Annotated in this window: 58 protein-coding genes, 2 rRNA genes, 1 other RNA gene and 1 pseudogene (2 of these 62 running past the window's edge); 24 read left to right on the top strand and 38 right to left on the bottom strand. The window is 60.4% G+C overall.

Features of this window, described 5'->3' with window-relative positions:
• From ftsA to rsmI, 15 genes are all read right to left on the bottom strand, one after another.
• A protein-coding gene (gene ftsA, locus CK910_RS07305) for a cell division protein FtsA (RefSeq protein WP_042867998.1) crosses the window boundary here: on the bottom strand, positions 1 to 993 show its 5' portion. The gene continues 267 nt to the left of window position 1, outside the view; the window shows 993 of its 1,260 coding nt (coding positions 1-993); the start codon lies at positions 991 to 993; its stop codon lies off the left edge, out of view.
• Positions 974 to 1,726, bottom strand: coding sequence for a cell division protein FtsQ/DivIB (locus CK910_RS07300; protein WP_172955262.1), 753 nt, complete (start codon positions 1,724 to 1,726; stop codon positions 974 to 976). The genes ftsA and CK910_RS07300 overlap by 20 nt, the downstream gene beginning before the upstream one ends.
• 97 nt (positions 1,727 to 1,823) lie before the next feature.
• Positions 1,824 to 3,278, bottom strand: coding sequence for a UDP-N-acetylmuramate--L-alanine ligase (murC, locus tag CK910_RS07295; protein ID WP_098981868.1), 1,455 nt, complete (start codon positions 3,276 to 3,278; stop codon positions 1,824 to 1,826).
• The gene (gene murG, locus CK910_RS07290; RefSeq protein ID WP_098981866.1) at positions 3,275 to 4,360 is read right to left on the bottom strand and encodes an undecaprenyldiphospho-muramoylpentapeptide beta-N-acetylglucosaminyltransferase; all 1,086 of its coding nucleotides are present in this window, start codon (positions 4,358 to 4,360) and stop codon (positions 3,275 to 3,277) included. The genes murC and murG overlap by 4 nt, the downstream gene beginning before the upstream one ends.
• Positions 4,357 to 5,541, bottom strand: a complete 1,185-nt coding sequence (gene ftsW / locus CK910_RS07285; protein WP_098981864.1) for a cell division protein FtsW — start codon at positions 5,539 to 5,541, stop codon at positions 4,357 to 4,359. Before ftsW ends, murG begins: the two co-directional genes overlap by 4 nt.
• Positions 5,538 to 6,821, bottom strand: coding sequence for a UDP-N-acetylmuramoyl-L-alanine--D-glutamate ligase (gene murD / locus CK910_RS07280; protein WP_098981862.1), 1,284 nt, complete (start codon positions 6,819 to 6,821; stop codon positions 5,538 to 5,540). Before murD ends, ftsW begins: the two co-directional genes overlap by 4 nt.
• Positions 6,822 to 6,824: 3 nt before the next feature.
• Positions 6,825 to 7,907: a phospho-N-acetylmuramoyl-pentapeptide-transferase gene (mraY, locus tag CK910_RS07275; protein WP_042867986.1), complete on the bottom strand. Its 1,083-nt coding sequence runs from the start codon at positions 7,905 to 7,907 to the stop codon at positions 6,825 to 6,827.
• Positions 7,901 to 9,256, bottom strand: a complete 1,356-nt coding sequence (locus tag CK910_RS07270; RefSeq protein ID WP_098981859.1) for a UDP-N-acetylmuramoyl-tripeptide--D-alanyl-D-alanine ligase — start codon at positions 9,254 to 9,256, stop codon at positions 7,901 to 7,903. Before CK910_RS07270 ends, mraY begins: the two co-directional genes overlap by 7 nt.
• Entirely contained in the window at positions 9,253 to 10,737 is a 1,485-nt protein-coding gene (murE, locus tag CK910_RS07265; protein WP_098981857.1) for a UDP-N-acetylmuramoyl-L-alanyl-D-glutamate--2,6-diaminopimelate ligase, read from the bottom strand. The genes CK910_RS07270 and murE overlap by 4 nt, the downstream gene beginning before the upstream one ends.
• 195 nt (positions 10,738 to 10,932) lie before the next feature.
• On the bottom strand, positions 10,933 to 12,684 hold the full coding sequence (locus CK910_RS07260) for a penicillin-binding transpeptidase domain-containing protein (protein ID WP_043139955.1): 1,752 nt from the start codon (positions 12,682 to 12,684) through the stop codon (positions 10,933 to 10,935).
• Positions 12,681 to 12,995 carry a cell division protein FtsL gene (ftsL, locus tag CK910_RS07255; protein WP_043139958.1) on the bottom strand — a complete coding sequence of 105 codons (315 nt, stop codon included), beginning with the start codon at positions 12,993 to 12,995 and terminating at the stop codon, positions 12,681 to 12,683. The genes CK910_RS07260 and ftsL overlap by 4 nt, the downstream gene beginning before the upstream one ends.
• A 3-nt stretch (positions 12,996 to 12,998) precedes the next feature.
• The gene (rsmH, locus tag CK910_RS07250) at positions 12,999 to 13,937 is read right to left on the bottom strand and encodes a 16S rRNA (cytosine(1402)-N(4))-methyltransferase RsmH (RefSeq protein WP_043554330.1); all 939 of its coding nucleotides are present in this window, start codon (positions 13,935 to 13,937) and stop codon (positions 12,999 to 13,001) included.
• A complete protein-coding gene (gene mraZ / locus CK910_RS07245) occupies positions 13,938 to 14,396 on the bottom strand; it encodes a division/cell wall cluster transcriptional repressor MraZ (RefSeq protein WP_098981854.1) in 459 nt (152 codons plus the stop codon).
• 450 nt (positions 14,397 to 14,846) lie between these two features.
• Positions 14,847 to 15,232, bottom strand: an RNA gene (gene rnpB, locus CK910_RS07240) — RNase P RNA component class A.
• Between the two features lie 61 nt (positions 15,233 to 15,293).
• On the bottom strand, positions 15,294 to 16,127 hold the full coding sequence (gene rsmI, locus CK910_RS07235) for a 16S rRNA (cytidine(1402)-2'-O)-methyltransferase (protein ID WP_043139964.1): 834 nt from the start codon (positions 16,125 to 16,127) through the stop codon (positions 15,294 to 15,296).
• A 199-nt stretch (positions 16,128 to 16,326) separates the two neighbouring features.
• Between rsmI and CK910_RS07230 the strand changes: the two genes are divergently transcribed.
• The 4 genes from CK910_RS07230 to dolP are packed head-to-tail and all read left to right on the top strand — an operon-like array spanning position 16,327 to position 19,610.
• Positions 16,327 to 18,114 carry a penicillin-binding protein activator gene (locus CK910_RS07230; RefSeq protein ID WP_253852835.1) on the top strand — a complete coding sequence of 596 codons (1,788 nt, stop codon included), beginning with the start codon at positions 16,327 to 16,329 and terminating at the stop codon, positions 18,112 to 18,114.
• On the top strand, positions 18,035 to 18,427 hold the full coding sequence (locus CK910_RS07225; protein WP_098981849.1) for a YraN family protein: 393 nt from the start codon (positions 18,035 to 18,037) through the stop codon (positions 18,425 to 18,427). Before CK910_RS07230 ends, CK910_RS07225 begins: the two co-directional genes overlap by 80 nt.
• 9 nt (positions 18,428 to 18,436) lie before the next feature.
• Positions 18,437 to 19,027 carry a D-sedoheptulose-7-phosphate isomerase gene (locus CK910_RS07220; protein ID WP_005305871.1) on the top strand — a complete coding sequence of 197 codons (591 nt, stop codon included), beginning with the start codon at positions 18,437 to 18,439 and terminating at the stop codon, positions 19,025 to 19,027.
• Between the two features lie 4 nt (positions 19,028 to 19,031).
• Positions 19,032 to 19,610, top strand: coding sequence for a division/outer membrane stress-associated lipid-binding lipoprotein (gene dolP / locus CK910_RS07215; RefSeq protein WP_042867884.1), 579 nt, complete (start codon positions 19,032 to 19,034; stop codon positions 19,608 to 19,610).
• A gap of 47 nt (positions 19,611 to 19,657) precedes the next feature.
• Here the strand turns inward: dolP and CK910_RS07210 are convergent, their stop codons facing one another.
• The 8 genes from CK910_RS07210 to zapE form a co-directional block, all read right to left on the bottom strand.
• Complete coding sequence (locus CK910_RS07210; RefSeq protein ID WP_172955261.1) at positions 19,658 to 20,083, bottom strand: ClpXP protease specificity-enhancing factor; 426 nt, start codon at positions 20,081 to 20,083, stop codon at positions 19,658 to 19,660.
• Complete coding sequence (gene sspA / locus CK910_RS07205; protein ID WP_011707594.1) at positions 20,080 to 20,709, bottom strand: stringent starvation protein SspA; 630 nt, start codon at positions 20,707 to 20,709, stop codon at positions 20,080 to 20,082. Before sspA ends, CK910_RS07210 begins: the two co-directional genes overlap by 4 nt.
• A gap of 87 nt (positions 20,710 to 20,796) precedes the next feature.
• Positions 20,797 to 21,531, bottom strand: coding sequence for a cytochrome c1 (locus CK910_RS07200; protein WP_065402434.1), 735 nt, complete (start codon positions 21,529 to 21,531; stop codon positions 20,797 to 20,799).
• On the bottom strand, positions 21,528 to 22,745 hold the full coding sequence (locus CK910_RS07195; RefSeq protein WP_042867879.1) for a cytochrome b: 1,218 nt from the start codon (positions 22,743 to 22,745) through the stop codon (positions 21,528 to 21,530). The genes CK910_RS07200 and CK910_RS07195 overlap by 4 nt, the downstream gene beginning before the upstream one ends.
• A 2-nt stretch (positions 22,746 to 22,747) precedes the next feature.
• Positions 22,748 to 23,338 (bottom strand): ubiquinol-cytochrome c reductase iron-sulfur subunit, encoded by a 591-nt coding sequence (gene petA / locus CK910_RS07190; RefSeq protein WP_005305890.1) that lies wholly within the window; start codon positions 23,336 to 23,338, stop codon positions 22,748 to 22,750.
• Between the two features lie 295 nt (positions 23,339 to 23,633).
• On the bottom strand, positions 23,634 to 24,026 hold the full coding sequence (gene rpsI / locus CK910_RS07185; RefSeq protein WP_042019610.1) for a 30S ribosomal protein S9: 393 nt from the start codon (positions 24,024 to 24,026) through the stop codon (positions 23,634 to 23,636).
• A gap of 15 nt (positions 24,027 to 24,041) precedes the next feature.
• Complete coding sequence (rplM, locus tag CK910_RS07180) at positions 24,042 to 24,470, bottom strand: 50S ribosomal protein L13 (RefSeq protein WP_042039071.1); 429 nt, start codon at positions 24,468 to 24,470, stop codon at positions 24,042 to 24,044.
• A 266-nt stretch (positions 24,471 to 24,736) separates the two neighbouring features.
• Positions 24,737 to 25,831 (bottom strand): cell division protein ZapE, encoded by a 1,095-nt coding sequence (gene zapE, locus CK910_RS07175; protein ID WP_098981844.1) that lies wholly within the window; start codon positions 25,829 to 25,831, stop codon positions 24,737 to 24,739.
• 140 nt (positions 25,832 to 25,971) lie between these two features.
• Here zapE and CK910_RS07170 point away from each other — a divergent pair.
• From CK910_RS07170 to CK910_RS07110, 12 genes and pseudogenes are all read left to right on the top strand, one after another.
• Positions 25,972 to 26,351, top strand: a pseudogene (locus CK910_RS07170) (YhcB family protein).
• A gap of 81 nt (positions 26,352 to 26,432) precedes the next feature.
• Complete coding sequence (locus CK910_RS07165; protein WP_042867873.1) at positions 26,433 to 27,794, top strand: Do family serine endopeptidase; 1,362 nt, start codon at positions 26,433 to 26,435, stop codon at positions 27,792 to 27,794.
• A gap of 89 nt (positions 27,795 to 27,883) precedes the next feature.
• Positions 27,884 to 29,023, top strand: a complete 1,140-nt coding sequence (gene degS, locus CK910_RS07160) for an outer membrane-stress sensor serine endopeptidase DegS (RefSeq protein ID WP_043139974.1) — start codon at positions 27,884 to 27,886, stop codon at positions 29,021 to 29,023.
• Between the two features lie 317 nt (positions 29,024 to 29,340).
• A complete protein-coding gene (locus tag CK910_RS07150; RefSeq protein WP_043139978.1) occupies positions 29,341 to 29,703 on the top strand; it encodes a transcriptional regulator in 363 nt (120 codons plus the stop codon).
• Positions 29,704 to 30,069: a glycine-rich SFCGS family protein gene (locus CK910_RS07145; RefSeq protein ID WP_042039079.1), complete on the top strand. Its 366-nt coding sequence runs from the start codon at positions 29,704 to 29,706 to the stop codon at positions 30,067 to 30,069.
• Positions 30,069 to 30,365 carry a DUF4312 family protein gene (locus tag CK910_RS07140; protein ID WP_043139983.1) on the top strand — a complete coding sequence of 99 codons (297 nt, stop codon included), beginning with the start codon at positions 30,069 to 30,071 and terminating at the stop codon, positions 30,363 to 30,365. Before CK910_RS07145 ends, CK910_RS07140 begins: the two co-directional genes overlap by 1 nt.
• 40 nt (positions 30,366 to 30,405) lie before the next feature.
• Positions 30,406 to 31,182, top strand: a complete 777-nt coding sequence (locus tag CK910_RS07135) for a DUF4311 domain-containing protein (protein WP_043554311.1) — start codon at positions 30,406 to 30,408, stop codon at positions 31,180 to 31,182.
• A gap of 11 nt (positions 31,183 to 31,193) precedes the next feature.
• On the top strand, positions 31,194 to 31,844 hold the full coding sequence (locus tag CK910_RS07130) for a DUF4310 family protein (protein ID WP_098981841.1): 651 nt from the start codon (positions 31,194 to 31,196) through the stop codon (positions 31,842 to 31,844).
• A 185-nt stretch (positions 31,845 to 32,029) separates the two neighbouring features.
• On the top strand, positions 32,030 to 33,169 hold the full coding sequence (locus CK910_RS07125; RefSeq protein WP_098981839.1) for an amidohydrolase/deacetylase family metallohydrolase: 1,140 nt from the start codon (positions 32,030 to 32,032) through the stop codon (positions 33,167 to 33,169).
• Positions 33,153 to 34,268, top strand: coding sequence for a DgaE family pyridoxal phosphate-dependent ammonia lyase (locus CK910_RS07120; RefSeq protein WP_098981836.1), 1,116 nt, complete (start codon positions 33,153 to 33,155; stop codon positions 34,266 to 34,268). The genes CK910_RS07125 and CK910_RS07120 overlap by 17 nt, the downstream gene beginning before the upstream one ends.
• Complete coding sequence (gene dagF / locus CK910_RS07115) at positions 34,268 to 35,008, top strand: 2-dehydro-3-deoxy-phosphogluconate aldolase (RefSeq protein ID WP_098981833.1); 741 nt, start codon at positions 34,268 to 34,270, stop codon at positions 35,006 to 35,008. Before CK910_RS07120 ends, dagF begins: the two co-directional genes overlap by 1 nt.
• A 103-nt stretch (positions 35,009 to 35,111) precedes the next feature.
• A complete protein-coding gene (locus CK910_RS07110) occupies positions 35,112 to 37,016 on the top strand; it encodes a BglG family transcription antiterminator (protein ID WP_098981831.1) in 1,905 nt (634 codons plus the stop codon).
• Between the two features lie 18 nt (positions 37,017 to 37,034).
• Here CK910_RS07110 and npr read toward each other — a convergent pair whose 3' ends face one another.
• The 10 genes from npr to CK910_RS07060 all read right to left on the bottom strand — a co-directional run bounded on the left by npr (position 37,035) and on the right by CK910_RS07060 (position 43,849).
• Positions 37,035 to 37,307 (bottom strand): PTS phosphocarrier protein NPr, encoded by a 273-nt coding sequence (npr, locus tag CK910_RS07105; protein ID WP_005314403.1) that lies wholly within the window; start codon positions 37,305 to 37,307, stop codon positions 37,035 to 37,037.
• Positions 37,308 to 37,327: 20 nt separating this feature from the next.
• Positions 37,328 to 38,194 (bottom strand): RNase adapter RapZ, encoded by an 867-nt coding sequence (gene rapZ / locus CK910_RS07100; RefSeq protein WP_043140001.1) that lies wholly within the window; start codon positions 38,192 to 38,194, stop codon positions 37,328 to 37,330.
• 42 nt (positions 38,195 to 38,236) lie between these two features.
• A complete protein-coding gene (gene ptsN, locus CK910_RS07095; RefSeq protein ID WP_042867845.1) occupies positions 38,237 to 38,683 on the bottom strand; it encodes a PTS IIA-like nitrogen regulatory protein PtsN in 447 nt (148 codons plus the stop codon).
• Between the two features lie 2 nt (positions 38,684 to 38,685).
• On the bottom strand, positions 38,686 to 38,973 hold the full coding sequence (gene hpf / locus CK910_RS07090) for a ribosome hibernation promoting factor (RefSeq protein WP_005305957.1): 288 nt from the start codon (positions 38,971 to 38,973) through the stop codon (positions 38,686 to 38,688).
• Positions 38,974 to 38,994: 21 nt separating this feature from the next.
• Complete coding sequence (locus CK910_RS07085) at positions 38,995 to 40,434, bottom strand: RNA polymerase factor sigma-54 (protein WP_043140004.1); 1,440 nt, start codon at positions 40,432 to 40,434, stop codon at positions 38,995 to 38,997.
• 65 nt (positions 40,435 to 40,499) lie between these two features.
• The gene (gene lptB, locus CK910_RS07080) at positions 40,500 to 41,225 is read right to left on the bottom strand and encodes an LPS export ABC transporter ATP-binding protein (RefSeq protein ID WP_042867841.1); all 726 of its coding nucleotides are present in this window, start codon (positions 41,223 to 41,225) and stop codon (positions 40,500 to 40,502) included.
• 3 nt (positions 41,226 to 41,228) lie between these two features.
• A complete protein-coding gene (gene lptA / locus CK910_RS07075) occupies positions 41,229 to 41,756 on the bottom strand; it encodes a lipopolysaccharide transport periplasmic protein LptA (RefSeq protein WP_042867839.1) in 528 nt (175 codons plus the stop codon).
• On the bottom strand, positions 41,743 to 42,303 hold the full coding sequence (gene lptC / locus CK910_RS07070; RefSeq protein WP_098981825.1) for an LPS export ABC transporter periplasmic protein LptC: 561 nt from the start codon (positions 42,301 to 42,303) through the stop codon (positions 41,743 to 41,745). The genes lptA and lptC overlap by 14 nt, the downstream gene beginning before the upstream one ends.
• The gene (gene kdsC / locus CK910_RS07065; RefSeq protein ID WP_098981822.1) at positions 42,300 to 42,854 is read right to left on the bottom strand and encodes a 3-deoxy-manno-octulosonate-8-phosphatase KdsC; all 555 of its coding nucleotides are present in this window, start codon (positions 42,852 to 42,854) and stop codon (positions 42,300 to 42,302) included. The genes lptC and kdsC overlap by 4 nt, the downstream gene beginning before the upstream one ends.
• Entirely contained in the window at positions 42,854 to 43,849 is a 996-nt protein-coding gene (locus tag CK910_RS07060; RefSeq protein ID WP_043140012.1) for a KpsF/GutQ family sugar-phosphate isomerase, read from the bottom strand. The genes kdsC and CK910_RS07060 overlap by 1 nt, the downstream gene beginning before the upstream one ends.
• Before the next feature lie 207 nt (positions 43,850 to 44,056).
• Between CK910_RS07060 and mlaF the strand changes: the two genes are divergently transcribed.
• The 7 genes from mlaF to murA are packed head-to-tail and all read left to right on the top strand — an operon-like array spanning position 44,057 to position 48,576.
• Positions 44,057 to 44,857, top strand: a complete 801-nt coding sequence (gene mlaF, locus CK910_RS07055; protein WP_043140015.1) for a phospholipid ABC transporter ATP-binding protein MlaF — start codon at positions 44,057 to 44,059, stop codon at positions 44,855 to 44,857.
• A complete protein-coding gene (gene mlaE, locus CK910_RS07050) occupies positions 44,857 to 45,636 on the top strand; it encodes a lipid asymmetry maintenance ABC transporter permease subunit MlaE (RefSeq protein ID WP_042868353.1) in 780 nt (259 codons plus the stop codon). Before mlaF ends, mlaE begins: the two co-directional genes overlap by 1 nt.
• Before the next feature lie 7 nt (positions 45,637 to 45,643).
• Positions 45,644 to 46,135 (top strand): outer membrane lipid asymmetry maintenance protein MlaD, encoded by a 492-nt coding sequence (mlaD, locus tag CK910_RS07045; RefSeq protein ID WP_045525748.1) that lies wholly within the window; start codon positions 45,644 to 45,646, stop codon positions 46,133 to 46,135.
• Between the two features lie 9 nt (positions 46,136 to 46,144).
• Positions 46,145 to 46,777 (top strand): phospholipid-binding protein MlaC, encoded by a 633-nt coding sequence (gene mlaC / locus CK910_RS07040; RefSeq protein WP_098981819.1) that lies wholly within the window; start codon positions 46,145 to 46,147, stop codon positions 46,775 to 46,777.
• Positions 46,774 to 47,046: an STAS domain-containing protein gene (locus CK910_RS07035; protein ID WP_042868359.1), complete on the top strand. Its 273-nt coding sequence runs from the start codon at positions 46,774 to 46,776 to the stop codon at positions 47,044 to 47,046. The genes mlaC and CK910_RS07035 overlap by 4 nt, the downstream gene beginning before the upstream one ends.
• Positions 47,046 to 47,303 carry a BolA family iron metabolism protein IbaG gene (gene ibaG / locus CK910_RS07030; protein ID WP_005306001.1) on the top strand — a complete coding sequence of 86 codons (258 nt, stop codon included), beginning with the start codon at positions 47,046 to 47,048 and terminating at the stop codon, positions 47,301 to 47,303. Before CK910_RS07035 ends, ibaG begins: the two co-directional genes overlap by 1 nt.
• Before the next feature lie 16 nt (positions 47,304 to 47,319).
• On the top strand, positions 47,320 to 48,576 hold the full coding sequence (murA, locus tag CK910_RS07025; RefSeq protein ID WP_042868361.1) for a UDP-N-acetylglucosamine 1-carboxyvinyltransferase: 1,257 nt from the start codon (positions 47,320 to 47,322) through the stop codon (positions 48,574 to 48,576).
• Between the two features lie 86 nt (positions 48,577 to 48,662).
• Here the strand turns inward: murA and pmbA are convergent, their stop codons facing one another.
• On the bottom strand, positions 48,663 to 50,006 hold the full coding sequence (gene pmbA / locus CK910_RS07020; protein WP_043140022.1) for a metalloprotease PmbA: 1,344 nt from the start codon (positions 50,004 to 50,006) through the stop codon (positions 48,663 to 48,665).
• Positions 50,007 to 50,119: 113 nt separating this feature from the next.
• On the opposite strand from pmbA, the gene yjgA reads away from it, so the two are divergent.
• Positions 50,120 to 50,644, top strand: coding sequence for a ribosome biogenesis factor YjgA (gene yjgA, locus CK910_RS07015; RefSeq protein ID WP_042868365.1), 525 nt, complete (start codon positions 50,120 to 50,122; stop codon positions 50,642 to 50,644).
• A gap of 87 nt (positions 50,645 to 50,731) precedes the next feature.
• On the opposite strand, the gene CK910_RS07010 is transcribed toward yjgA, so the two are convergent.
• From CK910_RS07010 to CK910_RS06995, 4 genes are all read right to left on the bottom strand, one after another.
• Positions 50,732 to 53,815, bottom strand: a complete 3,084-nt coding sequence (locus CK910_RS07010; protein ID WP_098981816.1) for a transglycosylase domain-containing protein — start codon at positions 53,813 to 53,815, stop codon at positions 50,732 to 50,734.
• Between the two features lie 217 nt (positions 53,816 to 54,032).
• Positions 54,033 to 54,350 (bottom strand): PTS system regulator TmaR, encoded by a 318-nt coding sequence (gene tmaR, locus CK910_RS07005; protein WP_042868369.1) that lies wholly within the window; start codon positions 54,348 to 54,350, stop codon positions 54,033 to 54,035.
• Positions 54,351 to 54,740: 390 nt separating this feature from the next.
• A 5S ribosomal RNA gene (gene rrf / locus CK910_RS07000) occupies positions 54,741 to 54,855 on the bottom strand.
• A gap of 127 nt (positions 54,856 to 54,982) precedes the next feature.
• Positions 54,983 to 55,597: ribosomal RNA gene (locus CK910_RS06995) — 23S ribosomal RNA — on the bottom strand (it continues 2,275 nt past the right edge of the window).

The following is a 55,597-nucleotide window of genomic DNA, read 5'->3' as shown; positions in this document are numbered from 1 at the left end:
ACCGGCAGCCAGCTGATGCTTGACCCCCTGCGCTTTCAATTCGCTTTGTACCCGCACCAGCTCATCATTCACCATGGAGAGCAACTCGGTGTAACGGGGCTCAATCACTTCGGCCAGTGTCTGCCGTTGCAGGCTACGCGCCGGACGACCGCCGACACTGGGTACTTCAATATTGTCTTCCTTGCTGACCAGACGGCCGAGGGCGCAGCCGTAGCGCACCTTGATCGCTTCTGCGTCCAGCGGCGGTGTGCCGAAGGCGTAGGCGATGTCGCTGGTCACAGTGCTGCCGGCGTACGGGATCACCTTGGTGTGGCGCAGGGCACCGCCGGTAAACAGCGACATGTCCATGGTACCGCCACCTATGTCCACCACGCAGACACCCAGCTCTTTCTCGTCTTCGGTCAGCACGGCATAGCTGGAAGCCAGCGCGGAGAAGATCAGCTGATCCACCCGCAGACCGACTTTCTCCACACATTTCTCAATGTTGCGGGCCATGTCGTTGTGGCAGGTGATCAGGTGCACCTTGGCGGCCATCCGGACCCCGGACAGGCCGACCGGGTTCTTGATCCCTTCCTGATAGTCGATGGCGAACTCCTGGGGCAGCACATGCAGCACCCTCAGCTCATCGGACAAGCGCACCGATTTGGCGGTGTGGATGACGTTGTCCACGTCCTCCTGGGTCACCTCCTCATCGGAGATGGGCACCATGCCGGTTTCGTTGCGACAATCGATGTGCTTGCCGGACAGACCCAGATACACGGAGCTGATCTGGCAGTCGGCCATCATCTCGGCCTCTTCCACCGCACGACGCAGGGACTTGACCACGGAATCGAGATCGTTGACCCCGCCCTTATCCATGCCACGAGAGGCGTGACTGCCCATGCCGATGACATTGAGCTCACCGTCTGGCAGCACTTCGCCAACCAGAACCGCCACCTTGGTTGTGCCGATATCCAGTCCGACAATCAGATTTCTATCTGCGGTTTTGGTCATTCACTTTCTCTTCGTTCTTCTTCCAGCCAACTGCCATTCCGGTGTCGTATCGAAGATCCACATAAGCAACCTGCTCACGGGGTTCGATGATCGGAAAAGCATCGATAAACCGCTGCAGTCGAAGCGCTATATCCGAGCGCCCCAAAAACAGCTGAATGTTGCCATCCAGGGTCAGTTCCCAGGCATGGCGGGGAGTCAGATTCACTCCCAGCAGCTTGTATCCCTTGGCCGCCAGCTGCGCCTCGTACTGACGGCTGGCTTCCAGTACCTTGACGGCCTGATCTTCAGGCCCGGATAGCTGCATCAGGGGGCTCTTCACCCTGTCCGGCGCACTGAACACCTCACCCTTGGTGTTGACGAAGCGGTTGCCATTCCAGCGTGCCGCTACCGCCTGCTCGGTGAGATAGACCTTGATCTTGTTGGGCCACTTCTTGCGTACAGAGACCTGGGCCACCCAAGGCAAGGCGTTCAATCGCGCCTGCAATTCGTTTACATCCAGCTCGAAGAAGTTACGCAGCTCGGCACCATCCAGCACGGCGTTACGCAACTCGTCGGTCTGCAAATACTGGTGTTGCCCCTGCAGCAACAGCTCGCTCATGGGCAACCGATTGGCGTCCGTCAGCCAACCTTTAACATCCAGCGCTGTCTGGTAGAAGCCCCACATGACCAGGATGAAAAATCCCACCCCTGCAATGAAGCCACCCTTGGTGCGCCCTTGTGCCCTTGCCTCCACCCGATCTTTCCCCGTTTAACGCGCCATGCCGGCCCTTTGCAGACCGGTCCGCCATTATATAGGCCCCGGCTTGGCGGTCAAAATACTCATTGGGCCCTCAGGCGCCGGATTTCATGCTCTCTATGCTCAATTTCATCTCGCCGAGACGGCGTGCCAGTGCGCCTACGTTGCCCGCGCCCTGGGTCAGCACCAGATCCCCCTCGCCGACCAGTCCTGCCAGCACGGCGGGTACATCGTCCGGGGTAGCGACAAAGATGGGTTCCAGGTTGCCACGGGAGCGGATGGAGCGGCACAGGGCGCGGCCATCGGCCCCCGGGATGGGCTCTTCACCGGCGGCATAGACCTCCAGCATCACCAGCACATCCACCTTGGAGAGCACGTCCGCAAAATCTTCATAGAGATCGCGGGTACGGGTGTAGCGGTGCGGCTGGAATACCATGACCAGGCGCTTCTCGGGCCAGCCGGCACGAGCGGCGTTGATGGTCACCTTGACTTCGCTCGGGTGGTGACCGTAGTCGTCCACCAACATGGCCTTGCCACGGCCGGTCTCGAATTCGCCATATTGCTGGAAGCGGCGACCCACGCCTTCAAACTTGGCCAGCGCACGGATGATGGCATCATCGCCGATCCCGTCTTCGGTAGCGACCGCAATCGCTGCGGCGGCATTGAGCGCATTGTGGATGCCCGGCAGGTTCAGGGTCACTTCCAGCTCACCGGCGCCCGCGCGACGGACCCGGAAACGGCTGCGGTTGCTGGTCTGCACGAAGTCCAGCACCTGTACGTCGGCATCATCGCAGAGACCATAGGTGATGGTCGGACGGGCGATCTCCGGCAGTAGGCCGCGGATCACGGGATCATCCACACACACCACGGCCAGACCGTAGAAGGGCAGGTTGTGCAAAAAGTCGATGAAGGTGGCCTTCAGGCGGGAGAAGTCACCGCCATAGGTGTCCATGTGATCCGCTTCGATGTTGGTCACGATGGAAACCATCGGCTGCAGATGCAGGAAGGAGGCGTCGCTCTCGTCCGCTTCGGCGATCAGATAACGGCTGCTGCCCAGACGGGCATTGGTGCCGGCGCTGTTGAGCAGGCCGCCGATGACGAAGGTCGGATCACGATCGGCTTCGGCATAGATGCTCGCCACCAGGCTGGTGGTGGTGGTCTTGCCGTGGGTGCCGGCGATGGCGATGCCGTGACGGAAACGCATCAGCTCGGCCAGCATCTCGGCGCGGCGCACCACGGGGATACGCAGCTCGCGGGCGGCCAGCAGCTCGGGGTTGTCCTGCTTGATGGCGGTAGAGACCACCACCACGCTCGCCTCGCTCACATGCTCGGCGCTGTGGCCCACGAAGATATGGGCCCCCAGCGACGCCAGCCGCTCGGTCACCGCATTGCGGGCCAGATCCGAGCCGGTTACCTGATACCCTTCGTTGGCAAGCACCTCGGCGATCCCGCCCATACCGGCGCCACCTATGCCGATAAAGTGGATGCGACGCACGCGACGCATTTCGGGGATCACGGTACGCAGTTTTGCCAGTTCAACCTTGGTCATAGTTCTCTCTCAGTCTGCCCAGCGGCGAGTCGTTTACACTCATCGGCAACCCGCTCGGCGGCATCGGTAATAGCGACGCGACGGGCAGCTTGGGCCATGTTCAATAGGGTTTCCCTGCGGCCGGCAAGCCAGCTGAGGCGTGCGGCCAGCGAGGCCGTGGTCAGCTCGGATTGGGGCAGGAATTCAGCACCGCCGCCGTCGACCAGGGTCAGGGCATTGCGGGTCTGGTGATCATCCACCGCATGGGGCAGTGGCACAAAAATGGCGGCGACCCCGGCGGCAGCCACTTCGGAGACAGTCAGGGCCCCCGCGCGGCACACCACCAGATCGGCCCAGGCGTAGGCATCGGCCATCTCCTTGATAAACTCGCTCACCTCGGCCTCGACGCCCTGCCCGGCATACGCCTGCGCGACGGCCTCACGGTTACCCTTGCCGCACTGATGACGCACCGCAATGGGGACACCGGCAGCGGCAACGGCTGGCGGAACCTGCTCGTTGAGCACCCGGGCCCCCAGGCTGCCACCGACGATCAGCAGGTGCAGCGGCTCTGCGCTGCTGCGCAGTTGCGGATCCGGCAGGGCTACCACTTCGGGACGTACCGGATTGCCCACCACGGCGGTGCGACGACTGGGTGCAAACGCCCCCGGGAACGCCATCAGCACCCGCTTGGCGAGGCGCGCCAGCAGCTTGTTGGTCAGGCCGGCCGCCGCATTCTGCTCGTGCAACAGCAAGGGAATGCCGGACAGCCAGGCCGCCACGCCGCCCGGGCCGGAGGCAAAGCCCCCCATGCCGAGCACCACGTCGGGCCGTATGGTCTTGAGCACACGGCGCGCCTGCAGCACGGATTTGACGATGCGATAAGGGGCGGCCAGCAGACGCTTGATGCCGTTGCCGCGCACCCCCTGAATGTCGATGAAGGAGATGGGATAACCGTGGGCAGGCACCAGCTCGGCCTCCATCCGGTCGGCGGTGCCGAGCCAGTGAATGGTCCAGCCCTGGGCCTTGAGGCGATCGGCCACGGCCAGGCCGGGGAACACATGGCCCCCGGTACCGCCCGCCATCACCAACAGAGTCTTGCTCACGAAACCTCCCGCACGCGCGCCTGGGCACTGGCCTGGCGCAACTCGAAATCGATACGAATCAACATGCTCACCGCCACCATCATGATGATGAGACTGGAACCACCGTAGCTGACCAGCGGCAGGGTCAGACCCTTGGTCGGCATCATGCCGCTGGCGGCACCGACGTTGACGAAGGTCTGGAAGCTGAACCAGATGCCGATGCCGATGGCCAGATAGCCTTCATACAAACGCTCGGCCACCAGCGCCTGGTGCCCCAGCTTGAGTGCCTTGAACGCCAGCGCGAAGATGAGGAAGAGCGCGCCCAGCACACCCACGTAGCCCAGCTCTTCCCCCAGGATCGCAAACACGAAGTCGGTGTGCGCCTCCGGCAGGTACTCCATCTTCTGGATCGAGTTGCCAAGCCCCTCGCCAAACCAGCTGCCACGACCGAACGCCATCAGCGACTGGGTCAGCTGGTAGCCGCTGCCGAACGGATCGGCCCAGGGGTCGAGGAAGGAGGTCACCCGCCGCATCCGGTAAGGCTCGGCGATGATCAGGGTCACTACCGCGCTCACCCCCACCAGGATGAGGCCGATGAACTGCACCAGCCGCGCCCCCGCCAGGAACAGCATGCCCAGCGAGGTCACAAACATCACCACCACGGATCCCAGATCGGGCTGGGCCAGCAGCAGTATGGCCACCACGAACAGCACGGCCATCGGCTTCATGAAGCCGATGAAGCGCTCGCGTACCTCGCTCTGACGGCGCACCAGGTAGCCCGCCAGATAGACGAACAGCGCCAGCTTGCCGAACTCGGCCGGCTGCAGGTTGAAGGGGCCGAGCGGCAGCCAGCGGATGGAACCGTTGACGCTGCGGCCCACCAGCAGCACCAGCACCAGCATTATGATGGCGAGCACCAGCATGGGGCCGTTGTAGTGCTGCCAGCGGGCCATGGGCACCTGCAGCACGAACCAGGAGATGCCGAGCGCCATCACCAGGAAGAGGCCGTGGCGCTTCACAAACATGAAGGGATCGTTGTTGATGGCGATCCCCTCCGGGATCGAGGCCGAGGCCACTATCACCAGACCCACAGCCATCAAGGCCAGTGCCAGCACCACCAGTTGCCGATCGTAGAGACCCGCCGGACGCGCCGGTAACAACCAGCGTTGCAGCACACCTGCGACGGCGCCAAGGGCGTTCATAAGGTCTGCACCAGCTCGGTGAAACGATCACCGCGCGCTTCGAAAGATTTGAATTGATCCAGGCTGGCGCAGGCCGGCGCCAGCAGCACCCAGTCACCGGGTCTGGCATCGGCGGCGGCCTTGGCAACCGCAGCCTCGAGGGAGGCGACCCGCTCGGTCTGCTCGCCCAGTGCCAGCAGCACCTCGGCATCCTGACCGAAGCAGTACATGTGATCGATCTGGCTGCCGAGCAGCGCCTGCACAGGGCCAAAGTCCTGGCCCTTGCCCTGGCCACCGGCCAGCAACAGCAGACGGCCCTTCACAGATTCGCGCACGCCGGCCACGGCGGCCAGGGTCGCCCCCACGTTGGTAGCCTTGGAGTCGTTGATCCAGCGCACCCCGTTCACCTCCCGCACGAAGCGGGCGCGGTGGGGCAGGCCTTCGAAGCGGCGCAGCACGGCGAGTTGCGGCTCGCGGGGAATGCCCACCGCATCGCACAGGGCCATGGCCGCCAGCGCGTTGGCCTGATTGTGGGCACCGACAATCTTCATTTCGTCCACGGCGAGCAGTGGCTCCCCATGCAGGGTCAGCCAGTGGCGGCCCTCCAGCAGGCAGCGGCCATAGCCGTTGCAGTCTAGGCCGAAGCTCTGCCACACCTGACCCACATCGGGCAGGGTCTGGGCATCGTCGCGGTTGATCAGGATGTGCTGGGAATGCTGATGGATCTCCATCTTGGCGGCGCGGTAGTCGGCCATGCCCTGATAGCGATCCATGTGATCTTCACTGAGGTTTAACACCACGGAGGCGGCAGCGCGCAGGCTGTGAGTGGTCTCCAGCTGGAAGCTGGAGAGCTCCAGCACGCAGAGATCCATCGGCTGCTTGAGCAGCTCCAGCGCCGGGGTACCTATGTTGCCACCGACCCCGACCTTGAGGCCCGCCTCGGCAATCATCTCGCCCACTAGCGTGGTGACAGTGCTCTTGCCGTTGGAACCGGTGATGGCGATGACAGGCACCTGGGTCTCGCGCACGAACAGCTCGATATCGCCGACTATGCTCACTCCGAACTCGGCCGCGGCTTTCAGCTCGGGGGTCGCCAGGGCGATACCCGGGCTCGCCACTATCATGTGGGCCTGCTTGAGCAGATCGCCGTCCAGCCCCTGGATCAGTTCAACCTCGGCGGGCAATTGATCCTTGCCCGGCGGATTGGCGCGGGTATCCATCACCAGAGGCGTGACGCCACGGCCGAGGAAGTAATCGACGCAGGAGAGTCCGGTTTTGCCGAGTCCTATGATGATGACCATGGCTTACCTCACCTTCAGGGTGGCGAGGCCGAGCAGCACCAGCATGAGGGTGATGATCCAGAAGCGCACTATGACGCGCGGCTCCGGCCAGCCCTTCTTCTCATAATGGTGATGGATCGGGGCCATGCGGAAGATGCGCACGCCGCGCAGCTTGTAGGAGCCCACCTGCAGGATCACGGAGACGGTCTCCATCACGAAGACGCCCCCCATGATCACCAGCAGGAACTCCTGACGCACCAGCACGGCTATGGTGCCGAGCGCACCGCCGAGGGCCAGGGAACCTACGTCCCCCATGAAGACCTGGGCTGGATAGGTGTTGAACCAGAGGAAGCCCAGACCCGCACCCACGATGGCGGTACAGACGATCACCAGCTCCGAGGTATAGGGCACATAGGGAATGTGCAGGTAGTTGGCGAAGTTGACGTTGCCGGTCGCCCAGGCGATCAGGGCGAAGCCCCCCGCCACCATCACGGTCGGCATGATGGCCAGCCCATCCAGACCGTCGGTCAGGTTGACCGCGTTGGAGGTGCCGACGATAACGAAGTAGGTCAGCACTATGAACATCAGGCCGAGCTGCGGCATCACATCCTTGAGGAAGGGCACCACCAGCTGGGTCTGGCCATCGTGGGTGGCCGTGGTATAGAGGAACACGGCCACGCCCAGCGCGACCGCCGACTGCCAGAAGTACTTCCAGCGGGCGATCAGACCGTCGGTATTCTTGCGCACCACCTTGAGGTAGTCATCGGCGAAGCCGATGGCACCGTAGGCACCGAGCACGAACAGCACCAGCCACACATAGGGGTTGTCGAGGCGGCACCAGAGCAGCACAGAGGTGAAGATGGCGGCGATGATCATCAGGCCGCCCATGGTCGGGGTGCCCTTCTTGCTGAGGTGGGACTCGGGACCGTCGTTGCGGATCACCTGGCCGAACTTCATGATCTGCAGACGGCGGATGAGGCGCGGCCCCATCCAGAGTGCCACCACCAGGCCGGTGATGATCGACAGGATGGCGCGAAACGTCAGGTAGGAGAAGACGTTGAAGAAGGTGAAGTGCGGGGTGAGCAGTTCCGCCAGCCAGACTAGCATGTGGCCGACTCCTGACGGTCAACGACCATCTTGACGATATCTTCCATGCGGGAGCCGCGGGCGCCCTTGACCAGAATCGAAATTTCTTGATGTGTATTTATCATTTGCGCAAGCACTTCAAACAACGACGCCTTGTTATCGAAATGTCGACCAGCCGCGGCATCTGCGGTGTGGCGACTCTGTTCCCCTACTGTCAGCACGGCATCCAGACCACGCTCACGGGCATGGCGTCCAACCCGGGCGTGTTGCTCGGCAGACTCCTCACCCAACTCCTTCATGTCACCGAATACCAGCACCTTGTAGCCGCCCATGGCGGTCAGGGCATCGATGCCCGCCAGCACGGATTCCACGCTGGCGTTGTAGGTGTCATCCACCAGGGTGAGGCCACCCCAGCGCTGGACGCAGAAGCGGCCCTTGACCGGCGCCATCTGCTCCAGCCCCGCCTTGACGGAGGCGAGCGAGGCACCGAGCGCCAGACAACCGGCGGCGGCCGCCAGGGCATTGGCCACGTTGTGGCGACCTGGAATGGCCAGGGTCAGGCTTATTTCACCCTGCGGCGTCACCATCACGAATTCGGCGCAGCCCTGCCCGTTGAGCACTATGTCGCGGGCATGGAAGGGTTGGTTCTGATCTGCGAGGGAGAAGGCACACTGGATGCCCAGTTCACGCCACTTCGGCCAGAATTCATTGTCGGCATTGACGATGGCGGTGCCGCCCTCGCCCAGCCCCTCAAAAATCTCGCTCTTGGCGTGGAAGACCCCTTCCAGAGAACCGAAGCCCTCCAGATGAGCCGCTGCCACGTTGTTGATGAGGGCGGCATCGGGCTGGGCCAGGGAGGTGGTCCAGGCGATCTCGCCCGGATGGTTGGCACCCAGCTCCATCACCGCAAACTTGTGTTGCGGCTCGAGCCGCAGCAGGGTCAGCGGCACGCCCACTTCATTGTTGAAGTTGCCGGCGGTAGCCAGCACCTCGCCTTCATGACGCAGGATGGCAGTGGCCATCTCTTTCACCGTGGTCTTGCCACAGCTGCCGGTGATGGCCAGCACTTTCGGGTTGATGCGCTCGCGCACCAGCTTGCCGAGGCGACCCAGCCCCTTGAGACTGTCGGTGACAACCAGCTGGGGAATGGCCAGTGGCAATTCCCGTTCGACCAGCAGGGCAGAGGCCCCGGCGGCAACCGCCTGCGCGCAGAAATCGTGGGCGTCGAAACGCTCGCCGCGCAGCGCGACAAACAGGGCGCCCGCGCCCAGGGTGCGGGTGTCGGTACTAACAGCCGAGATCTCGCCGTCGTCACCAATCAGACGGGCATCGAGTACCTGCGCCAGGTCGGCAAGCCTGAGGGTCATCATGTGAATGACTCCAATAATGTGTGCAAGGCGGCCGCGACGGTTTCCCGGTCGCTGTAGTGCCGCTTGTCGGTTCCAATGATCTGATAATCCTCGTGACCCTTACCGGCCACCAGGATGATGTCCTGTTTGCTCGCCTGGCCGAGAGCCAGGGTGATCGCCTTGACCCTGTCGTGCTCGATCTGCACGGCAGCAGGATCGCGAAGGCCCGCCACCATGTCGGCCATGATCTGGGCCGGCTCCTCGGTACGGGGGTTGTCGTCGGTCAGGATCACGCGATCCGCATGTTGCTCTGCCATGGCGGCCATCATGGGACGCTTGCCGCGATCCCGGTCGCCACCACAGCCCACCAGACACCAGAGCTGGCCCTCGCAGTGCACCCGCAGGGCCTGCAATGCCTTCTCCAGCGCATCCGGGGTATGGGCATAATCGACCACGGCGAGCGGCGCATTGCCGCCACCGAAGCACTCCATGCGGCCGGTCACCGGCTGCAATCGAGGTGCCGTTGCCAGCAACTCGTTGAAGTCATAACCGAGCACCAGCATGGCGCCCATGGCCGCCAGCACATTGCTGACGTTGAAGCGGCCGAGCAAGGGGGCGGATAATACACCATTCCCCCAGCTGGAGTTAATGCGTGTGTGAAAACCTTGTTGGTGGAAGTGGGGATCCTGCGCCGTTAACTGTCGCCCCGGGTGGTTTTCAATCGGGCCGTGCACGCTGAAGGCCACAGCGGCAGGATAGGCGGCAAGCCACTGGCGCCCCAGCCGGTCGTCGGCATTGATGACGGCGCAGGGCTCGTCGACCAGTTTCAGCAGCTCTTCCTTGGCGGCGCCATAGGCTTCCATGGTGCCGTGGTAGTCCAGATGATCCCGGCTCAGGTTGGTGAACACGGCCGCCGCGAAAGGCAGGGTCGCCACACGATGCTGTACCAGACCGTGGCTGGAAACCTCCATCGCCACCAGATCTGCCCCCTGCTGTTGCAGAGCCGCCAGATTGGCCTGCACCTGCACCGCGCTGCCGGTGGTGTTTTCGGCTTCCACCAACTCACCGAACAAGCCATTGCCTATGGTGCCCATCACCCCGGCCCTGCCACCCAGCAGGGTACGCCAGTTGGCGACCAGCAGCGCAGTGGTGCTCTTGCCATTGGTACCCGTGATGCCGACCAGTTCCAGCCTGTTGGCAGGCTGCTGGTAGAAGTAACCGGCCAGCTCGGAGAGTCTGGCGGGCAGATTAGGGATACCTATGCAGGGCACGGCCAGCTGAGGCGCGACGAATTCCCCGTCCTCCTCAAACACGATGGCGGTCGCTCCCTGAGCCACCGCCTGTTCCATGAAACGTCTGCCATCCACCTGGTGACCCCGAATGGCCACGAAGAGACAACCGGGCCCGACCCGCCGGCTGTCCAGCTGGATATCGGTGAGGGCAAGCGCCGGGGCACGGATGCCGAAGGGGCGCAGTAATGAATCAAGTGCGCGGTGCAACATGGGAAGCCTCCGTATGGGCAGGAATGCAGACGCTCACACCGTGAAACAGCATGAAATACGCCCCGGAACAGATGGGATGGAGGGCCAGGTCAAGTACGCGGTGCAAGGGGGGCCTCCGTACGGGCAGGAATGCAGACGCTCACACCGTGAAACAGCATGAAATACGCCCCGGAACAGATGGGATGGAGGGCCAGGTCAAGTACGCGGTGCAAGGGGGGCCTCCGTACGGGCGAGTTTGGCGGGTACTGCAGGCGGTACCGCATCGGGACGAATATTGAAGAGCTGCAGCACACCGCCCATGGCTTCGGCAAAGGGCGGCGTCGCAACGGCACCACCGTAGTAGGCATCGCCCTTGGGCTCGTTGATCACCACTACCATGACGAAACGGGGGTTGCTGGCCGGGGCGAAGCCGGCGAACCAGGCCATGTAATCCTTGCCGTAGCCGCCGGCGACGGCGACCTTGGCGGTACCACTCTTACCGCCGACCCGGTAACCGGGGATCTGCGCTTTCGGAATGGCATTGCTCACCACGTACTCCAGCGCCTGCAGCATGGCGCTGGCGTTGTTGTGGTCGATGACCTGCTCACCCTTGGGCGGCTCGGTCACCTTGACGATGGAGAGCGGCACCCGCTTGCCCTTGTTGGCCAGAGTGGCGTAGGCGGAGGCCAGCTGCAGCGGAGTGACCCGCAGACCGTATCCGAACGAGAGGGTGGCCCGCTCGATATCGGACCAGCGACGACGCTGGGGCAGCATGCCGCTGCTCTCGCCCATCAGGCCGCTGCCGGTGTCCATGCCGAAGCCGACCATGCTGAGGGTGTTGATCATCTCCTGCGCCGGCATCCGCAGCGCGATGCGCGACATGCCGATGTTGGAGGAGTAGCGCAGTATGTCGTACAGGTTGGTCGCCTTGTGGATGCTCACGTCACGGATCTGCTTGGCCCCGATATATAGGGGTCCGCCCGGAATGGTGTCCTTCCAGCTGGTGACGCCCGCCTGCAGGGCACTCAACAGGATCAAGGGCTTGATGGTCGAACCCGGCTCATAGGTATCGGTCACGACCCGGTTGCGCACCCGGAAACTCTGGTACTGACCGCGGTTGTTCGGGTTGTAGGAGGGGGTGTTGACCATGGCGAGCACTTCGCCGGTCTTCACATCCAGCATCACCATGGAGCCGGAAGTCGCCTTGTTCTCGTCGGTGGCCCGCTTGAGCGCCCGATAGGCCAGTGCCTGGACCCGCTGATCGATGCTCAGTTGCAGATCGTTGGCGTTCTTGCCCTCCTTGACCAGGCCAAGCCGCTCGATGACCCGACCCTGACGGTCTTTACGCACCCGCATCTCGCCCGGAGTCGCGGTCAACCACTCGTTGTAGCTGCGCTCTATCCCTTCGATGCCGCTGCCATCTATGTTGGTGACCCCCACCAGGTGGGCGCTGATCTCGCCGGTCGGATAGAAGCGGCGCGCCTCTGGGCGCAGATAGATGCCACCCAGCTTGAGGCCCTTGATGTATTCCGCCACCGCTGGCGTCACCTGGCGCTGCAGGTAGACGAAGCGCTTGCTCGGGTTGGAGATGCGATGCTTGAGGGTGTTGATGTCGAGCTTGAGCACGGCGGAGAGCGCCAGCCAGGCACGCTCGTTATGGATGGCGCCGGATTCGTGCACCGTCTTGGGATCGGCCCAGACGGCTTCCACCGGCACAGACACGGCAAGCTGTTCGCCGTTGCGGTCTGTGATCATGCCGCGCACCGCCTGGGTAGCTGTGGTGCGCAGCGAACGCATGTCCCCTTCCTGGCGCAGCCGATCCGGATCTATCACCTGGATCCAGGCCAGCCGCAGGATCAAGCCAGCAAACGCAATGCCGATGAAGAACACCAGCGTGCGAAAGCGCCACGGATAGAGTGACGGTGCTTTCGCCTTGGGTGGGGCCTTGGCAGATGCCTTGCGTTTCATGGTTGTGTTATTACCTTCTCGGTGGTCACCAGCGGGCGAGCCATCTGCAATTTATCCATGGCCAGACTCGCGACACGGGAGTGCTCGGCCAGCGTCCCCTGTTCCAGCAAGAGGTGACGCCATTCGATGTTGAGCCGATCCTCTTCCGCCATCAGGTCATTCTGCTTGGCGGTCATGCCACGGGTCATGTTGGTGACCAGGATCACGGCAAAGGCGGTGATCAGCACGGCAACGGCCAGCACGACCTGCAGCTTGTGCCGCCAGAGATCGCCGAGGATCTCCCTGGCCAGATGAACACGCACCTCGCTCATGACTTACTCCGCCAGTCGCTGGGCGACCCGCAGCACAGAGCTGCGCGATCGGCTGTTTTCGGTGACTTCATGCTCAGAAGGCTTGAGCGCCTTGCCGACCGACTTCAATTTACGGCCACCGGCCAGCTGGGCCTCGGTCAACGGAATGCCGCGCGGCACCTCGGGGCCTTTCTCGTGCTTGCGGATGAAGTGCTTTACCAGCCGGTCTTCCAGCGAATGGAAGCTGATGACGGAGAGCCGTCCCTCGGGAGCCAGCGCCTGCAGGGCACCGTCCAGCGCTGTCTCGATCTCCTCCAGCTCGCTGTTGATATAGATGCGGATGGCCTGGAAGCTGCGAGTGGCGGCGTGCTTGCCCTTCTCCTTGCTCGGATTGACCCGGGCAATCATCTCCGCCAGCTGGCGAGTACGCACATAGGGCTCAGTGACCCGATCGTGGACGATGGCGCGGGCAATCTTCTTGGCGAAACGCTCCTCGCCGAAGGTCTTCAATACCCAGGCGATGTCATCCACATCGGCACGAGCCAGCCACTGTGCGGCGCTCTGGCCTGAGGTGGGGTCCATCCGCATGTCGAGCGGGCCGTCTTTCATAAAGCTGAAACCGCGCTCGGCATCGTCCAGCTGGGGGGAAGAAACACCCAGATCCAGCAGGAAGCCGTCGACCTTGCCCAGCAGACCGCGCTCGGCCAGATAGGTGGTAATGCCGGAGAAGGGGCCGTGCACGATTTCAAAACGGGGATCCTGGATCTTGGCCGCCTCGGCTATGGCCTGGGGATCCCGGTCGATGGCGATCAGCCGGCCGTTCGGGCCAAGGTGCTGGAGAATGAGACGAGAGTGACCACCCCGGCCAAAAGTACCGTCGACGTAGATGCCGTCCGGCTTGATGGCCAGCCCTTCAACGGCTTCGTGCAACAGCACTGTGATGTGTTCAGCGGCTTGGGTCATTTATAAAGAAAAATCCTGTAGTCGTGGCGAGCTTGCCCAGTCGTCCCCGGGCAGGCCCTGAATGTCGTCATTGACCTGTTGTTGCCAGCGGGCTTCATCCCACAGCTCAAACTTGTTGAGCTGGCCCACCAGCATGATCTTCTTGTCCAACCCGGCGTGGCTACGCAGTGGCTGGCTCAGCAGCAGACGGCCATTGCCATCCAGCTCGCATTCGGTCGCATGGCCGAGCAACAGCCGCTGCAAGCGGCGTTCTACGGGGTTCATGCTGGAGAGCATCTTGAGCTTGCGCTCTATCTCTTCCCATTCGTTCAGGGGGTAAAGCAGCAGGCAGGGATGAGCAATATCTATGGTGCAGACCAGCTGGCCCTCGCTTTCGTCGCGCAGCCAATCACGGTACTTGGTCGGAATCGCCAGCCGCCCTTTGCTGTCCAGGCTGATGGCGTGAGCACCACGCAACAAATTGCAGTCCCTGAAAATGAGTTAAGGGGGCAAATCGCCCGATAAAAACCACTTTGATCCACTTTTCCCCACCTTGAAGTTTAAGGACGTGCTGAGGGCTTTTCAAGCGAGGATATCGGGCATGGGGAACATATTGACGCAGTGTTTGGGTAGCACTGATTAAATGAGTTGATTTTCCACAAGTTATTTGTGTTAACAGCAATCTGATTAATTGAAATCAATTAAAAAATAAACAAACTGAACGAATAAGACACATTGGAGTCATCTTTCGTTTCCTCGCACACAATCAACGCTGGCATCATCTACGAATAAATCATAACCAATTGATTTATAACATGACATGTAGATGCTCAACCACCCGGCAGCAAATATCACAGCTCAAACGGTGACAATATTTTTTCAGATAATAAAAAAGAGCCTCGCGATAAATCGCAAGGCTCTTCAGGAAGAGGTCGGAGTCGGCCTGTAAGCCGGGTTCTGTTCCGGGTTGCCCCGGTAGCAATCATTCCTCTAGGCCAGCAATCGCTCACTGGCTCAAGCAACCTACCCGCCCCCAACGCGGGCCGCGCCAATAGGGGCCTATTTGGTCTTGCTTCGGGTGGAGTTTACCGTGCCACGAACTGTTGCCAGTCGCGCGGTGCGCTCTTACCGCACCCTTTCACCCTTACCTGATCCCTTGCGGGCCATCGGCGGTTTGCTCTCTGTTGCACTGGTCGTAGGCTCACGCCTCCCAGGCGTTACCTGGCACCCTGCCCTATGAAGCCCGGACTTTCCTCCCCTCCGCCCGTCTGTCCCGAGGGACACAACGACGAAGCAGCGATTGCCCAGCCGACTCCGGGCGCGGATTATAGCCTTGTCCAGCGCCCCGGGTAAACCTGCAATTGGCCTTTCCCCGGATTAATAGTGCTCGAGACCGTATTTGTAGAGGGCATTCTTCTTGACGCCATGGATCTCGGCGGTGAGCGCTGCCGCTTTCTTCAGCGGCAATTCGGCCACCAGCAGCCCCAAGGTGCGGATCGCCTCAGCGGGCAGCTCTTCATCTACCTTGCTGGCACCGGCGACCACCAGCACGATTTCGCCACGGCAGCGGTTATCGTCCTGACCGAGCCAGGTCAGCATCTCGGAGGCAGGCAGACCATGGATGGACTCGAAGGTCTTGGTCAGCTCACGGCATACCACCACCTGACGCTCTCCCAGGATGCGAGCGATCGCTTCTACCGTATCCTGTACCCGGCGTGGGGATTCGTAGAACACCAGCGAACGGGTGTCTTCGATCACCGCCTGCAGCCGATCGTCACGGCCCTTGGTTTTCGCGGGCAGGAATCCTTCGAAGGCAAAACGATCGGTCGGCAGGCCGGCGGCGCTCAACGCCGTGATGGCGGCACAGGGACCGGGCAGCGGCACCACCTTGACCCCAGCCTCACGACAGCGGGTGACCAAGTGGTAACCAGGGTCGCTGATGAGCGGGGTGCCGGCATCGGAGACCAGGGCGACGTTCTTGCCCTCCTTGATCCTGCCGATCAGCACATCGGCTTTCTGCTGCTCGTTGTGATCGTGCAGCGCGAAGGTCGGCACCGAGATTTGGTAGTGGCTGAGCAGGATACCGGTATGACGCGTATCCTCGGCGGCCACCAGATCGACACTGCGTAAAATGTCCAATGCACGCTGGGTGATGTCCGCCAGATTACCGATCGGAGTGGGGACTATATACAGGGTTGGGATGTCACTCATGGGATCTCCGAGTGTCCCGACAATTGTGTCGCCATATTGGCCCGTTTACACTATGGAGAACTTCAACACTGGTCGGGGAATGAACTTGAACCGGGTTACAAAGCAGCTAAGTGTATCACGACTCTTCGGCATCCTACTCGCGGCAGTACTGCTCGCCGCCTGTGCGTCGGAGCCCAACCAACCTTCCGGGCAACCAGGCATGCCGTCTGCGTTCTCCAATCTGACCAAGAATGCCCAGTGGTATCTGGAGCAGGTGGACCCGGCCAAACCGGCCGAAGCCTTCACCTGGCAGGTGATGGCGGCGCGCAGCTATCTGGCGCTCGGCCAGGCCAAACCGGCCTCGGCCCTGTACCAGCAATTGCAAAAGCAGGCCCAGAGCGCGGAGCAGAAGGCACAGCTGCAACTGTTGCAGGCACATCTGTTGCTCGCCCAGGGCAACGCCAATCAGGCGCTGATCCTGCTGGAGGGCAAGCCGGAGGTGGCGCTGGATGCCGATACCCAGAAGGACTGGTATCGCCAGCGGGTAGTGCTGCAACTGGACATCAACAACAAGTTTGGTGCCGCCAAGTCGTTGATCCTGCTGGAGCCCTATCTGGCCCAGAATGAGCTGGCGACCAACCATCAGCAGATCTGGTCGCTGCTCAAAAGCATGACCCCGTCCACCCTGCAGGCGCTGGAAGAGGCCCCGGCCCCCGATGTGACCACTGGCTGGCTGCGACTGGCGGCACTGGTGAACGAGTTCGGCGCCCAGCCGAACCAGCTGGCCCGCCAGCTGGCAGGCTGGAAGCAGGCCTTCCCGAACCACCCGGCCCAGACAGACATGCCGGCGGGTCTGGGTGACCTCGCGACCAGCAACATCAATACGTTGCAGCAGATCGCCGTGTTCCTGCCGCTCTCCGGCAACCTGGAGCCTCAGGGCGCCGCTATCCGCAATGGCATGTTGATGTCTTACAAGGAGAATCAGGGCCAATTCACCCTCAACTTCTATGACACCCAGGCCAAGGCGATGGGCGAGCTCTACAAGCAGGCCATTCAGGAAGGGGCCAACATGATCATAGGCCCGCTGCTCAAGGACAGGGTCGAGGATCTGCTCAAGTCCAATCCGAGCGTGCCCGTGCTGGCACTGAACGAGCTGGACAAGCCGATCGTCAATGACAACACCTTCTACTTCTCCCTCTCGGCTGCCGCCGATGCGACCCAGGCCGCGCAATATCTCTACGGTCAGGGTTATCGCAAGCCCTTGTTGATCGCCGCCCAGGGGCGGATTGGCTACAGCAGCATCAAGGCGTTCGAGCAGGCATGGGCCACAGTGAGCCAGGACAAACCGGTCGTGGCCACCTTCGGTGCCCGCAACGAGGTGCAGGGGATGGTCAAGAATGCCCTGAGCGGCCGCTCGACCGCCCGGGCCGGGGAAGTGGTGCAACTCTCAGCCGCCGCCCCGCGCAGCATAGATGTGGTCTATGTGGTCGCCAACAGCCTGGAGACCCGGATGATCAAGCCCTATGTGGACATCTCGGTCAATCCCATGGGCAGCCTGCCCATCTACAGCAGCTCGCGCAGCTACGACAGCGCCACCACCGAGGTCGCCTCCGAGCTCAATGGCATGCACATCTCCGATATGCCGCTGCTGCTGGGTGGCTACGAGAAGCAACGGGAGCAGATCGCCCTGCTCTGGCCACAGACCCAGGGTGACCTGCTGCGCCTGTTCGCGCTCGGCTACGATGCCGTCAGCCTGGCGGAAAACCTGCAGCAGATGCGCAAAGTCAATGCCATGCAGCAACCGGGCATGAGCGGCCAGCTGAGCGTGGACGCCAGCGGCAACATAGTGCGGGTACTGGACTGGGCCACCTACCAGAACGGCAAGCTGATCAGCGACAGTGCCATGCCCCAGCTCGAGGGAGCCTCCCATGAAGGGTCTATTGGCACGGATGAGCCAGCAGTGGCAGAACCTGTTCCCGTCACCGACGAGCAAGGGACAGCACTTTGAGCAGGTAGCGGAGCGCTGGTTGCAGGCCCGCGGCCTGCAACCCGTGACCCGCAACTACCGCTGTCGGGGTGGCGAAATCGATCTCATCATGCGCCAGGGGGAAACCCTGGTGTTTGTTGAGGTCCGCTACCGCGCCAACACCAGCCATGGCGGAGCAGCCAGCTCGGTCACCCGGCGCAAGCAGCACAAGATCGTGCTGGCAGCGCGCCACTATTTCAAGCAACATGCCATCAACGAGGCCAGCCAGGCCTGCCGATTCGATGTGATTGCGTTCGAGGGCGACCAGCCAGACTGGATCCAGAACGCATTTTAAGAGGACCCTATGACTGACCGCATCAAAGAGAACTACACCGAAAGCATCCAGACCAAGATTGCCGCCGCCGAGGCGCTGCCGGACGCTATCCATACTGCGGCCCAGATGCTGACCATCTGTCTGCTCAATGGCCACAAGGTGATGGCATGCGGTAATGGTCCTTCAGCGGCGCTGGCCCAGCTGTTCATCTCCGAGCTGGTCAACTGCTACGAGACAGAGCGCCCCTCCCTGCCCGGCATGGCGCTGACCCCCGACATGGCCACCATCAGCGCCATCGCCACAGACCATGGCTTCGAGGAGGTCTATGCCAAGCAGATCCGGGCGCTGGGTCAACCCGGCGACATCCTGGTGGTCATCACCACCACGGGCAACAGCCGCAGCCTGATCAAGGCAGCCGAAGCCGCCCTTTCCCGCGACATGACCATAGTGGTACTCGGCGGCGGTGACGGTGGCGAGATCGCCGGCCTGCTCGGCCCCAACGATGTGGAGATCCGGGTGCCATCCGCCCGTCGCCCCCGCATTCTGGAAGTGAACCTGTTGACCCTGCACTGCCTGTGTGATCTCATCGACCAGACACTTTTCCCGCAACAGGAAGATTGAAACCATGAAGAAACAAACCCTCCTGCTCGGCCTGCTGGCCGGCACCCTGCTGCTGCAAGGCTGCGCGGCCGTGGTGGTGGGCGGTGCCGCCGGTACTGCCAAGGCTTCCGGCGATCGCCGCACCCTGGGTGCCCAGTGGGACGATCAGGCCATAGAGCTGAAAGCGGCCAACCTGCTGGCCGACAACAAGCCGCTGAGCGCGGCCAGCAAGATCAGCGTTTACAGCAACAACGGCCGCGTGTTGCTGGTCGGTCAGACACCTTCTGACGCCTACAAACTCGAGGCGGGCAAGGTCGTTGCCCGGATCGAAGGGGTGCGCCACGTCTACAACGAGCTGCGCCTCGGCCAGCCGGTCAGCATAGGGGTTCGCAGCAATGACTCCTGGATCACCTCCAAGGTCCGGGCGGACATGCTGGGAGCCAAGAACTTCGACAGCGCCAAGGTCAAGGTAGTCACCGAGAATGGCGAGGTGTTCCTGATTGGCCTGGTCACTCGCCAGGAAGGGGATCAGGCCGTCGAGATAGCCCGCCACGTCAGCGGCGTGAAGCGCGTCATCAAGGCTTTCGAGTTCGCCCAGAACTGAACGATGAACACACCGCCATAAAAAAACGCAGCCAACTGGCTGCGTTTTTATTTGATGACTTTCAGCGTCGGACGACCGGTCGGACGAGGTGGTTCCGGCTCGGGCTCCACAGGTGCTTCGGCCTGCTCCAGCCAGAGGTCGTAACCCGGCTCGGGCGGGAACAGAGTACCCACGCCATTCTCCCGGGCATGAATGGCCAGTACGGCCGCCATCGGGATATAGACCTGCTGGGAGACGCCACCGAAACGGGCACTGAAGCTGATGGCTTCATTGTCCATGTGGAACTGTCCCACCGCACGCGGCGCTATGTTCAACACGATTTGCCCATCCTGGACAAATTGCATCGGCACCATCACATGAGGGATGTTGACGTTGACCACCAGATGCGGGGTCAGATCGTTATCCAGCAACCAGTCAAAGAACGCCCGCAACAGATACGGGCGACTGGGTGTCATTGTCGGTTCCATGCTCATACGCCAGCGCGGATCTCGCGCTCGGCTTCGGTCAGGGAAGCCTGGAAGGATTCACGCTCGAACAGACGAACCATGTAGGCCTTCAGCTCCTTGGCACCACGACCGGTGAAGTCGATGCCGAGGCTCGGCAGACGCCACAGCAGCGGGGCCATGTAGCAGTCGACCAGACCGAACTCTTCGCTCATGAAATAAGGCATTTCACCGAAGATGGGCGCGATGGCCAGCAGGTTGTCACGCAGTTCGGCACGCGCCGCATCCACGTCAGTCCCCGCCATGATCTTGTCGGCCAGGGAGTACCAGTCCAGCTCGATGCGATGCATCATCAGACGGCTGTTACCACGGGCAACCGGGTAGACAGGCATCAGGGGCGGGTGCGGGAAGCGCTCGTCCAGATACTCCATTATGATGCGTGAGGTGTACAGTGCCAGCTCACGATCGACCAGAGTCGGTACAGTGTTGTACGGGTTCAGCTCGGCCAGCTCATCCGGCAGGTTGCTTGGGTCAACCTGGCAAATATCTACGCTAACACCCTTCTCCGCCAGGACAATGCGCACCTGATGGCTGAACATATCGTTGGCACCGGAAAACAGCGTCATTACCGAACGCTTATTGGCAGCTACAGCCATTGAACCCTCCCGTCATTAAAAAGCAGAAACGGCAATGAAGCATCTTGGTCTTCATTGCCGTGCATTATATTACCCGGATCTGGTCGCTTAGTGAACGTCGCGCCAGAATTCCTTCTTCAACAGCACAGTGAAGATGAAGAAGATCACGATGAATCCGAGTACCCAGAAGCCCATGCGTTCGCGCTCCTGTTGTACCGGTTCAGCCGAGTAGACCAAGAAGTTTACCAGATCCAGTACCGTCTGATCATACTCTTCGTTATTCATTTCACCGTTGCCGTCAGATTTGACACTGACAACCTGCTGGGTTTCCACCCCGTCGACCGTATGAGTGGCAAACTCGGCACGCGGCGTGCCTTGCAGCGGCTCCAGTACGTGGGGCATGCCCACGGACGGGAACACCACGTTGTTCACGCCAAACGGACGAGTCTCGTCCACGTAGAAGGAACGCAAATAGGTGTAGATCCAGTCTGCACCGCGCACCCGCGCCACCAGGGTCAGATCGGGGGGCGGCGCGCCGAACCACTTGGCCGCATCCTTCTCTGAAACCGAGTTCTCCATCAGATCACCGATCTTGGCACCGTTGACGATCAGATTGGCCGCCATCAGGTCTTCCGGAATGCCTATGTCTGCCGCAACCCGGTTGTAACGCTGGTACTGGGTGCTGTGGCAGCCAAAGCAGTAGTTCATGAAGGTGGTTGCACCACGCTGCAGGGACGCCTTGTCGTTCAGGTCATAGCTGGCCTTGTCCAGATGCACGGCACCGGTATTGGCAAATACCAGCGCCGGCAGCAGGGTCAGCACTGCAAAAATTATTCTTTTCATTTGAATGTCACCCTCTCCGGCAGCGGCTTGGTGCTTTCATTCTTGCTGTAAAAGAACAGCAGGACGAAGAACCCGAAATAACCCAGGGTACAGATCTGGGCAATCAGCGTCAGGGTCGGGGTCGATGGCAGCACGCCGAGGACACCGAGAATGACGAAGCAGACCACGAACTGGGCGATGTTCAGCTTGTGCAGGGTGCTGCGGTAACGCACCGAGCGCACCTTGCAGCGATCCAGCCAGGGCAACAGGAACAGCACTACGATGGAGAGACCCATCATGATGACGCCCAGCAGCTTGTCCGGCACCGCACGCAAAATGGCGTAGAAGGGTGTGAAGTACCACACGGGGGCTATGTGCGCCGGGGTCTTCAGGCCGTTGGCCACTTCAAAGTTAGGCTTCTCGAGGAAGTAGCCCCACATGTCCGGCTTGAAGAAGATGATGGCGCAGAACAGGAACAGGAAGCCTGCCACCCCGATCATGTCCTTCACGGTGAAGTAAGGGTGGAATGCCACCGCATCCAGCGGCCAGCCTTTCTCGTCCTTGTGCTTCTTGATGTCGATGCCGTCCGGGTTGTTGGAGCCCACCTCGTGCAGCGCCAGTATGTGCATGGCCACCAGCATCACCAGTACCAGCGGCAGCGCGATGACGTGCAACGCGAAGAAGCGGTTCAGGGTCGCCCCCGAGATGACGTAGTCACCACGGATCCACAGGGTCAGATCGTCGCCGATCACCGGGATGGCGCCAAACAGGGAGATGATGACCTGAGCCCCCCAGAATGACATCTGGCCCCAGGGCAGCAGGTAGCCCATGAAGGCCTCGGCCATCAGGCAGAGGAAGATCAGCATGCCGAAGATCCACAACAGCTCGCGCGGCTTCTGGTAGGAGCCGTAGATCATGCCGCGGAACATGTGCAGATACACCACCACAAAGAACGCAGACGCGCCTGTGGAGTGCATGTAACGCAACAGCCAGCCGTAGTCCACATCCCGCATGATGTACTCCACGGAGGCAAAGGCGCCTTCTGCAGAGGGGTTGTAGTTCATGGTCAGCCAGATGCCGGTGATGATCTGGTTGACCAGCACCAGCATGGCCAGCGAGCCGAAGAAGTACCAGAAGTTCAGGTTCTTTGGCGCCGGGTACTTGGCCATATGGTCGTTGTACATGGCAGTGAGCGGGAAGCGATAGTCGATCCAGCCCATCAGTTTGGCAAACATGGTCAAGCCTCCTTGCCGTCGGCACCGACCAGGATGGTGGTGTCGCTAAGATATTGGTACGGCGGAATGACCAGGTTCAAGGGTGCAGGCACCCCCTGGAACACTCGACCAGCCATGTCAAACTTGGAGCCATGGCACGGGCAGAAGAATCCGGAGGTCACGCCCTGAACCTGTTCACCGAAGTTGTCCGGCAGATAGGAGGGAGAGCATCCCAGATGGGTGCAGATGCCGACGGCCACGAAGATTTCCGGCTTGATGGACCTGTACCCGTTGTGGGCATAGTCCGGCTGCTGAGGTTCGTCGGAGGCTGGGTCGCGCAGCTTGTCATCATGGGCGGCCAGGGCATCCAGCGTCTGCTTGGTACGTTTTACCACCCAGACCGGCTTGCCTCGCCACTCCACACGGATGAGCTGGCCTGGTTCCAACTTACTGATATCCACTTCTACCGGAGCACCCGCCGCTTTGGCTTTGGCACTCGGGTTCCATGACTTTATAAACGGCACTGCGGTAAAAGCAGCTCCTACCCCACCAACGGCGACCGTTGACCAGGTAAGAAATCTGCGGCGACCGGTATCAACTGGCGCATTGCTCATCCAAAAACTCTCCCATGTGGACTCCGCACATTCTTATTGTGTCCCTGTTCCCCTTTCTTCCGTGACAACAGCGGCGGAAGCGGAGTTACAATTGTCACAGAAAAACCGAGGGAATTTTAAAGAAAAGATAACAACTTGACAAGAAAGAGAAGCGAAGGGCAAAAACAATAAATACACAAATATTTGTCTTTTGTGACGTGGTGTTAGCATTGGCGTAGGTAATATTACCAATAAAAAAAGCCTGGCACATGGCCAGGCTTTTTTGACACTCGTGAGAGTGCGTACCAAAAGCGAATTAACGCTTGGAGTACTGCGGACGCTTACGAGCTTTGTGCAGACCGACTTTCTTACGCTCAACCTTACGGGCATCGCGAGTAACAAAGCCTGCTTTACGCAGTTCGGCACGCAGGGTTTCATCGTACTGCATCAGAGCACGAGTGATACCGTGGCGGATTGCACCAGCTTGACCGGAGATGCCGCCACCGTTAACGGTGATGTACAGATCCAGTTTCTCGGTCATCTCAACCAGTTCCAGCGGCTGACGAACTACCATGCGGGCAGTCGGACGGCCGAAGTACTGCTCCAGGGAGCGCTGGTTGATGATGATTTTACCGCTACCCGCTTTGATAAACACGCGAGCAGTGGAGCTTTTGCGACGGCCGGTACCGTAGTATTGATTTTCTGCCATGTTGCCAGTTCCCGATTAGATATCCAGTACTTGAGGTTGCTGAGCAGCATGAGCATGCTCGGCGCCTGCGTAAACTTTCAGTTTACGGAACATGGCACGGCCCAGAGGACCCTTCGGCAGCATACCTTTGACAGCAGCTTCGATTACCATTTCCGGTTTACGCTTGATCAGCTTGTCGAAGCTGATTGACTTGATACCACCCGGGAAACCGGAGTGAGCATGGTACATTTTGTCGGTAAATTTCTTACCGGTTACGTGTACCTTCTCAGCATTTACAACGATGATGTAATCACCGGTGTCAACGTGCGGAGTGTACTCAGCTTTGTGCTTACCACGCAGACGAGAAGCGATCTCGGTTGCGATACGACCCAGAGTTTTACCTTCTGCGTCCACAATGTACCAGTCACGTTTTACGGTTTCTGGCTTGGCAACGAAAGTTTTCATTAAGTTAAACCCAATTACCTGTTACAGACCCAATTGCTTATGGGGGCTCTCCCACAAACAACAAACGATGGCCTACCTGTACCCCTTCGAATACAAGTAAAGCTTAAAGTGTTGCTGTCTTATCGACAGCTGTAACGTGGGCCGGGCGATTATAAGTGAAGTTGCCTTAAATATCACCTGCTAATTTCACTGCCATGAAGCTAGCAAATGTCGCCCGGCCCTACCTGCCGCAGATGCCCATCCGACTGGCAGGCGCGGTATTGTGACTAAGGAAGGTGCACTCTGGCAAGGTATTCGTGCGATTGCATTTCCTGAAGCCGTGAAAGACAACGTTTGAATTCGAAATTCAGCAGCCCGTCCCCGTAGAGTTCTGTCATGGGGACTGCCGCCGACATGATGAGTTTGACGTGCCGTTCATAGAACTCGTCCACCATGGCGATGAAGCGGCGAGCCGCGTCATCCGTGCCCGCCCCCATGGGTTGCACATTGGCCAGCAGCACGGTGTGAAACAGTCGGGCCAGCTCTATGTAGTCGCTCTGTGAGCGAGGAGTGCAACAAAGTTGCTCGAACTCCATGTAGAGCACCCCTTCCCCCATCCCCAGCGACGCCAATTGACGATGGTTGATCTCGACACTGCCCGCCCGAGCCTCTTCCAGCCCGGTTAACTGTTGAAAATAACGATCCAGATTCGCTTTTGCCTGCTGATCCAGCGGAGAGTGATAAATCTCAGCCTGCTCCAGGGTACGCAAGCGATAGTCGATCCCGCCATCCACGTTAAGTATCTCGCAATGACGCTCGATCAATGCGATAGCAGGCAGAAAACGGGCGCGCTGCAGGCCATTTCGATAAAGATCCAGTGGCGGTATGTTCGAGGTGGCCACCAGTACCACGCCGTGACCAAACAACTCCTGGAACAAGGTTCCCAGCAGCATGGCATCCGTGATGTCGGAGACAAAAAACTCATCGAAGCAGATGACGTCTATCTCGCTGGCGAGCTTGCCGGCGATGAGCTTGAGCGGATCGGCCTGGCCGGTCAGCCCCTTGAGCTCGTCGTGCACCCTGTGCATGAAACGGTGGAAGTGGATCCGCAGCTTTCGCGTCCCCGGCAGGCTCTCGAAAAAAGTATCCATCAGCCAGGTCTTGCCTCTGCCCACTCCGCCCCACATATATAGCCCGAGGACAGGATCCTTGGCCTTGGTCTTTTGCAACCAGCCCAACAGGCTGCGGGATCTGGTCGGAGTCGGGCTTTGGCACAAATCCTGATAGAGTCGCTCCAGGCGGGTCACGGCCATCGCCTGAGCCGGGTCGGCCACAAAGCCGGGGCGCTGCAAATCCTGCTGATATTTTTGCTGCGGGGTCATCCTGTCAACCGCCTCCAAGTCCCTGAATGAAGGACAAAATGGTATCACGCTCTCGGGGTGCACGGTATAGTGCCATCAAGGCGTAGCGGTCGTCCGGGCCGCATCAACACACATTGATTTAGCTGTAACAAGGAGCATCTATGAGTCTGTTAAACGGGATCCTGCTGGCTGTCGCCGCCTTGATTATCGGTATCATCATCGGTCGCTTCACGGTGCGCAGCCGGGATGCCGGACGTCTGGAACAAGAGCTGAAAAAAGCGCACACGGAGCTGGAAAGCTACCAGGGCCAGATCAATACCCACTTCGCCGACAGCGCCGCCCTGATGGAGCAGCTGGCCGAGCAGTATCAGACCCTCTATCGCCACATGGCAGAGCAGAGCAAATTCCTGGCCAAAGCACAGGAGCCGCTGTTCCGCGAAGCGCTGCTCGACGAGAGCAACGATGCACCGGCCAATGAAGAACCGGGTATCCCCCCCGTGACTATGCCGGAGCCTCCGGTCTGCTCAAGCAGTCCAGTTAGTTCCTTGCGGAACTAATTGCGCTGTATCGTGGTCAGACCTTGACGATTGCATTGCAACTTTTTCTGGGAGCTGTTTTTCATATGCGTAAACCTCTTTCTGTGTTCAGTGTGTTAGCCCTCAGTGTCGGTATCGCCATGTCAGCGGCCCCTGTGCAAGCTGCACTGCCCTCCTTGCTGGCGAACAACCAGGAGATGCCGAGCCTGGCGCCGGTTCTCGAACAGGTCACGCCTGCCGTGGTCAACATTTCCGTCTCTGGCAAAAAAATCACCCGCCAGCGTCTGCCGGAACAGTTCCGTTTCTTCTTCGGCCCCAACATGCCTGACGAGCAGGTGAGCGAGCAGCCCTTCCAGGCGCTGGGCTCAGGCGTCATCATAGATGCCAAGAAGGGCTACGTGATCACCAACGCCCACGTTGTGCACGAGGCGGACGAGATCAAGGTCAACCTGAAAGATGGTCGTGAATATGCGGCCAAGAAGATAGGTGAAGACAAGCAGTCCGACATAGCACTGCTGCAAATCAAGGCCGAGGATCTGGTCCAGATCAAGTTTGCCGATTCGGACGAACTGCGAGTCGGCGACTATGCGCTGGCCATCGGCAACCCGTTCGGCCTGGGCCAGACAGTCACCTCCGGCATCGTCAGTGCCCTGGGCCGCAGCGGCCTCAACATCGAAAATCTGGAGAACTTCATCCAGACCGATGCGGCCATCAACTCCGGCAACTCGGGTGGCGCCCTGCTCAACCTGCGCGGTGAGCTGATCGGCATCAACACCGCCATCCTGGGCCCGAACGGCGGCAACATAGGTATCGGCTTCGCCATTCCGTCCAACATGGTGCGCGATCTGTCTGAACAGATCGTCAAGTACGGTGAAGTACGCCGTGGCCAGCTGGGGATCACGGGAACCGAGCTGACCTCAGAGATCGCCAAGACCTTCGGCTACAACAAGAAGGATGGTGCCTTCGTCAACCAGGTCATGCCCGACTCCGCCGCCGCCAAGGCCGGCATCAAGGCGGGTGACATCATCATCAGCATAGATGGCAAGGCCATCCGCTCGTTTGGTGAGTTGCGCGCCAAGATAGCGACCATGGGGGCCGACAAGCAGGTCGCCCTGGGCCTCATCCGCGATGGCAAGGAGCAGACCGTCAAGGTCATCCTGAAGAAGGCGGATGACAGCGAGATCCTCGCCAGCGTGCTGCACCCGGCACTGGAAGGGGCCAAGCTCAGCACCACCGCCGAACCGGTCACCGGCGTGGCTGTCTCCGATATAGATCCGCGTTCCCCTGCCGCCGCCTCCGGCTTGCAGAAAGGCGACATCATCATCGGAGTCAACCGCCTGCGCATCAACTCGCTGGACGAGCTGACTAAAGCGCTCAAGAACAAGCCCGAGGTGCTGGCACTGAACATACAGCGCGGGGAGTCTTCCCTCTACCTGGTGATACGTTAACGCCCTCACACCCGCGGCCCTCGCCGCGGGTGATTTTTATCCACCGATAGTGTTATTCTCTGCGCGCTGCATGTACGGATGAGAATGACATGAAAATCCCACCTTTGATCAGTTACTTGGGCAAGTCTGTCGGCTTCGGTTTAACCGTGGCGGCTCTCCTGTTGCTGCTGTTTCCCGATTTCCGTGGCGGTGCCCAGCTGCCCGGCATCATCACCAATGCCCGCGAGCTGAGCTTCTCCTATGCGGCCCACAGGGCCGGCCCTGCCGTCGTCAACATCTATACCCGCAGCTTCGCCCGCAATCAGGGCAACCAGGCCGAACTCAGGCCGCAAGGGCTGGGTTCCGGCGTCATCATGAGCCAGCGTGGCCATGTGCTGACCAACTACCATGTCATCGCCGATGCGGACCAGATCATAGTCGCGCTGCAGGATGGCCGCGTGTTCAGTGCCGAGCTGGTCGGCACCGATCAGCTGACCGATCTGGCGGTGCTCTACATAGAATCGGACAACCTGCCGGTGATCCCGCAGGATCCCGAACGGCTGCCGGATGTGGGGGACGTGGTGCTCGCCATCGGCAACCCCTACAACGTCGGCCAAACCATCACCCAGGGCATCATCAGTGCCACCGGCCGGATCGGCCTCTCCAGCATGGGGCCGGACAGCAACGGCCGACAGGATCTGCTGCAGACCGATGCCGCCATCAACGAAGGCAACTCGGGTGGCGCCCTGGTCAACGCCCGCGGTGACCTGGTCGGCATCAACACCGCCGCCTATCACCTCAACGGCAATCAGGAGAGCTACGGCATCAGCTTCGCCATCCCCTACAAGCTGGCCAAGCGGATCATGGACGAGCTGATCGCCAATGGCCGGGTCATCCGCGGCTACCTCGGCATCTCCAGCGTCGAGATCAACCCCATAGTGGCCCGCATGATGAACCTGGGCGATCTGCGCGGCCTGGTGATCGAGAGCCTGGATCCCAACGGCCCGGCGGCCAGGGGCGGGCTGACGCGGGGCGATGTGCTGCTCAAGATCAACGGGGAAGCCATCAGTGGCGTGCGCTCCGCCATGGACAAGATCGTCGAGAGCCGCCCCGGCACCAAGCTCACCATCTCGGTGTTTCGAGATGGCAAGCCACTGGAGGTGCAGGTCACCATAGAAGAAGACCTGCGCTACCAGCAAAAGCAGCAGAACAAGGGCAATGCCAGCGCGAGCGCCGCTGCCGCCAGCTGACGCCCGGCCCTCTCCATCACAAGGGCGGGATACCGCCCTTTGTCATCTCAATACCCTCCTATTTTCCTTGCCATCCGTGAGGCGACTCACAGTTTCCACCAAGCCTTGACGGGTCAGTCCCGCGGGCCAAGTGCGCCATCGATCACACTAAGTCGGCCCCAATAAGTGCCCTTTCCCCTTCCAACGCACAAAAATCACCGTTTTCAGCCCAGGCGCGCGGGAATTTCCGCTTCGAATCGGAAAAACGCTGCCTCCTCTGCACACCCCCGCGGGCTTAGGGTAAAGCCATCCCTTCTGCCAGCCTTGGAGAGCAGACATTGCAAACAGAGACTCATGACCAGAACTTGACTCCGGACAGCCCGGCGTTGCTGCGCAAGACCGACCTGGTCCTGGCACGCATCCACTCCCTGCTCGGCGAGCAGGGCATTCGTCCCAACGAGGTGCAGACACAGATGCTGGCCTCCCACGTCAAGGCCATGGTGTGGCGCTCCCATAGCGGTGAATCCCTGCCGGAGGTCGACCTCAGCCTGTTCGAGGAGATCTCCCCCCTCTCACTGCGACTGGCCGAACAGGTCGTCGCCTGGCTGGACAAGCTGGCCTATGAAGAGGCTCACCTCTTGTCCGTCCATTTCGAAGTCGCCAAAGAAAACGAACTCAGCTCACTCAAAGGAGATATCTAAATGTCAGCCATCAAACTCGTGATTGGAGATCGTCTCGGCAAGGGTCAGAAAGTGGGGGCCGGGGCAGAAACCGCCGGCGCCAGCGTGACAGTGATCCCTGGCATGGCCGCCGACATGAAGCTCGGTGATGTGATGAACAAGGAGCAGGCGGATCTCGGCATCTCCTTCTGCGGCAGCGGCGGCGCCGGTGCCATCACGGCCCAGACCAAGTACGGCTACAAGTGCCGTTACGGCATGCGCTCCGTCGAGGAGGGTGTCACCGCCATCAATGACGGCTGCGTGGTGCTGGGCTTCGGCTTCATGGACAAGGAAGAGCTGGGCCAGAAACTGGTCGAGGCCTTCGCCAAGAAGCACGGACGCGTCTGATGAAAGAGAACTTCACCACCCAGGTCATGGTCAACGGCAAGGGGGCGACCCGCCAGCAGGCGTTCGCCGCCGCCCTCAGCCAGGTGCAGCCCAGCCTGCTCAAGGACAACCCGCGCGTGATGCTGCGGATCGAACCGGTCGAGGTGCAGGTGCTCAAGGCCGAAGAGTCGGTCCGGGTGGAGAAGTTCCTGTTCTTCTTCCTGCCGCGCCAGCGCCGCGAGTTCCGCGTCCAGCTGGAGATAACGGTCAAGGTCACCAGCCTGGACGCCGAGCAAGTAACGTTCACCCTGGTGTGACGCCACCCGCTGGCATCCCCTCACAAGAAGGATACCCTGGATGTTTCTAATCATATTTATCAAGTCACTCATCGTCGGCGGCCTGGTGGGCGTCGGGGTGGGGGCTGGCGCGGCACGCATGTTCCACGCGCCAACCGTACAGGGCATGGGCGCCTTCCGTACCCTGGGCGAGCTCAACTCCTGCGAAGGGGATCCCGCCTCCCACTTCTCGTTCGGCCTCGGCTTCTTCTTCAACGCCTGGGCCTCGACCGTGGCGGCCGGTGCCTTCACCCAGGACGTGGATCACCGCATCATTCCGCACTGGGCCACGGCCGCACTGCTGGTCAAGAACCGGGATCTCGCCACCACCCTGCACGATCCCAAGAAGATGGCCATCGCCGGCGGCATCATAGGCGCCATCGTCGTCGCTTTCCTCAACAGCACGGCCGCCGCTGTGCCGGAAGCCCTGCAGGTCACCGCCGTCAAGGTGCTGGTGCCGGCTGCAAACCTCTTGGTCAACACCGTCATGCCGGTGATCTTCTGGCTGGCGGCCATAGAGGCGGGCAAGAAATCCGGCTTCTGGGCCACCATCTTCGGCGGTCTGGCACAGCTCATCATGGGCAACGCGGTACCGGGTCTGGTGCTCGGCATCCTGATCGGCAAGGGGGTGGAAGAGAGCGGCTGGAACCACGTCACTCGCGTGATGATGGCCGCCATAGTGCTGCTGTTCGTGCTGAGCGGATTCTTCCGCGGCTTCGACATGAAACTGATTGAATCCTTCCATATGGGCATTCCCCTGTGGCTGGAGAACGTCCATAACCTGCTTAGCGGCAAATAAGGGGCCACCACATGGATGAGAAACTGAGAAACAACTTCTGGTACGCCGACTGGTCCTTCCCCATCTTCGTCGGCCTGCTCTCGGCCGGCGTCTTTGCCGGGACCCACATGTACTACCTGTACGGGGTCGGCGCCTTCAACGAGGTGGCCTTCGTCGCCATGTTGAAAGCCGGCATGGACACAGGGGCCTACGGCGCTGTGGCGGCCTTCGGTGCCAGCTTCCTGTTTGCCCGCATCATAGAAGGCTCACTGGTGGGGATCCTGGACATAGGCGGCGCCATTCAGACCGGAGTCGGCCTGGGCGTGCCTGCCCTGCTGCTGGGTGCCGGCATTCTCTACCCGGTGGAGAATTTCGGTGCCTCGCTGGCGACCGGCATGACCATAGGGGTCGCCATCGGCGGCATCATCATCCTGGCGCGCAAGTTCACCATCAACCAGAGCAACTCCACCTACGGGGCGGATGTGATGATGGGAGCTGGCAACAGCTCGGGCCGCTTCCTGGGCCCCCTCATCATCCTCTCCGCCATGGGCGCTTCCATCCCCATCGGGCTGGGTTCCCTGCTGGGTGCACTGCTGTTCTACGTGTGGAACAAGCCCATCACAGGCGGCGCCATCCTGGGTGCCATGCTGCTCGGTACCTTCTTCCCGGTCGCCCTGGCTTAATCACAGGCCGTCTCTCGGCGGCATTGAAGAACCTGTTTACGCTCTGTCGCGAGAGGTCGTCAGCAAGGTGAAGAGCAGCGCAGGAACCGGAGCGTATAGATATACGTGAGGATTCCGAGCAGCACATGAGCCTTGATCACGGCCTCGCAGTAATAGCGCAAGCAGGTTCCAAGAGGGATATCAGCATGTACGACATGATCATCAGAGCGGGACGCCAGGGAAATGGCGAGCTCATCGACATCGCCATCCAGGACGGCAAGATAGCGGCCATCGGCCAGCTGCCAGCAAGGAGCGAGGCGAAGCAAACCCTGGATCTGGCGGGCCGGGTGCATGTGAGTGCGGGCTGGATCGACGGTCACACCCACTGCTACCCCGCCTCCCCCATCTATCACGATGAACCGGACAAGGTGGGCGTCGAGTCCGGCGTCACCACAGTCATAGACGCGGGCAGCACGGGGGCCGACGACGTGGATGCGTTCCAGCGCCTCGCGTCGGGCTGCAAGACCCGGGTGCACGCCCTGCTCAACATCTCCCGCATCGGCCTGCTGCGCCAGAACGAGCTGGCGGACAGCCGGGATCTGGACATGGCACTCGCCTCGGCAGCCATTGCCCGTCACCCCAGCTTTGTCGTCGGCATCAAGGCACGGATGAGCGGCAGCGTGGTGGGTGAGAACGGCCTGCAGCCGCTGCGCATGGCCAAGGCACTGCAGCAGGCCCATGGCCGGCTGCCGCTGATGGTGCACGTGGGCAACACGCCGCCGGATCTGGACGAGATAGTCGCCCTGCTGGGAGAGGGGGATCTGCTGACCCACTGCTTCAACGGCAAGCCCAACCGTATCCTGACCCCGGCCGGCGAGCTGCGGGTCGCGGTGCGCGAGGGAATGAAACGGGGCCTTTTGCTCGACATAGGCCACGGCGGCGCCAGCTTCAGCTTCGAGGTGGCGGAGCTTGCCATCCGCCAGGGGATACTGCCCCACACCATCAGCTCCGACATCTACTGCAAGAACCGCATCAAGGGGCCCGTCTACAGCCTGGCCCACGTGATGTCCAAGTTTCTCGCCATCGGCATGACGCTGGAACAGGTGCTTGCCTGCGTCACCGACCAGGCCGCCGATGCGCTGCGCCTGACCGGCAAGGGACGACTCGAGGTGGGCGCGGATGCCGATCTGACCCTGTTCGAACTGGCCAGCGGCCCGACCCTGTTTATGGATACCGAGGCGCAATCGCGCAGCGGCGACCTGCAACTGCTTCCCCTCGCCGCCCTGGTGGGCGGTGACTTGGTTCTGACTCACTATGGGAAATCACACCATGCCTTCTGTTTATGAGAAATATCAGCTCAAACTGGTGATCAACGCCTCCGGGCGCATGACCATTCTCGGCGTCTCCACCCCCGAGCGGGAGGTGGTCGATGCGGTCAACTTCGGCCTGGGCCACTACTTCGAGGTGAAGGATCTGGTCAACAAGACGGGGGCCTACCTGGCTGGCTTGCTGGATGTGGAAGATGCCGTGGTGGTCTCCTGCGCCAGCGCCGGCATAGCCCAGTCGGTGGCCGCCGTGATAGTGCGTGGCGACCCCTACCGGCTGGAGCAGCTACATGCCCATCGTCATGACGTGCCGAGCGAAATCGTGCTGCCCAAGGGGCACAACGTCAACTTCGGCGCGCCGGTCGGCACCATGGTCAATCTGGGGGGCGGCAAGGTAGTGGAGGCCGGCTATGCCAACGAGTGCTCCCCTGCCCAGCTGGCTGCCGCCATCAATGCCAACACAGCTGCCATCCTCTACATCAAGTCCCACCACTGCGTGCAGAAGAGCATTCTGTCGGTGGCCGAGGCGGCCGAGGTGGCCAAAGCCCACCAGCTGCCGCTCATCGTCGATGCGGCTGCCGAAGAGGATCTGCGTCTCTATTACAACCAGGGGGCGGATCTGGTCATCTACAGCGGCGCCAAGGCCATCGAAGGCCCCACCAGCGGGTTGGTGCTCGGCAAACGCCAGTATGTGGAGTGGGTCAAGCAGCAGGCCAACGGCATAGGCCGGGCCATGAAGGTGGGCAAGGAGGGGATCCTCGGCCTGACCCACGCCATCGAGCGCTATCTGGAAAAAGAGAAAGAGAGCGGTGCCGCCATGGTCGCCAAGATGAGCCCCTTCATCGAGCGCCTCAACCAGCTGCCCGGCGTCAGCGCGAAAGTGGTGTGGGACAGCGCGGGGCGCGACATAGCCCGCACCGACATCGCCTTCGACCATGCCAGCATCGGCATGACGACTGTGCAGGTCGTCACCCGCCTGCAGCAGGGCACTCCTGCCATCTACTGCCGTGGCTACAAGGCCAACGAGGGGCATATCGAAATCGATGTGCGCAGCGTCACCGCCCCCCAGCTCGACCAGATCCATGCCGCCATTGCCAACCTAGTACAGGAGAATCGCTGATGTCCTTAACTCCCAACTACTACCGTGACCGTGTCTGCCTCAATGTGCTGGCAGGTTCCAAAGATAATGCCGTCGCGGTATACGACACTGCCGAAGGCCATGTGCTGGTCGGCGTGCTCTCCAAAAACTATCCGGATGTGCCCTCTGCGGTCGCCGATATGAAGGAGTACGCAGCCCTTATCGACAACGCCCTCTCCATCGGGCTGGGGGCGGGCGATCCACGCCAGTCCGCCATGGTGGCCGAGCTGGCTCGCCAGCTGCAGCCCCAGCACGTCAATCAGGTGTTCACCGGGGTCGGTGCCAGCCGGGCACTGCTCGGCCAGTCTGAGACCATTGTCAATGGCCTTGTCTCCCCCACCGGCACCCCCGGCATGGTGAAGATATCCACCGGGCCCCTCAGTGCCGGGCAGCCGGACGGGATTGTGCCTATCGACACCGCCATCGCCCTGCTCAAGGACATGGGCGGCAGCTCGGTCAAGTTCTTCCCCATGGGCGGCCTCACCTGCCGCGCCGAGTATCAGGCGGTGGCCGAGGCCTGTGCCCGCCACGGCTTCTGGCTGGAACCCACAGGTGGCATAGATCTGGAGAACTTCGAGGAGATAGTCCGCATCGCGCTGGACGCCGGTGTCGAGAAGGTGATCCCCCACGTCTACAGTTCCATCATCGACAGCGCGAGCGGTCAGACCCGTCCCGAGGACGTGCGTACCCTGCTCGCCACTGTGAAACGACTGTTGGCGTGACGAAAGATGGCACCGGTCCGATCACTGGCCGGTGCCTGGCTTGTTAATGACCCGCTTGTTAACATCGACCCTTTATTTCGCGACAGGAGTCCCGTCCCCTCTCATGACCAAGCTGCCCCACCCCAGACTCCATCAACTGCTGACCCAGCTCCATGCCGAACCGCTGCCGCAGGAGGAGCTGGCTCGCCGCCTCAATGTCTCCACCCGCACGGTGCGCACCGACGTGGCGACCCTCAATGAGCTGATCGCCACCCACGGCGCTCACCTGATCCACCAGCGCGGCAGCGGCTACCAGCTCAAGATTTACAATCAGGGACTGTTTGACGAGTTGCTGGCGGCCCAGGAGCAGGAGAGCAGCCTGCCCCGAACCAGCCGCGAGCGGGTGCTGCACCTGCAGATCCTGCTGCTGACGGCGGAACAGGGGATCAAGCTCGACGAGCTGGCGGATACCTGGTATCTGAGCCGGGCGGCGCTGCAAGGGGACATGGCGGAGGTGCGGGAGCGACTCGCCCACTTCGGCTTGCTCATCGACAGCAAGCCACGGCTGGGCATGCGCATCCAGGGGAGCGAGACGGCGATCCGGGCCTGCCTCACCCAGCTGCTCTATCAGGAGCTGATCCACAACAACCAGTTGCAGAGCCTGCTGCCCAACCTTTGCCCCAGCAAGACGCTGGAGGTAGTGGGCAATCACATCCATGCCCAGCTCGGCCATCACCAGCTGCGCCTGGCCGACGAGAGCCTGCAGCAGCTAGCCATCTACTGCGCCGTCGCCCTGCTGCGCCAGGCGGCCGGCCACGAGCTGCGCCAGTTTGCCAGCGACGACATCACCCAGACTCTGGCCGCCGTGGCCCGCGACATCTACGCCGAGCTGCCGACCCTGACACCACCGGGAGCGGAGGAGATCGCCTGCCTCGCCATCCAGATCCAGGCCCGCCTCACCGCCGACACGCCCAGGCTCAGCCCGGCCATGGCCGCCGAGAGCGAGCAGCTGGTCGAGCATCTGCTGGCCTACATCCACCAGCACTACCCCTATGATCTGCGCGGCGATCTGCAGTTGCGGGCGGATCTGCAGACCCACATCAGCGCCATGCTGCTGCGGGTCAAATACCAGATTGGCAGCCACAATCCGCTGGCGGATCACATAAAGCAGTACTATCCCCTCGCCTACGACATCACGCTGGCGGCCATCTCTGAGTGGATCAGGCAGACTCCCTACCGGCTGACCCATCACGAGATAGGTTATCTGGTGATTCATATCGGAGTCGGGCTGGAGCGCCACTATGACATCGGCTATACCCGTCGCCCCCAGGCGCTGCTGCTGTGTGACGCCGGCAACGCTACCTTCCGGGTGCTGGAGGCGCGCATCAAGCGGGAATACCCCCAGCTCCAGCTGACGACGCTGGAGTCGGTGCGAGATTACGAGGGATTGGCGCGGATAGAGCAGGACTTCGTCATCAGCACCGTCAAGGTGGCCGAGAAGAACGCGCCCGTGGTGCAAGTCGCCCCTTTCCCGACCCAGTATCAGCTGGAGCAGCTCGGCAAGCTGGTGCTGATCGACCGCACCCGCCCCTACCTGCTCGACAAATACTTCGATGCCGACCACTTCATGGTGGTGAGTGAGCCACTCAGCCAGAGCCAGTTGTTTGCCAGGATCTGCGATCAGCTGGAGGCCGAAGATCGGGTGGAGAGCGGATTCAGAAGCTCGTTGCACGAGCGGGAGCGCATCGTCTCCACCCTGCTGGGGGAAGGCATAGCCCTGCCCCACTCCCTCGGCCTGCTGGCGCGGCGCACCCTGGTCTATACAGTGCTGGCCCCCCAGGGGATCGACTGGGGCAATGGCGAGACAGCCACCCTCATCTTCGTGCTGGCCATCAGCAAGGCGGACTACGAAGAGGCGATGGGGCTCTACGACCTGTTTCTGGCGCTGATGAACGAAAAAGCCAGCAAGAATTTGCTGGCTTGTCGGGATTTTGCCAGCTTCAAGGGGCTGGCGCGCACCGGTTCCTGAACCAGGGCGGGGAGTGAGTCACTCCTCGTTGAAGCCGGAGGTAAACAGCGCCACCACGGCAGCCAGCGCCTCCACTTCTTCGGGGCCCTCCACCTGCACCTCCACCTGCTTGCCCTGGGCGGAGTCCAGCATCAGCAGGCCGATCACGCTGTCCGCATCGGCCTCTATGCCATCCTCGTTGCGCAGCAGCACGTGGGCGTCGAAGCCCTGCACCAGCTCGAACAGCATCATGGCCGGCCTGGCATGCATACCCAGTTTGTTTTTGACTTCCACCGAGGCTGAGACGGTCATCTGATCTCCCTATTGGTCCATCAATATTGCGGCGCACTCTTGTCGAGGGTGCGGTGGCGGATCTGGACGTTCTTGCCCAGCAGCCGGAATGCGCTGGCCAGCTGTTCGGCGATGAACACGGATCTGTGCTGACCACCGGTGCAACCTATCCCCACAGTCACATAACTGCGATTGTTGCGCTCAAGATGCGGCAGCCAGGTCGCCAGCATGTTCTCAATCTGCAGGATGAACTGCATCACGTCCGGCTGGCTGGAGAGGTAGCGGGCCACAGGCTCGTCCTTGCCGGTAAAGGGCTTGAGTTCGGGGATCCAGTGCGGATTGGGCAGGAAGCGGGCATCGAACACGAAGTCGGCGTCCTTGGGGATGCCGTACTTGAAGCCGAACGACTCGAACACCAGCACCAGCTCATTCTCTTTCTTGCCGAGCACCCGGGTCTTGATGAGCTCGCTCAGGTCGTGAATGCTGAGGTTGGTGGTGTCGATGCGTAGATCGGCGGTCGAGGAGAGCGGTGCCAACAGGTGGGTCTCCTCCCGGATCGCCTCATCCAGCGACAGCTGTTTGCGCGACAGGGGATGCAGCCGGCGGCTCTCGCCGTAACGCTTGAGCAGGGTGGAGTTTTCCGCATCGAAGAAGAAGCTGGAAAATTCGACCCGGCCCTCGTTGCGCACCTGGGCCAGCAGGGTCTCCAGCTTGTCCGGGCTCACCGGCAGGTTGCGCACGTCTATGCTGACCGCCAGTTTGTCATACTGGCTCTCGACCGAGACGATCAGCTGGGGTAACAAGTTGACCGGCAGGTTATCCACGCAGTAATAACCGAGATCCTCCAGCACACGCAGGGCAACTGTCTTGCCCGAGCCGGAGCGCCCACTTACCACTATTAATTGCATCTTGTTCCCTCACCGCTTGGAGTCATGACGGGGGCCTGCATATCAGGCCGAGGTCATGATCTGATAGAGATCTTCATCGCTGGTTGCCTGGCGCAACTGGCGGCAAACCGCCTTGTCACCCAGTTTGGATGCCATCAGGGAAAGGGTCTTGAGGTGCTGCTTGCACTCGCTTTCCGGCACCAGCAGGGCAAAGAGCAGGTCAACCGGTTGATTGTCGATGGCGTCGAAGGGGATAGGCTCTGCGAAGGTCATCAGGATGGCGGTCGGCGGAAACTCGTCACCGATCCGGCCGTGGGGAATGGCGATACCGGCACCGATACCGGTACTGCCCATCTTTTCTCGGGCCAGCAGGCACTCGAATAACGCCTGACGAGAGGTCCCCAGGCGCTCAGCGGCTAATTCACTGATGATCTCAAGGGCGCGTTTCTTGCTGGTACAAGGGACCGCACTTTTGGTGCAGTCCCGACTCAGTATGTGTTCAAGTTGCATAGTTATTTTTGATTTAACTTATCTTTGTGCTTGATGATCTGCCGATCCAGCTTGTCCAGCAGGGTATCAATCGCAGCATACATGTCAGCATGCTGTGAATTGGCGAACACCTCGCCACCGCTGACATGCAGCTTGGCTTCGGCGATCTGGTTCAGTTTTTCTACGCTCAACACCACATGAACATTGTTGATGTGGTCAAAGTGACGCTCGAGTTTGGCAAATTTGTTGTTCACATAATCACGCAGAGCTTCGGTGATCTCGACATGGTGTCCGGTCAGGTTAATTTGCATAACGTCTTCCTTTTGTTTTGCCTAAACCAGGCGTTTGCGCTGATTGGATGGCGGGATCAACAAGGATTCACGGTACTTTGCGATCGTGCGTCTCGCCACCATAATACCCTGTTCGGCCAGCAAATCCGCGATCTTGCTATCACTTAGCGGCTTGGCGGGATTCTCTGCCGTCACCAGCTTCTTGATCAGCGCGCGAATTGCGGTCGATGAGCACTCTCCTCCTCCTTCGGTATTCACATGACTGGAGAAAAAAAACTTCAGTTCGAAGATGCCGCGGGGCGTATGCATGTATTTCTGGGTCGTTACCCGGGAAATGGTCGACTCATGCATCTCTACCGCTTCGGCGATGTCGTTGAGCACCATGGGCTTCATGGCCTCTTCACCATACTCGAAAAAGCCCTGCTGCTGCTCGACAATACAGCTGGCCACCTTGAGCAGGGTGTCATTGCGACTCTCCAGGCTCTTGATGAACCACTTGGCCTCTTGCAGATGGGAACGGATGAACTGGGTGTCCTGGCTGGTGCGCGCCTGGCGTGCCATGGCGGCATAGGTCTCGTTGACCCGGATGCGCGGCGCGGAATCGGGATTGAGCTCGACCACCCATTTGGTGCCCTTCTTGACCACGGTCACATCCGGGATCACGTACTGGGAGTCGCTCTGTATGATGCCATTGCCCGGTCTGGGCTCCAGCTGCTGGATGAGATCCAGCACCTCCTTGAGGTCGCTCTCCTTGAGTCGGGTCTTGCGCGCCAGGGTGCGATAATCGCGATTGCCGAGCAAGTCCATGTGCTCGTTGATCACCTCTCTGGCCTCGGTGAGCCAGGGCAGTTCGGGGGCGTATTGACCGAGCTGGATCAACAGGCATTCCTGCACCGAGCGGGCGGCGATGCCGACCGGATCGAAATGCTGCACTCGCTTGAGCACGGCCTCGACCTCGTCGAGTTCTACCTCGACATCCTCGCTGCTCACCGCCGCCTGTATATCTTCGAGGGAGACGGTCAGATAACCGGAGTCGTCGATGGCATCTATGATGGCGAGGGCAATGGCGGCATCCAGATCGCTGAACGGCGTGAGTCGCATCTGCCACAGCAGATAGTCCTGCAGATTCTCGGTGGTTTCGCCCTGATAGACGCTGTCTTCCCCGTCGTGGATGGGGCCTGCGCTCTGGGCCGTGCCGGCCGAGTAGACATCCTCCCAGGTGGTATCCACCGGCAACTCGTCCGGCATCTGATCCTGGGCCATGGCATCGCTGGAGTCGAGCTGACTGGCATCGACCGGCTCTTCCGGGCTGGTCTCCTGCACCTCATTCTCCTCTTGCTCCAGCAAGGGGTTGTTATCGAGCGCTTGCTGAATTTCCTGCTGGAGTTCCAGGGTGGAGAGCTGGAGCAGACGAATCGCTTGTTGTAATTGCGGCGTCATGGTCAGGGACTGACCGAGACGCAACTGTAATGTCGGCTTCATCTACGTCGGGATATCCTTATGTTCAGCGAGGCAGTCGTCACAGGAAATGAAGAGATGCCCCCTTACTATAGACTGAATTGATCGCCCAAATAGACGCGCTTGACCTGTTCATCGGCCAGTATCTCGGCCGGTGCACCTTCGGCAATCATCTTGCCGTGGCTGACGATATAAGCCTTCTCGCATACGTCCAGAGTCTCTCTGACGTTGTGGTCGGTGATCAAGACGCCCAGGCCTCTATCTTTCAGATGCTGGATGATCTTCTTGATGTCTATCACAGAAATGGGGTCGACCCCGGCAAACGGCTCATCCAGCAGGATAAAACGCGGCTCGGCCGCCAGCGCGCGGGCGATCTCGACCCGGCGTCGTTCCCCCCCGGACAGGCTCTGACCCAGGTTGTCGCGAATGTGGGTGATATTGAACTCTTCCAGCAACTGTTCAACCTTGTCTTCCCGCTCTTCGCGGCTCAGCCCCTTGCGGGTCTGCATGACCCCCATCAGGTTGTCGAACACCGACAGGCGGCGGAAGATGGAGGCCTCCTGCGGCAGATAGCCGATGCCGTTGCGGGCTCGGATATGCATGGGCTGAAGGCTGATGTCCTGATCGTCTATGGTGATGAGACCGGCATCGCTCTGCACCAGTCCCACTATCATGTAGAAGGAGGTGGTCTTGCCGGCGCCATTCGGGCCTAGCAATCCGACAATCTGGCCGGTACCCACTTCCAGGCTCACATCGCTGACCACCATGCGGCGCTTGTAACTTTTTTGCAGGCCGACTGCTTTCAACACTGCCATGGCTTATTTTCCCTGCTTCTTCTGATCGGCGGGCTTGTCGAAGTTCTCTACCTGATCCGGCAGGAACACCGTCTTGACGCGCTGGGTCGGGCCCTTGCTCTCGGCGATCATCTTCTGTTTGACGATGTCGTAACGGATCAGATCGCCGTTGACCTGGCTGTCTTCCTGTTTGAGCTGGCCATTGCCGGTGATGGTCACCAGCCGGTTCTTCAGCTCGTAGCGGATGCTGTTACCGTGGGCGTTGACCGGCTTGCCGTTGTCCAGGATCTGAAAGAAAGTGGCGGGATTGCCATAGGCCGTCATGACCTCGGCCCCTTTCTCGCCGGAGCGGATCACCACTACCTTGTCGGCCTTAATCTTGATGGTGCCCTGAGTGATGATGACATCGTCACTGAAGGTGATGCGGTTGTCCTGCATCTCGGCCACCTGTTTGACCGCATCCACGTAGACCTTCTCGGCAAAGTCGGACTCTTTGGCGCTCACGGTGCCGCACAGCAGCAGGGCCGCGAGGGCCAGATTAACGTTTTTCATTGAAATAGATGGCATGGCCCTGGTCCAGTAATTCAAAATATTTGCGTTCCAGATGACCCTTCAGGCCAACGCCCTCGGTCTGGAAATCCTTACCCACTATGCTGACTTGCTGATTGCTTCTCACGTTCTGGGTCACCAGATCCAGCTCCATATAGGGGGTATCCAGCGTGGAGATGAAGGAGGCGGGCAGCAGGCCGTCCAGATGTACCTTGTCCCGCAGGATCACGTTGTCATCCGTGTTGAGCACGCCGGTATCGGCCGTGACTTTCCACTCGGCCTCGCCCTGCTTGTCGAACATGTAGACCACCGGCTTGTTGAAGGTGGCCTGTTCAAGGAGCTGGTAATACTCCGCATACTCGGACTCCAGCCGCTCAGTGCGCCGCCCATCGGCGTCAAAGCGGGTAGTGACCAGATTCTTGGCGGTGAAGTCCGGCTGATAGTTCTCGACCTTGGCGGTCGGCTCCGGCACCAGCTCTATGTCGCCGAGCTGCCAGGCGGCCAGCGCCACCAGAAACAGCAGGGCGAACAGCAGCGTCTGTCTGCTCATACCGAGGCCTCTGGCTGATAGTCACCCAGCCCTTGTGCCTGCAGTATCAGGTCGCACACCTCGCGCACAGCACCCAGCCCACCGGCCAGTCGGGTCACCATGTCGGCCCGGGCCAGCACCAGTGGGTGGGCATCGGCCACTGCGATGCCGAGGCCACAGGCCTGCATCACCGGCAGATCTATGGTGTCATCACCCATGTAGGCGGCCTGCTCCGGCGTCAGCCCCAGCTTGGCCAGCAGTGTCTCGAAGTGGGGCAGCTTCTGATCCGCCCCCTGCACCAGATGCTGCACACCCAGGCTCTTCATCCGATCGCTGACGATGCGGGAGTTGCGCCCCGTGATGATGGCGATCTCGATCCCGGCGTTGAGCAGGGCGCGCATGCCGGCGCCGTCGCGGGTACAGAAGGTCTTCAGCTCTTCGCCATCATTGCCCATATAGATGAGGCCGTTGGAGAGAACGCCATCCACATCGCACACCAGCAGGCGGATCTGCGCCGCCCTGTCATACTGGCTGCGCGTCACCGGACCGTAGAGGGTCGGTACGTTTTGCATCAAATTACTCCGGCTTTCAGCAGGTCGTGCATGTTGAAGGCACCGAGTGGGCGCTTGTCCTCATCCACCACCAGTAATCCGTTGATCTTTCTGGTTTCCATCAATTTGACGGCTTCTGCCGCCATCATCTCGGGTCCTACGGTAACACAGTTGGCCGTCATCACCTTGGCGATCGGGGTGTGATGGATATCCACCTGCAGATCCAGAATGCGGCGCAAGTCACCATCGGTAAAGAGCCCGGCCAGCCGGCCATCGGCGTCGACGACCGCCGTCATCCCCAGCCCCTTGCGACTCACTTCCAGCAGCGCCTGGCTGATGGTGGCATCTATCCCCACCCGGGGCAACAGCTCGCCGCTGTGCATCAGGTCACCGACCCGCAGCAGCAACCGCTTGCCCAGCGACCCGCCCGGGTGAGAGAGGGCGAAGTCATCGGCGGTGAAACCGCGGGCTTCCAGCAGGGCAACCGCCAGGGCGTCCCCCATCACCAGAGTGGCCGTGGTGCTGGAGGTGGGCGCCAGCCCGAGCGGGCACGCCTCCTTCTCGACCCGCACGCACAGGTGCACGTTCGCTTCCTTGGCCATGGTGGAGGCGGGATTGCCCGTCATGCAGATCAACTGGATGCCACGGCGCTTGAGCACCGGCAGCAGGGCCAGGATCTCGTCACTCTCGCCCGAGTTGGAGATGGCGATGATGAGATCTCCGCTGGAGATCATCCCCAGATCCCCGTGACTGGCTTCGCCAGGGTGCAGGAAGAAGGCGGGGGTGCCGGTGCTGGCCAGGGTGGCAGCAATCTTGCTCCCGACATGACCTGACTTGCCCATGCCGGTGACCACTATCTTGCCACTGCAGCGCAGCACCAGGTTGCATGCCTGATCGAAGGCATCATTCAGGTACTGATAGAGTCCATCAATCGCTTGTTTTTCAATGTCCAGCACGGTACGGGCGCTGCGACGAAAATCGAACAGTTCAGACACTTTTTCAGGCTTTACAGACATAAAGGCACAGCTCCGGGCCGAAATTTGCTGCGGGATTATAAAAAAGTCTGTCGAGATAAGCGAATCGGATACTTCTCGGTCCTAAAAGAGAGACAATTGGTTACACAAAACTGTCGCGCTTTTGGGCAGGCAGGCTGTTCAATAGTTGTTCCTTGCTGTTGCTTAGACCTAGACTAGCCCATAAAATTCGCTCTTCATTTACACCGGATGGACAATTGTTTGAACAATGACCTGATCACCATCTCCGACCTGACCTTCAGTCACGGAGATCGGCTGTTATACGACGGGATCAACCTGACCATTCCCCGTGGCAAGGTCACTGCGGTCATGGGCCCCAGCGGCATAGGCAAGACCACCTTGCTGCGGCTGATCGGTGGCCAGCTCAAGCCTGAGTCCGGTCATATCCTGTTTGACGGGGAAGATATCCCCACCCTCTCCCGCTCCCGCCTGTACGAGGTGCGCAAGCGGATGAGCATGCTGTTCCAGAGCGGCGCTCTGTTTACCGGCATGACGGTCTACGACAACGTGGCCTTCCCGCTGCGGGAGCACTCAGGCCTGCCGGAGGAGCTGATCCACACCATCGTCATGATGAAGTTGCAGGCGGTCGGTCTGCGTGGCGCAGCGAAACTGATGCCGTCCGAACTCTCCGGCGGCATGGCCCGCCGCGCGGCGCTGGCCAGATCCATAGCGCTGGATCCGGACCTCATCATGTATGACGAGCCGTTCGTCGGCCAGGACCCCATCACAATGGCGGTGCTGGTCAAGCTGATCAAGGAGCTGAACGGTGCCCTCGGCATCACCTCCGTCATCGTCACCCACGACGTGAAAGAGGTGCTGAGCATAGCCGACTACGCCTATATCATCGCCAACCGCAAGGTAGTGGCACACGGCACGCCGGATCAGCTGCGCGAGGAGCACAATCCCGAAGTCGAGCAGTTCCTGAAAGGATTGCCCGACGGTCCTGTTCCGTTCCATTTTCCGGCAGGCGACCTGCTACAGGATCTGTGATGTTGATAAGCCAAGTAAGTAAGCTGGGCCGGGTCGGGGTGCGCTTCATCAGCTCCATCGGCCGAGCCACCATAATGCTGTTTCATGCGCTGGCGGGCAAACCCGAGCCGCGCAAGCACTTCCCCCTGCTGCTTCAGCAGCTGTATGTGGTGGGCGTACAGTCCGTTGCCATCATACTGGTGTCCGGCCTCTTCATCGGCATGGTGCTCTCGTTGCAGGGTTACAACGTATTGAAGGACTTCGGCGCCGAGCAGAGCCTGGGCCCGCTGGTCTCCCTCTCCCTGCTACGGGAACTGGGCCCGGTCGTGACGGCGCTGCTGTTTGCCGGCCGCGCCGGTTCGGCCCTCACCGCCGAGATCGGGCTGATGAAGGCCACAGAACAGCTCTCCAGCCTGGAGATGATGGCGGTAGACCCGCTGCGCCGGGTAGTGGCTCCCCGCTTCTGGGCCGGGGTCATCAGCATGCCGCTGCTGGCCTTCATGTTCAGCCTGATCGGCATCTTCGGGGGCAAGCTGGTCGGTGTGGACTGGCTGGGGGTGGACGAAGGGGGCTTCTGGTCTGCCATGCAGGCCTCAGTCGACTGGCAGGATGACATCATGCAAGGGGCGATCAAGAGTGTGATCTTCGCACTGGTTGTCACCTGGATTGCGCTCTTTAACGGTTATGATGCCAAGCCGACCTCGGCCGGGATCAGTCAGGCCACGACCCGTACCGTGGTCCACTCCTCCCTGGCCGTGCTCGGCCTGGATTTTATACTCACCGCAGTCATGTTTGGATAAGGTAAAGATGAAGTTCAGCAAAGTAGAATTCCTGGTTGGCGCCTTCATGCTGGCCGGCATCGGTGCCATTCTGGCGTTGGCACTGCAAGTGGCAGGTTTGAGTTTCAAACCGGAAGGAGAAACCTATACCCTGCGCGCCCATTTCGATAATATCGGCGGCCTGAAAGTACGTTCACCGGTCAAGGTCGGTGGCGTCGTCGTCGGTCGGGTCAGCGACATCACCCTGGATGCCAAGAGCCAGGTGCCAGTCGTATCCCTTCAAATGCAGAAGAGTGCCGGCGAGTTTTCCGAAACCAGCACCCTCTCCATCCTGACCTCGGGGCTACTCGGTGAGCAGTACATAGGCCTGATGCCAGGTTTCACCGATGAGGAGATGGGCACCAGCATGCTCAAGGATGGCGACATGATTGAAGACACCAAATCCGCCATTGTGCTGGAAGACCTGATTGGCAAGTTTCTCTACAGCCAGTCTTCCGACACCAAGTCAGACAGCAAGTAAGGAGTAACCATGTTCAAGAAGATCGCCCTGCTGCTGGGCCTGATGACCAGCATGCTGTTTTCCCTGGTCGCTCACGCCACCGATGCCACCGATCCCTATGCCCTGGTGGACGAAGCGGCCAAACAGACCTTTGCCCGCCTGAAGGCGGACAAGGCCCAGGTGAAGAGCAACCCGGATCACCTGAGGGTCATCATCCGCGAAGAGTTGCTGCCCTACGTGGACAACCGCTTCGCCGCCTACAAGGTGCTCGGCAACCAGATCAAGCAGACCACCCCGGCCCAGCGTGACGCCTTCGTCGAGGTATTCACCGAATACATGGTGAGCTCCTACGCCGATGCGCTGGCGCACTTCGACAAGCAGACCGTCAAGGTCGAGCCGGGCAAGGCGCCGGGTGACAGCAACATCACAGCCGTCAACGTCAGCGTGAAAGAGACCGGCAAACCGGACATCTTCCTCGAGTTCAAGCTGCGCAAGAACAACAAGACCGGCGAATGGAAAGCCTTCGACATGGTCGCCGAAGGGATCAGCCTGCTCTCTGCCAAGCAGAACGAGCTCGGTGGCCTCATCCGCCAGAACGGCATAGATGCGGTGATCGCCCAGCTTCGCGCCCACAATGCCAAGCCGCTGGTCATCAAGTCATGAGACTGAGCGGCGAGCTGCAGGCACCCCAGGTCGTTGAGCTGTGGCAACGCCGCGCCGACTGGTGGCAGGAAGATCGGCTCGAACTGGGCGAGGTCACCACCCTAGACTCCGCCGGACTGGCCCTGCTGGTCAAATGGGCCAAAGCCGCACTGGCACGAGGCGCCACACCGCAACTGGTGGGCGCCTCCACTGATTTTTATACCCTGGCCAACCTGTACGGGGTGGCCGGGCTGTTTCAGTCAACCCCGCTCACAACTGAGGACGCATAATGCAAGTCTCTGAAATTGAAGCGATACTCCTCGAGGCTCTGCCATTATCCGAAGTCCATGTCAAAGGGGATGGTAGTCACTATCAAGTGATCGCCGTCGGTGACATGTTTGACGGTATGAGCCGGGTCAAGAAGCAGCAGGCCATCTATGCCCCGCTGATGGACAAGATCGCCAGCAACGCCATTCACGCACTCTCCATCAAGGCCTTTACCGATGCAGAGTGGAAGCGCGAACGTAAATTCCTACTGCCCTCCTGATTTGGTATCTAAGTAAATGGACAAATTTAAAATTGATGGTCGTTGTACTCTCAACGGCGAAGTGACCATCTCTGGCGCCAAAAACGCCGCCCTGCCTATCCTGTTCGCCACCCTGCTGTGTGATGAAGAGATCCACCTCTCCAACGTACCGCGCCTAAAAGACGTGGGTACCACCATCAAGCTGCTGGAAATGCTGGGCGCCACCACCAAGGTCAACGGCAACGTGACAGTGCTGACCGGTGCGGTGAACAACCACGTCGCCCCCTACGAGCTGGTGAAGACAATGCGCGCCTCCATCCTGGCGCTGGGCCCGCTGGCCGCCCGTTTCGGTGCTGCCGACGTCTCCCTGCCCGGCGGCTGCGCCATCGGTGCCCGTCCGGTCAACCTGCACGTCCACGGCCTGGAGCTGATGGGTGCCAAGATCACCATCGAGGATGGCTACATCAAGGCCCGCGTCGACGGCCGTCTGAAAGGTGCCCACATACTGATGGACATGGTTTCCGTCACAGGCACCGAGAACCTGATGATGGCCGCCACCCTGGCCGACGGTCGCACCGTGATCGAAAACGCCGCGCGTGAGCCGGAAGTGGTCGATCTGGCCCACTTCCTCAATGCGCTGGGTGCCAAGATCCAGGGCGCGGGTACCGATACCCTGACCATAGACGGTGTCGAGCGTCTGCACGGTGGCAGCTACAGCGTGCAACCTGACCGCATCGAAACCGGTACCTTCCTGGTGGGTGCCGCGGTTACCGGCGGCAAGATCACCTGCCGCAAGACGGATCCCTCCCTGCTGGAAGCCGTGCTGGTCAAGCTGGAAGAGGCGGGTGCACTGATCGAGAAGGGCGCTGACTGGATCAGCCTCGACATGACGGGTCGTACCCTCAAGCCGGTCACCATCAAGACGGCTCCTTACCCGGCCTTCCCGACCGACATGCAGGCACAGTTCACCGTGCTGAACGCCGTCGCCAAGGGCACCGGCATGGTCACAGAGACCATCTTCGAGAATCGCTTCATGCACGTACCTGAACTGGTACGGATGGGCGCAGACATCGAACTGCAGGGCAACGTGGCCATCTGCCGTGACACCGAGCAACTCAAGGGTGCCCAGGTGATGGCGACCGATCTGCGCGCCTCCGCCAGTCTGGTGCTGGCCGGCTTCGTGGCCGAAGGCTCCACCATAGTCGATCGCATCTATCACATCGACCGTGGCTACGAAGACATAGAGCACAAGCTGCAGGCCCTGGGTGGCCGCATCGAGCGCATCAAGGGCTGATTTTCCCTGATCGCAGGCTGATAAAAAGGCCCCCTCGCGTTGGCGAGGGGGCCTTTTTCATGGCATCGATTTCGTGGGAACGGGGATCAGTGACCCGCCAGCTTCATATTTTCGACCAGCACAGAGCCAGTCTTGAGGCTGGAGCGCTCATCTTCGTCGCTGCCCACCGCCACTATATGGCTGAACATCTCGGTCAGATTGCCGGCTATGGTGATCTCTTCGACCGGGTAGGCTATTTCGCCATTCTCGACCCAGAAGCCGGCGGCGCCACGGGAGTAATCACCATTGACGATGTTGACCCCCTGCCCCATCAGCTCGGTCACCAGCAGGCCTGTGCCCAACTCCTTGAGCATCTCCTGGAAATTCTGACCCGTGCTGGAAACCTGCCAGTTGTGGATGCCACCGGCATGACCCGTAGTGGTCAACCCCAGCTTGCGGGCCGAGTAGGAGGTGAGCAGCCAGCTCATCAGCTCGCCGTTGCGCACTATGTCCATGTCGCGGGTACGCACCCCTTCCCCATCGAACGGCGTGCTTGCCAGCCCGCCCAGCAGATGGGGGAACTCCTGAATGGTGAGCCACTCGGGCAGGATCTGCTTGCCCAGCTTGTCCAGCAGGAAGCTCGACTTGCGATAGAGATTGCCACCGCTGATGGCCATCACCAGATGGCCCCACAGGCCGGCAGCCGTGTCGGGGTGAAACAGCACGGGAGCGTGGCGGGTGGAGATCTTGCGGGCGCCGAGGCGAGAGACTGTGCGTTCTACCGCCTCGTCGGCGATGCGCTGCGGGCTCCAGAGCCCGGCCAGGTCACGGCTGGAGGAGTAGCCGTAATCCCGCTGCATGTCGCCATCTTGCTCACCGATCAGCACGCAGCTCAGGGAGTTGCGTGACGCCGCATAGCCTTTGACGAAGCCGTGGCTGTTGCCATAGACCTTGATGCCGAGGTGGCTGGAGAAACCGGCCCCGTCGGAATGCTTGATGCGGGCGTCTCGACCCAGCGCCAGTCGCTCACACTCGATGGCCAGCTCGATGCCGCGCTGGGGATCCAGTTCGATTTGGTGGCACAGTTGCAGATCGGGGGCGTCCCAGGCCAGCAGGTCCGCATCAGCCAGGCCGGCACAGTCATCGGGCGAGGTGTGGCGGGCTATCTCCATGGCCGCTTCGACGGCGGCGCGGATGGCTGGCTTGCCCAGATCGGTAGTCGAGGAGGATCCCTTGCAGCCATCGCGATAAACGGCGATGCCAAGAGCACCATCCTTGTTGAATTCGATACTTTCCAGTTCACAACCGCGGGTGTTCACCGACAACCCGGTCTGCTTGCTGATGGAGACTTCGGCCAGCGAGGCACCCAGTCCCTTGGCTATCTCCAGTGCCTCGGCAACGACGGCCTCGAGATGGGCTTGATCCTGGCGAATTTGGTCTTGCTGATCCATAACTCACATCTGTATGAAGGAAGGAAAGGGGGCTAAGCATATCAGACCCCTGCGCCCAGCGGGAGAAGCTGGTAACATATCCACCAACGTGAATGACAGGAATCAAGAGACCGATGAGTCAATATCAAGACGACAACGAGTTGGAAGACTGGGGCCCCAGCAAGACCCAGCTCAAGCGCGATGCGGAAGTGCTGCAGAAGCTGGGCGCGGAGATAGTCTCCCTGAGCCACAGCGAGCTGGAAAAAATCCCGTTGGATGAAGAGCTTGCAGATGCTGTCGAGCTGGGCCGCAAACTCAAGCCCAAGAAGGATGAGTCCTTCCGTCGCCATTTGCAGTTCATCGGCCGTCTGATGCGCAGCCGTGATATCGAACCGATTGAAGAAGCGCTCTCCATCATCAAGAACCGCCACTCCACCGTGAATGCCCGCCTGCATCGTCTGGAGCAGTGGCGCGAGCGCCTGATCACCGAAGGTGACAGCGCCTTGAACGAGCTGATGTCCCAGTTTCATGAGCTGGACCGCCAGAAGCTGCGTCAGCTGATCCGCTCCGCCAACAAGGAACGGGAACTGAACAAGCCGCCGGTCGCCTATCGTGAAATGTACCAGTACCTGCGCGGTGAAATCGAAAACCTGCTGTAAGTGATGACTCACGCCGCATGGCGAGCAGCAATCGACACAGCGTAAAACGGGGCCATATTGGCCCCGTTTCTTATGCTGCTCTGCGCGCTAGTTGCCAGCGAGGCACTGGGTATGGGTACCGGGCTGCAGATAAGGCATCAGCAGTGGCGCCATTCCCTTGAGCACCTGCACCGGCAAGGCCGAGGTGAAGCGGAACTTGTCAGACTGGCTGCCCGGCACATAGGCGGTCAGGGTACCGAAGTGATCCTCCCCCAGATAGAAGACGAAGGTCGCGGTCCGGTTGCGAGCCAGCGAGCTGGTCACGTTGCCGTAGCGACCAACCGTTTCGATCCGGTTGTCACCCGTCCCCGTCTTGCCCCCCATCGGCAAGACAGTGCCATCCGGCAGGGCAAAGGCGCCGGCTATGCGTCTGGCCGTGCCCCCTTCCACCACCTTCGACAGCGCATTGCGCAACGCGGTCGCCACCTCGGCCGGCAGCACCCGGGTGCCTTCGGTATGGAGCGGTTCAAACGCTGTCTCGAACGGCGTGCCCTTGGCGAACGAGAGGTGTTCGATACGCAGGGTCGGCGCACGAATGCCACCGTTCTGGATGATCCCCATCAGTTCGGCCAGTGCTGCGGGTCTGTCCCCAGAACTGCCCAGAGCCGTCGCCAGCGAGGGGACCAGGTGATCGAACGGGTAGCCCAGTCTGGCCCAGCGTTGGTGAATGTCGAGGAAGGCCTCGACCTCCAGCATGGTGCGGATACGGCTGTCCCTGGCACTGCGGTGACGGGTCTTGAACAACCAGCTATACACCTCTTGGCGCTCATCACGACTGGCTTCGACCGCATCGGCAAAGGTCGCCTTGTCAAACTCCTTGAGGTAGGATAGCAGCCACAGCTCCAGCGGGTGCACCCGGGCGATATAGCCTTGATCCGGCAGCGAATACTTGCCGGGACCATAGCTGGTATAGAGCTGCTCTATCCGCCGGTCGCTCAGCTTGTCACGCGGCAGTCGCTTGGCCAGGAAGGCGGCAAAGGTCTCCTGCGAGGCATCCGGCATCAGATAGCGATGCACGGCGGCGAGCCGTACGGCGCTGGGCTTGAGACCATCCAGGAAGGTGTCGAGCTGCTCATCTGCGGTCTTGCCGCGATACTTGCGCCAGAAGCGCAGCAGATAGGTCTGGCCCTCTTTATCGGCGAACTTGGCCAGATACTCGGTACGGCGCGGATCCTTGTCATCCTTGAGCAGCTGGGCACGGTTGCCCTCCCGATACAGGCTGTAGCGCACTATATCACGCATCAACCGCACGAACGGCAGGTTGATGGACTCGCGCAGCGCGTCGCGGATCGCCGGAATGCGACCGTTATCCTCACGACGGAAGTTGTTGAAAGTATGCATGCCACCACCGGTGAAGAAACCTTCGCTCGGGCTGGCGGAATACTTGCGATCCAGCGCAGCCTCCAGCATAGGCGGCAGGCTCTTGTCCTTGGCCGTCATCAGATAGGAGACGGCCCAGCGGCTGATGTTGTCTTGATTTGATACCTCGATCTTGCGCAGGCTCTCCGCAGACATGTCCGCATAGCTGTCGTGCAGCTCAGACACTATCTCCAGATAGGTGGTCAGTACCCGCAACTTGGCGGTGGAGCCCAGCTCCAGCTTGCTGCCCTCGTTGATATCGAACGGCTGATCCGTGTTGTCAGTCTGCACCCGCACCTTGAAGCCTTCCGGCGACTTCTCGAACAGGGTAAAGCTGTATTTCACGTCCCCCGTCTTCTCCGGCGAGAGCAGGCGTTCACCAAACAGGCCGACCTGGGCGGCGATGGCGGGATCCGCCAGTTGCTGCAGGTAGCGGGAAATCTCGTTTTGCAGCGGCATGTTGAGGCTGGTGTCAGCGGTCAGATCCATCCGGTCCAGATCATACAACTGCACCCCGAGCTGACGGCTCAGGCGGGTACGCGCGACCTGCAAACCCTTGTTGTTGTTGACCTTGGTCATCGCAGGGGACTGCAGGAAGTCGCGGAAACCTATTTTGGCCTTGAGAGCAGCCTCCATCAATGGCGGCGTGATCATTCCCTCCTGCACGAACAGGCGCAAATAGCTGTCGGTCAGGGTCGCCAGTGCATCGCGCCCCTGTGCCAGATAGTAGGAGGGGCGACGGTGGGCAATCATCAGCGAGACCACCTGACGCAAGGCTAGCCCTTGCTCTGCAAGCGGTGCATCCTGATTGCGGGCCGGATCCAGCAGACGATTGACCTCGTCCACATTGGCACCAAACCAGACCCAGAGGCCATCACCCAAGCCATGCACCTCGCCATAACCCGGGGCCGCGGAGAGCGGAACAGAGTTGAGATAGGCCCATGCTACCAGCTTGCGGGCCTCCAGCGTCTTGGGGCCCAAGCGATAGGCGCGCACGCTGGCCGAGGCCATCTGGCGGATCTTCTCGGTGGGAGAGAGCGTCAGACCGTCCGGTGAGTGACGATACTTCTCGACCTGAGTGGCCAGTGTGCTGCCGCCGGCGGACTGATCCTGCATATCCAGCGCCTTGCCGACCTGGGACATGGCCGCCTTGGCAAAACGGGGCCAATCCACCGCCGGGTTCGCCAGCGGTTGCTCGTTGCTCAGCAGATCACGGTTCTCGATGAACAGCAGCGACTGTATGACCAGCGGCGGGATGGAGGCAAAATCCGGGTAATAGTGGGTCGGATACTTGAACTGATAGAAGGGCTCGGCCCGGCAGTCATGCAGTGTCAGCCCGGCCTGTACCTTCTCGGTATAGGGAACGAAGAAGCCACGACTGGCATAGTCATAAAGTGCATCGGAAAAATGCACCTGCTCGCTGACCTGATAACCCCGTTGCAGCAAGCGCTCCTGCATCATGGGCAGGAGCACGTAACCGAGCCGCTTGTCGAAGGGGCCATCATCAGGGAAGGCTATCTGTTTGCTGGGGCCCGGCTCGACCTGATAGGTCAGCTTGGCAGCATAGCGGGAGATCTCCTGCGACTGCAGCCTGGATGTCTGCATCTCATAGCCAACCAGGGCGATCACGGCAGCCAGGCACAGCAAAAAGAGAAAACAGAACAACCAGCGCCACCAGGGACGACGTTTGCGCGTGTATTTGCCGTCCGCGCGTGGGACGGATGAATCCTGAGATGCCACTTTGTTCAAATCCGTCTGTTCTGATGCGCCCATATCAGCCCCACCATGGTTGCGCAATTTATTGTGTTTCACTCAAGCTTAGTCTTTTCAAGTCAATGGCTTGAAAACTATTGACCGCTTTGTAGTGATGGTAACAGGGCGATTATAAAAAGGGGAGCCGATTGTTGCAGCGCGCGAAGAGATCCGAGCTGATGGCGGAAAACAAAACACCGGCCAAAAGCCGGTGTTTTCAGGTAGCAGCTAGGCTGGACTACTTGCTGGAGCTCATGGCCTTGAGCTTGGAGCTCAGATCTTTACGCTCTTTGGACAGCTCGGCATTCTTGATGATGTGATCGTCGACGCGCTCTTCATAGTCGGTACGCATGTTGGCGATGATGGCCTGAACCTCATCTATGCTCATACCCGGCTTGATGTAGTCGCTCAGGTTGTCGAGCAGCAGTACCCGCTTCTGGTTATCACGGATCTTCTTCTCGTTGTCGGCGATCTCGCGCTTGAGTTTGTTCTGGCGACGGGACATACGCACATATTCCAGTACATCGCTGAAGGTGGACTTGTTTACTTGTTCCATATCGATACCACTGACTTAAGGTTGATAAAAGCAGGCCAAGTTACGCCCGTACCAGAGAGAAAAAAGGAGAGGGTACAGGCAAACTCAAGATGCCCTTTACTCTACCGAGTTATGAAGCAGATACAACCCTAATTGCAGGCTTGGCGCCGGGTTTCGGCGGCAGAGAGTCGAGTGGAGAACCAAATGGACAGGCCACCATGAGGTAGCAATTATCACATCAGCAAATAAGGGAGCGAAGGGCCTTTCTGGTTGAGCTGAGGCGATATGAAACAGCTGGTTATGGGGTAATAAGAGACAAAATATGACCATAATTGCACAAAATGGCTGCTGACATGCCAATTCCAAGCAATAAAAAAGCCCGCTCAGATGAGCGGGCTTTCAATGTTGGGTGCCTGGCAGTGTCCTACTCTCGCATGGCGAATGCCACACTACCATCGGCGCTACCGCGTTTCACTTCTGAGTTCGGCATGGGATCAGGTGGTTCCACGGCGCTATGGCCGCCAGGCAAATAACTTCAATCTTGGAAAGCTGACGTGAGTAACGACTGATTGGCTATTGCCTGGTCGCTATCACTGAATTAGGTAAGTAGTCTCGCACTTGCTACAAGTCTCAGAACACTTCTTGGGTGTTGTATGGTTAAGCCTCACGGGTAATTAGTATGGGTTAGCTCAACACGTCGCCGCGCTTACACACCCCACCTATCAACGTTGTGGTCTCCAACGGCCCTTTAGGACCCTCAAGGGGTCAGGGATGACTCATCTCAGGGCTCGCTTCCCGCTTAGATGCTTTCAGCGGTTATCGATTCCGAACTTAGCTACCGGGCAGTGCCACTGGCGTGACAACCCGAACACCAGAGGTTCGTTCACTCCGGTCCTCTCGTACTAGGAGCAACTCCCTTCAATCATCCAACGCCCACGGCAGATAGGGACCGAACTGTCTCACGACGTTCTGAACCCAGCTCGCGTACCACTTTAAATGGCGAACAGCCATACCCTTGGGACCGACTTCAGCCCCAGGATGTGATGAGCCGACATCGAGGTGCCAAACACCGCCGTCGATATGAACTCTTGGGCGGTATCAGCCTGTTATCCCCGGAGTACCTTTTATCCGTTGAGCGATGGCCCTTCCATTCAGAACCACCGGATCACTATGACCTACTTTCGTACCTGCTCGACCTGTCCGTCTCGCAGTTAAGCTGGCTTATGCCATTGCACTAACCTCCTGATGTCCGACCAGGATTAGCCAAC

The sequence above is a fragment of the Aeromonas sp. CA23 genome, assembly GCF_002587065.1.
Classification (GTDB): Bacteria; Pseudomonadota; Gammaproteobacteria; order Enterobacterales; family Aeromonadaceae; genus Aeromonas; species Aeromonas bestiarum.
The sequence above is the reverse complement of the archived record's forward strand: the minus strand, read 5'-3'. Positions and strand labels throughout refer to the sequence as shown.

Bases quoted from the DNA above. Each gene is read 5' to 3' on its own strand.
- murC (WP_098981868.1), bottom strand. From the start codon at position 3,278: ATGACCAAGGTTGAACTGGCAAAACTGCGTACCGTGATCCCCGAAATG.
- ftsW (WP_098981864.1), bottom strand. From the start codon at position 5,541: ATGAACGCCCTTGGCGCCGTCGCAGGTGTGCTGCAACGCTGGTTGTTA.
- murD (WP_098981862.1), bottom strand. From the start codon at position 6,821: ATGGTCATCATCATAGGACTCGGCAAAACCGGACTCTCCTGCGTCGAT.
- mraY (WP_042867986.1), bottom strand. From the start codon at position 7,907: ATGCTAGTCTGGCTGGCGGAACTGCTCACCCCGCACTTCACCTTCTTC.
- CK910_RS07270 (WP_098981859.1), bottom strand. From the start codon at position 9,256: ATGATGACCCTCAGGCTTGCCGACCTGGCGCAGGTACTCGATGCCCGT.
- murE (WP_098981857.1), bottom strand. From the start codon at position 10,737: ATGTTGCACCGCGCACTTGATTCATTACTGCGCCCCTTCGGCATCCGT.
- CK910_RS07260 (WP_043139955.1), bottom strand. From the start codon at position 12,684: ATGAAACGCAAGGCATCTGCCAAGGCCCCACCCAAGGCGAAAGCACCG.
- ftsL (WP_043139958.1), bottom strand. From the start codon at position 12,995: ATGAGCGAGGTGCGTGTTCATCTGGCCAGGGAGATCCTCGGCGATCTC.
- rsmH (WP_043554330.1), bottom strand. From the start codon at position 13,937: ATGACCCAAGCCGCTGAACACATCACAGTGCTGTTGCACGAAGCCGTT.
- rsmI (WP_043139964.1), bottom strand. From the start codon at position 16,127: ATGAGTGACATCCCAACCCTGTATATAGTCCCCACTCCGATCGGTAAT.
- CK910_RS07230 (WP_253852835.1), top strand. From the start codon at position 16,327: ATGCCGTCTGCGTTCTCCAATCTGACCAAGAATGCCCAGTGGTATCTG.
- CK910_RS07225 (WP_098981849.1), top strand. From the start codon at position 18,035: ATGAAGGGTCTATTGGCACGGATGAGCCAGCAGTGGCAGAACCTGTTC.
- CK910_RS07220 (WP_005305871.1), top strand. From the start codon at position 18,437: ATGACTGACCGCATCAAAGAGAACTACACCGAAAGCATCCAGACCAAG.
- dolP (WP_042867884.1), top strand. From the start codon at position 19,032: ATGAAGAAACAAACCCTCCTGCTCGGCCTGCTGGCCGGCACCCTGCTG.
- CK910_RS07210 (WP_172955261.1), bottom strand. From the start codon at position 20,083: ATGAGCATGGAACCGACAATGACACCCAGTCGCCCGTATCTGTTGCGG.
- sspA (WP_011707594.1), bottom strand. From the start codon at position 20,709: ATGGCTGTAGCTGCCAATAAGCGTTCGGTAATGACGCTGTTTTCCGGT.
- CK910_RS07200 (WP_065402434.1), bottom strand. From the start codon at position 21,531: ATGAAAAGAATAATTTTTGCAGTGCTGACCCTGCTGCCGGCGCTGGTA.
- CK910_RS07195 (WP_042867879.1), bottom strand. From the start codon at position 22,745: ATGTTTGCCAAACTGATGGGCTGGATCGACTATCGCTTCCCGCTCACT.
- petA (WP_005305890.1), bottom strand. From the start codon at position 23,338: ATGAGCAATGCGCCAGTTGATACCGGTCGCCGCAGATTTCTTACCTGG.
- rpsI (WP_042019610.1), bottom strand. From the start codon at position 24,026: ATGGCAGAAAATCAATACTACGGTACCGGCCGTCGCAAAAGCTCCACT.
- rplM (WP_042039071.1), bottom strand. From the start codon at position 24,470: ATGAAAACTTTCGTTGCCAAGCCAGAAACCGTAAAACGTGACTGGTAC.
- zapE (WP_098981844.1), bottom strand. From the start codon at position 25,831: ATGACCCCGCAGCAAAAATATCAGCAGGATTTGCAGCGCCCCGGCTTT.
- CK910_RS07165 (WP_042867873.1), top strand. From the start codon at position 26,433: ATGCGTAAACCTCTTTCTGTGTTCAGTGTGTTAGCCCTCAGTGTCGGT.
- degS (WP_043139974.1), top strand. From the start codon at position 27,884: ATGAAAATCCCACCTTTGATCAGTTACTTGGGCAAGTCTGTCGGCTTC.
- CK910_RS07145 (WP_042039079.1), top strand. From the start codon at position 29,704: ATGTCAGCCATCAAACTCGTGATTGGAGATCGTCTCGGCAAGGGTCAG.
- CK910_RS07140 (WP_043139983.1), top strand. From the start codon at position 30,069: ATGAAAGAGAACTTCACCACCCAGGTCATGGTCAACGGCAAGGGGGCG.
- CK910_RS07135 (WP_043554311.1), top strand. From the start codon at position 30,406: ATGTTTCTAATCATATTTATCAAGTCACTCATCGTCGGCGGCCTGGTG.
- CK910_RS07130 (WP_098981841.1), top strand. From the start codon at position 31,194: ATGGATGAGAAACTGAGAAACAACTTCTGGTACGCCGACTGGTCCTTC.
- CK910_RS07125 (WP_098981839.1), top strand. From the start codon at position 32,030: ATGTACGACATGATCATCAGAGCGGGACGCCAGGGAAATGGCGAGCTC.
- CK910_RS07120 (WP_098981836.1), top strand. From the start codon at position 33,153: ATGCCTTCTGTTTATGAGAAATATCAGCTCAAACTGGTGATCAACGCC.
- dagF (WP_098981833.1), top strand. From the start codon at position 34,268: ATGTCCTTAACTCCCAACTACTACCGTGACCGTGTCTGCCTCAATGTG.
- CK910_RS07110 (WP_098981831.1), top strand. From the start codon at position 35,112: ATGACCAAGCTGCCCCACCCCAGACTCCATCAACTGCTGACCCAGCTC.
- npr (WP_005314403.1), bottom strand. From the start codon at position 37,307: ATGACCGTCTCAGCCTCGGTGGAAGTCAAAAACAAACTGGGTATGCAT.
- rapZ (WP_043140001.1), bottom strand. From the start codon at position 38,194: ATGCAATTAATAGTGGTAAGTGGGCGCTCCGGCTCGGGCAAGACAGTT.
- ptsN (WP_042867845.1), bottom strand. From the start codon at position 38,683: ATGCAACTTGAACACATACTGAGTCGGGACTGCACCAAAAGTGCGGTC.
- hpf (WP_005305957.1), bottom strand. From the start codon at position 38,973: ATGCAAATTAACCTGACCGGACACCATGTCGAGATCACCGAAGCTCTG.
- CK910_RS07085 (WP_043140004.1), bottom strand. From the start codon at position 40,434: ATGAAGCCGACATTACAGTTGCGTCTCGGTCAGTCCCTGACCATGACG.
- lptB (WP_042867841.1), bottom strand. From the start codon at position 41,225: ATGGCAGTGTTGAAAGCAGTCGGCCTGCAAAAAAGTTACAAGCGCCGC.
- lptA (WP_042867839.1), bottom strand. From the start codon at position 41,756: ATGAAAAACGTTAATCTGGCCCTCGCGGCCCTGCTGCTGTGCGGCACC.
- lptC (WP_098981825.1), bottom strand. From the start codon at position 42,303: ATGAGCAGACAGACGCTGCTGTTCGCCCTGCTGTTTCTGGTGGCGCTG.
- kdsC (WP_098981822.1), bottom strand. From the start codon at position 42,854: ATGCAAAACGTACCGACCCTCTACGGTCCGGTGACGCGCAGCCAGTAT.
- CK910_RS07060 (WP_043140012.1), bottom strand. From the start codon at position 43,849: ATGTCTGTAAAGCCTGAAAAAGTGTCTGAACTGTTCGATTTTCGTCGC.
- mlaF (WP_043140015.1), top strand. From the start codon at position 44,057: ATGGACAATTGTTTGAACAATGACCTGATCACCATCTCCGACCTGACC.
- mlaE (WP_042868353.1), top strand. From the start codon at position 44,857: ATGTTGATAAGCCAAGTAAGTAAGCTGGGCCGGGTCGGGGTGCGCTTC.
- mlaD (WP_045525748.1), top strand. From the start codon at position 45,644: ATGAAGTTCAGCAAAGTAGAATTCCTGGTTGGCGCCTTCATGCTGGCC.
- mlaC (WP_098981819.1), top strand. From the start codon at position 46,145: ATGTTCAAGAAGATCGCCCTGCTGCTGGGCCTGATGACCAGCATGCTG.
- CK910_RS07035 (WP_042868359.1), top strand. From the start codon at position 46,774: ATGAGACTGAGCGGCGAGCTGCAGGCACCCCAGGTCGTTGAGCTGTGG.
- ibaG (WP_005306001.1), top strand. From the start codon at position 47,046: ATGCAAGTCTCTGAAATTGAAGCGATACTCCTCGAGGCTCTGCCATTA.
- murA (WP_042868361.1), top strand. From the start codon at position 47,320: ATGGACAAATTTAAAATTGATGGTCGTTGTACTCTCAACGGCGAAGTG.
- pmbA (WP_043140022.1), bottom strand. From the start codon at position 50,006: ATGGATCAGCAAGACCAAATTCGCCAGGATCAAGCCCATCTCGAGGCC.
- yjgA (WP_042868365.1), top strand. From the start codon at position 50,120: ATGAGTCAATATCAAGACGACAACGAGTTGGAAGACTGGGGCCCCAGC.
- CK910_RS07010 (WP_098981816.1), bottom strand. From the start codon at position 53,815: ATGGGCGCATCAGAACAGACGGATTTGAACAAAGTGGCATCTCAGGAT.
- tmaR (WP_042868369.1), bottom strand. From the start codon at position 54,350: ATGGAACAAGTAAACAAGTCCACCTTCAGCGATGTACTGGAATATGTG.